Source organism: Arthrobacter sp. cf158 (assembly GCF_900106835.1).
Classification (GTDB): Bacteria; Actinomycetota; Actinomycetes; order Actinomycetales; family Micrococcaceae; genus Arthrobacter.
The window spans coordinates 264956-322452 of the sequence record NZ_FNNR01000001.1 but is presented as its reverse complement, the minus strand read 5'-3'; the positions used below and the strand labels follow the sequence as shown (position 1 = coordinate 322452).

Annotated in this window: 53 protein-coding genes (2 of these 53 running past the window's edge); 26 read left to right on the top strand and 27 right to left on the bottom strand. The window is 63.9% G+C overall.

What is annotated here, in order from left to right:
• Positions 1 to 1531: the 3' end of a glycoside hydrolase family 43 protein gene (locus BLW08_RS01525; protein ID WP_254779616.1), read on the top strand. Its footprint begins 1583 nt before the window's first position; the window shows 1531 of its 3114 coding nt (coding positions 1584-3114); the start codon falls outside the window, past its left edge; the stop codon is at positions 1529 to 1531.
• Positions 1532 to 1591: 60 nt separating this feature from the next.
• On the opposite strand, the gene BLW08_RS23785 is transcribed toward BLW08_RS01525, so the two are convergent.
• The 7 genes from BLW08_RS23785 to BLW08_RS01495 all read right to left on the bottom strand — a co-directional run bounded on the left by BLW08_RS23785 (position 1592) and on the right by BLW08_RS01495 (position 7130).
• The gene (locus tag BLW08_RS23785; RefSeq protein ID WP_172323851.1) at positions 1592 to 1744 is read right to left on the bottom strand and encodes a glycine zipper domain-containing protein; all 153 of its coding nucleotides are present in this window, start codon (positions 1742 to 1744) and stop codon (positions 1592 to 1594) included.
• Between the two features lie 24 nt (positions 1745 to 1768).
• Positions 1769 to 2854: a YihY/virulence factor BrkB family protein gene (locus BLW08_RS01520; protein ID WP_090819960.1), complete on the bottom strand. Its 1086-nt coding sequence runs from the start codon at positions 2852 to 2854 to the stop codon at positions 1769 to 1771.
• Positions 2781 to 3458 carry a 2'-5' RNA ligase family protein gene (locus BLW08_RS01515; protein WP_090819963.1) on the bottom strand — a complete coding sequence of 226 codons (678 nt, stop codon included), beginning with the start codon at positions 3456 to 3458 and terminating at the stop codon, positions 2781 to 2783. The genes BLW08_RS01520 and BLW08_RS01515 overlap by 74 nt, the downstream gene beginning before the upstream one ends.
• A gap of 4 nt (positions 3459 to 3462) precedes the next feature.
• Positions 3463 to 4581 carry a tryptophan--tRNA ligase gene (gene trpS / locus BLW08_RS01510; RefSeq protein WP_091322983.1) on the bottom strand — a complete coding sequence of 373 codons (1119 nt, stop codon included), beginning with the start codon at positions 4579 to 4581 and terminating at the stop codon, positions 3463 to 3465.
• Between the two features lie 20 nt (positions 4582 to 4601).
• On the bottom strand, positions 4602 to 5435 hold the full coding sequence (locus BLW08_RS01505) for an exodeoxyribonuclease III (RefSeq protein ID WP_091322981.1): 834 nt from the start codon (positions 5433 to 5435) through the stop codon (positions 4602 to 4604).
• A gap of 10 nt (positions 5436 to 5445) precedes the next feature.
• Positions 5446 to 6012, bottom strand: coding sequence for a hypothetical protein (locus BLW08_RS01500; RefSeq protein ID WP_091322979.1), 567 nt, complete (start codon positions 6010 to 6012; stop codon positions 5446 to 5448).
• Between the two features lie 65 nt (positions 6013 to 6077).
• Positions 6078 to 7130, bottom strand: coding sequence for a LacI family DNA-binding transcriptional regulator (locus BLW08_RS01495; protein ID WP_090819972.1), 1053 nt, complete (start codon positions 7128 to 7130; stop codon positions 6078 to 6080).
• Positions 7131 to 7296: 166 nt separating this feature from the next.
• Here BLW08_RS01495 and BLW08_RS01490 point away from each other — a divergent pair, with 166 nt between their 5' ends.
• Positions 7297 to 8382, top strand: coding sequence for a C45 family autoproteolytic acyltransferase/hydrolase (locus tag BLW08_RS01490; protein ID WP_091322977.1), 1086 nt, complete (start codon positions 7297 to 7299; stop codon positions 8380 to 8382).
• Between the two features lie 48 nt (positions 8383 to 8430).
• Entirely contained in the window at positions 8431 to 9756 is a 1326-nt protein-coding gene (locus BLW08_RS01485) for an MFS transporter (RefSeq protein ID WP_090819978.1), read from the top strand.
• A 28-nt stretch (positions 9757 to 9784) separates the two neighbouring features.
• Here the strand turns inward: BLW08_RS01485 and BLW08_RS01480 are convergent, their stop codons facing one another.
• From BLW08_RS01480 to glyA, 8 genes are all read right to left on the bottom strand, one after another.
• Positions 9785 to 10618: an ABC transporter permease gene (locus tag BLW08_RS01480; RefSeq protein ID WP_091322975.1), complete on the bottom strand. Its 834-nt coding sequence runs from the start codon at positions 10616 to 10618 to the stop codon at positions 9785 to 9787.
• On the bottom strand, positions 10615 to 11349 hold the full coding sequence (locus BLW08_RS01475; RefSeq protein ID WP_254779615.1) for an ABC transporter permease: 735 nt from the start codon (positions 11347 to 11349) through the stop codon (positions 10615 to 10617). The genes BLW08_RS01480 and BLW08_RS01475 overlap by 4 nt, the downstream gene beginning before the upstream one ends.
• 136 nt (positions 11350 to 11485) lie before the next feature.
• Positions 11486 to 12415 (bottom strand): ABC transporter ATP-binding protein, encoded by a 930-nt coding sequence (locus BLW08_RS01470; protein ID WP_091322973.1) that lies wholly within the window; start codon positions 12413 to 12415, stop codon positions 11486 to 11488.
• A 148-nt stretch (positions 12416 to 12563) separates the two neighbouring features.
• On the bottom strand, positions 12564 to 12872 hold the full coding sequence (locus BLW08_RS01465) for an SHOCT domain-containing protein (protein WP_254779614.1): 309 nt from the start codon (positions 12870 to 12872) through the stop codon (positions 12564 to 12566).
• A 162-nt stretch (positions 12873 to 13034) separates the two neighbouring features.
• Entirely contained in the window at positions 13035 to 13700 is a 666-nt protein-coding gene (locus BLW08_RS01460; RefSeq protein ID WP_091322970.1) for a response regulator transcription factor, read from the bottom strand.
• Positions 13697 to 14857, bottom strand: a complete 1161-nt coding sequence (locus BLW08_RS01455) for a sensor histidine kinase (RefSeq protein WP_091322968.1) — start codon at positions 14855 to 14857, stop codon at positions 13697 to 13699. Before BLW08_RS01455 ends, BLW08_RS01460 begins: the two co-directional genes overlap by 4 nt.
• A gap of 98 nt (positions 14858 to 14955) precedes the next feature.
• Complete coding sequence (locus BLW08_RS01450; protein ID WP_090819999.1) at positions 14956 to 15849, bottom strand: bifunctional methylenetetrahydrofolate dehydrogenase/methenyltetrahydrofolate cyclohydrolase; 894 nt, start codon at positions 15847 to 15849, stop codon at positions 14956 to 14958.
• 132 nt (positions 15850 to 15981) lie between these two features.
• Positions 15982 to 17280: a serine hydroxymethyltransferase gene (glyA, locus tag BLW08_RS01445; RefSeq protein ID WP_090820002.1), complete on the bottom strand. Its 1299-nt coding sequence runs from the start codon at positions 17278 to 17280 to the stop codon at positions 15982 to 15984.
• A 231-nt stretch (positions 17281 to 17511) separates the two neighbouring features.
• On the opposite strand from glyA, the gene purU reads away from it, so the two are divergent.
• The 5 genes from purU to BLW08_RS01420 all read left to right on the top strand — a co-directional run bounded on the left by purU (position 17512) and on the right by BLW08_RS01420 (position 20868).
• Entirely contained in the window at positions 17512 to 18363 is an 852-nt protein-coding gene (gene purU / locus BLW08_RS01440) for a formyltetrahydrofolate deformylase (RefSeq protein WP_091322966.1), read from the top strand.
• A 21-nt stretch (positions 18364 to 18384) separates the two neighbouring features.
• Positions 18385 to 19050, top strand: coding sequence for a class I SAM-dependent methyltransferase (locus BLW08_RS01435; protein WP_091322965.1), 666 nt, complete (start codon positions 18385 to 18387; stop codon positions 19048 to 19050).
• Positions 19051 to 19136: 86 nt separating this feature from the next.
• A complete protein-coding gene (locus BLW08_RS01430; RefSeq protein ID WP_091322963.1) occupies positions 19137 to 19655 on the top strand; it encodes a gamma carbonic anhydrase family protein in 519 nt (172 codons plus the stop codon).
• Between the two features lie 113 nt (positions 19656 to 19768).
• Positions 19769 to 20155 carry a PadR family transcriptional regulator gene (locus tag BLW08_RS01425; RefSeq protein ID WP_090820012.1) on the top strand — a complete coding sequence of 129 codons (387 nt, stop codon included), beginning with the start codon at positions 19769 to 19771 and terminating at the stop codon, positions 20153 to 20155.
• Complete coding sequence (locus BLW08_RS01420; RefSeq protein ID WP_091322961.1) at positions 20152 to 20868, top strand: hypothetical protein; 717 nt, start codon at positions 20152 to 20154, stop codon at positions 20866 to 20868. The genes BLW08_RS01425 and BLW08_RS01420 overlap by 4 nt, the downstream gene beginning before the upstream one ends.
• A 104-nt stretch (positions 20869 to 20972) precedes the next feature.
• Here BLW08_RS01420 and BLW08_RS01415 read toward each other — a convergent pair whose 3' ends face one another.
• Positions 20973 to 22676, bottom strand: a complete 1704-nt coding sequence (locus BLW08_RS01415; RefSeq protein ID WP_175538542.1) for a flavin monoamine oxidase family protein — start codon at positions 22674 to 22676, stop codon at positions 20973 to 20975.
• Positions 22673 to 24199: an amino acid permease gene (locus tag BLW08_RS01410; protein ID WP_175538541.1), complete on the bottom strand. Its 1527-nt coding sequence runs from the start codon at positions 24197 to 24199 to the stop codon at positions 22673 to 22675. Before BLW08_RS01410 ends, BLW08_RS01415 begins: the two co-directional genes overlap by 4 nt.
• A 98-nt stretch (positions 24200 to 24297) precedes the next feature.
• Here BLW08_RS01410 and alr point away from each other — a divergent pair, with 98 nt between their 5' ends.
• Positions 24298 to 25530, top strand: coding sequence for an alanine racemase (gene alr / locus BLW08_RS01405; protein WP_254779613.1), 1233 nt, complete (start codon positions 24298 to 24300; stop codon positions 25528 to 25530).
• Positions 25520 to 27133: a PucR family transcriptional regulator gene (locus tag BLW08_RS01400; protein ID WP_091322960.1), complete on the top strand. Its 1614-nt coding sequence runs from the start codon at positions 25520 to 25522 to the stop codon at positions 27131 to 27133. The genes alr and BLW08_RS01400 overlap by 11 nt, the downstream gene beginning before the upstream one ends.
• Here BLW08_RS01400 and BLW08_RS01395 read toward each other — a convergent pair.
• The gene (locus BLW08_RS01395) at positions 27130 to 27936 is read right to left on the bottom strand and encodes a carbon-nitrogen hydrolase family protein (protein WP_091323295.1); all 807 of its coding nucleotides are present in this window, start codon (positions 27934 to 27936) and stop codon (positions 27130 to 27132) included. The genes BLW08_RS01400 and BLW08_RS01395 overlap by 4 nt on opposite strands.
• Before the next feature lie 461 nt (positions 27937 to 28397).
• On the opposite strand from BLW08_RS01395, the gene BLW08_RS01390 reads away from it, so the two are divergent.
• The 6 genes from BLW08_RS01390 to BLW08_RS01365 all read left to right on the top strand — a co-directional run bounded on the left by BLW08_RS01390 (position 28398) and on the right by BLW08_RS01365 (position 36098).
• Positions 28398 to 29588 carry an ROK family transcriptional regulator gene (locus BLW08_RS01390; RefSeq protein ID WP_090820020.1) on the top strand — a complete coding sequence of 397 codons (1191 nt, stop codon included), beginning with the start codon at positions 28398 to 28400 and terminating at the stop codon, positions 29586 to 29588.
• A gap of 129 nt (positions 29589 to 29717) precedes the next feature.
• Positions 29718 to 31274: a multiple monosaccharide ABC transporter ATP-binding protein gene (mmsA, locus tag BLW08_RS01385; protein ID WP_090820023.1), complete on the top strand. Its 1557-nt coding sequence runs from the start codon at positions 29718 to 29720 to the stop codon at positions 31272 to 31274.
• A gap of 44 nt (positions 31275 to 31318) precedes the next feature.
• Entirely contained in the window at positions 31319 to 32587 is a 1269-nt protein-coding gene (mmsB, locus tag BLW08_RS01380) for a multiple monosaccharide ABC transporter permease (protein ID WP_090820026.1), read from the top strand.
• Between the two features lie 54 nt (positions 32588 to 32641).
• Positions 32642 to 33739 carry a substrate-binding domain-containing protein gene (locus BLW08_RS01375; RefSeq protein ID WP_090820029.1) on the top strand — a complete coding sequence of 366 codons (1098 nt, stop codon included), beginning with the start codon at positions 32642 to 32644 and terminating at the stop codon, positions 33737 to 33739.
• Positions 33740 to 33954: 215 nt separating this feature from the next.
• Positions 33955 to 35403, top strand: coding sequence for an ABC transporter permease (locus BLW08_RS01370; RefSeq protein ID WP_091322958.1), 1449 nt, complete (start codon positions 33955 to 33957; stop codon positions 35401 to 35403).
• A gap of 2 nt (positions 35404 to 35405) precedes the next feature.
• Complete coding sequence (locus BLW08_RS01365; RefSeq protein ID WP_024820032.1) at positions 35406 to 36098, top strand: ABC transporter ATP-binding protein; 693 nt, start codon at positions 35406 to 35408, stop codon at positions 36096 to 36098.
• Here the strand turns inward: BLW08_RS01365 and BLW08_RS01360 are convergent.
• From BLW08_RS01360 to BLW08_RS01350, 3 genes are read right to left on the bottom strand one after another with little or no spacing between them, the layout of a single operon-like run.
• Complete coding sequence (locus BLW08_RS01360) at positions 36076 to 37257, bottom strand: ABC transporter permease (protein WP_091322956.1); 1182 nt, start codon at positions 37255 to 37257, stop codon at positions 36076 to 36078. The two genes, BLW08_RS01365 and BLW08_RS01360, sit on opposite strands and share 23 nt — an antisense overlap.
• On the bottom strand, positions 37254 to 37979 hold the full coding sequence (locus BLW08_RS01355; RefSeq protein WP_090820044.1) for an ABC transporter ATP-binding protein: 726 nt from the start codon (positions 37977 to 37979) through the stop codon (positions 37254 to 37256). Before BLW08_RS01355 ends, BLW08_RS01360 begins: the two co-directional genes overlap by 4 nt.
• 4 nt (positions 37980 to 37983) lie before the next feature.
• Complete coding sequence (locus BLW08_RS01350) at positions 37984 to 39075, bottom strand: efflux RND transporter periplasmic adaptor subunit (protein ID WP_091322954.1); 1092 nt, start codon at positions 39073 to 39075, stop codon at positions 37984 to 37986.
• 165 nt (positions 39076 to 39240) lie between these two features.
• Here BLW08_RS01350 and BLW08_RS01345 point away from each other — a divergent pair, with 165 nt between their 5' ends.
• A complete protein-coding gene (locus tag BLW08_RS01345; protein ID WP_091322952.1) occupies positions 39241 to 40215 on the top strand; it encodes a hypothetical protein in 975 nt (324 codons plus the stop codon).
• A 28-nt stretch (positions 40216 to 40243) separates the two neighbouring features.
• The gene (locus tag BLW08_RS01340) at positions 40244 to 41314 is read left to right on the top strand and encodes a Gfo/Idh/MocA family protein (RefSeq protein WP_091322951.1); all 1071 of its coding nucleotides are present in this window, start codon (positions 40244 to 40246) and stop codon (positions 41312 to 41314) included.
• Positions 41315 to 41393: 79 nt separating this feature from the next.
• Here the strand turns inward: BLW08_RS01340 and BLW08_RS01335 are convergent, their stop codons facing one another.
• The 3 genes from BLW08_RS01335 to BLW08_RS01325 are packed head-to-tail and all read right to left on the bottom strand — an operon-like array spanning position 41394 to position 43320.
• Entirely contained in the window at positions 41394 to 41834 is a 441-nt protein-coding gene (locus BLW08_RS01335) for a DoxX family protein (protein ID WP_091322949.1), read from the bottom strand.
• Between the two features lie 50 nt (positions 41835 to 41884).
• A complete protein-coding gene (locus BLW08_RS01330) occupies positions 41885 to 42556 on the bottom strand; it encodes a phosphonatase-like hydrolase (protein ID WP_091322947.1) in 672 nt (223 codons plus the stop codon).
• Positions 42553 to 43320, bottom strand: a complete 768-nt coding sequence (locus BLW08_RS01325; protein ID WP_091323293.1) for a GntR family transcriptional regulator — start codon at positions 43318 to 43320, stop codon at positions 42553 to 42555. The genes BLW08_RS01330 and BLW08_RS01325 overlap by 4 nt, the downstream gene beginning before the upstream one ends.
• A 163-nt stretch (positions 43321 to 43483) precedes the next feature.
• On the opposite strand from BLW08_RS01325, the gene BLW08_RS01320 reads away from it, so the two are divergent.
• The 5 genes from BLW08_RS01320 to BLW08_RS01300 all read left to right on the top strand — a co-directional run bounded on the left by BLW08_RS01320 (position 43484) and on the right by BLW08_RS01300 (position 48472).
• Complete coding sequence (locus BLW08_RS01320) at positions 43484 to 44698, top strand: TIGR03364 family FAD-dependent oxidoreductase (protein WP_091323291.1); 1215 nt, start codon at positions 43484 to 43486, stop codon at positions 44696 to 44698.
• A 40-nt stretch (positions 44699 to 44738) separates the two neighbouring features.
• Entirely contained in the window at positions 44739 to 45653 is a 915-nt protein-coding gene (locus BLW08_RS01315; RefSeq protein WP_091322946.1) for a phosphate/phosphite/phosphonate ABC transporter substrate-binding protein, read from the top strand.
• Complete coding sequence (locus BLW08_RS01310; protein WP_091322944.1) at positions 45653 to 46408, top strand: phosphonate ABC transporter ATP-binding protein; 756 nt, start codon at positions 45653 to 45655, stop codon at positions 46406 to 46408. The genes BLW08_RS01315 and BLW08_RS01310 overlap by 1 nt, the downstream gene beginning before the upstream one ends.
• Positions 46405 to 47259 (top strand): phosphonate ABC transporter, permease protein PhnE, encoded by an 855-nt coding sequence (gene phnE, locus BLW08_RS01305; protein WP_090820067.1) that lies wholly within the window; start codon positions 46405 to 46407, stop codon positions 47257 to 47259. The genes BLW08_RS01310 and phnE overlap by 4 nt, the downstream gene beginning before the upstream one ends.
• A gap of 103 nt (positions 47260 to 47362) precedes the next feature.
• Complete coding sequence (locus tag BLW08_RS01300; RefSeq protein WP_090820070.1) at positions 47363 to 48472, top strand: FAD-dependent oxidoreductase; 1110 nt, start codon at positions 47363 to 47365, stop codon at positions 48470 to 48472.
• Positions 48473 to 48533: 61 nt separating this feature from the next.
• Here the strand turns inward: BLW08_RS01300 and BLW08_RS01295 are convergent, their stop codons facing one another.
• Complete coding sequence (locus BLW08_RS01295) at positions 48534 to 50756, bottom strand: NADP-dependent isocitrate dehydrogenase (RefSeq protein WP_091322941.1); 2223 nt, start codon at positions 50754 to 50756, stop codon at positions 48534 to 48536.
• A 320-nt stretch (positions 50757 to 51076) separates the two neighbouring features.
• Between BLW08_RS01295 and BLW08_RS01290 the strand changes: the two genes are divergently transcribed.
• Complete coding sequence (locus tag BLW08_RS01290) at positions 51077 to 52078, top strand: trypsin-like serine peptidase (RefSeq protein ID WP_254779612.1); 1002 nt, start codon at positions 51077 to 51079, stop codon at positions 52076 to 52078.
• Between the two features lie 86 nt (positions 52079 to 52164).
• On the opposite strand, the gene purH is transcribed toward BLW08_RS01290, so the two are convergent.
• Complete coding sequence (gene purH, locus BLW08_RS01285) at positions 52165 to 53835, bottom strand: bifunctional phosphoribosylaminoimidazolecarboxamide formyltransferase/IMP cyclohydrolase (RefSeq protein ID WP_090820078.1); 1671 nt, start codon at positions 53833 to 53835, stop codon at positions 52165 to 52167.
• Positions 53836 to 54678: 843 nt separating this feature from the next.
• On the bottom strand, positions 54679 to 55608 hold the full coding sequence (locus BLW08_RS01280) for an endonuclease domain-containing protein (protein WP_175538539.1): 930 nt from the start codon (positions 55606 to 55608) through the stop codon (positions 54679 to 54681).
• A gap of 309 nt (positions 55609 to 55917) precedes the next feature.
• Here BLW08_RS01280 and BLW08_RS01275 point away from each other — a divergent pair, with 309 nt between their 5' ends.
• Entirely contained in the window at positions 55918 to 56865 is a 948-nt protein-coding gene (locus tag BLW08_RS01275; protein WP_091322938.1) for an N-acetylglucosamine kinase, read from the top strand.
• A protein-coding gene (gene murQ, locus BLW08_RS01270; RefSeq protein WP_091322937.1) for an N-acetylmuramic acid 6-phosphate etherase crosses the window boundary here: on the top strand, positions 56840 to 57497 show its 5' portion. 293 nt of this gene lie beyond the right edge of the window; the window shows 658 of its 951 coding nt (coding positions 1-658); it begins with the start codon at positions 56840 to 56842; the stop codon falls past the right edge of the window. Before BLW08_RS01275 ends, murQ begins: the two co-directional genes overlap by 26 nt.

The window sequence follows — 57497 nt, the reverse complement described above, 5'->3', positions numbered from 1 at the left end:
GCACACCACCTCCCTCGGCGCGCCCGAGGCATCCGTAACCTACCCCGGCGCGCGGGCCTGGACCACCCACCGCGAACTGGACGAGTCCCGTTATCAGGTGAGGATCACCGGGCAGCAGCTAAGTGTCGAACAGACAGACCAGCACATGCTCCGGATAGAGCCTTCAGGGACAGTCAGCCCCGCCAGTGCCAGCGTGTTGGACTTTTCCGTAGCCTTCCTCTCCACCGGCGACGGTGACTGCCTCCCACGGGGCGACCACAGCGCAGCCGACCCGGCCCCCGACGCGAGGCGCCACGCCGACGGAGGCAGCGGCGTCGTGCTGTCACCAGCGGATGCTGTGGCCGCAGCGTCGGCAGCCTACTGGCCGCGGTTCTGGTCCTCGGGAGGGGCGATCGAGCTTGATACAACCGACGACGCCCGCGCCAAGGAACTGGAACGCAGGATTGTGCTGTCCCAATACCTGACGGCGATCAACTGCTCCGGCTCATTGCCACCGCAGGAGACGGGCCTCGTCTGTAATTCATGGCGTGGCCGCTTCCACTTGGAGATGCACTGGTGGCATGCCGCGCACTTTGCCCAGTGGAACCGGGTGGAACTCCTTCTGCCCTCCTTGCGGTGGTACTCCACGGTTCTGGAAACATCCCGGCAAACCGCCAAGGCCCAGGGTTTCGATGGGGTGCGCTGGCCCAAGCAGGTAGGGCCGGACGGACGTGAGAGTCCAAGTCCCATTGGGACATTTCTGATCTGGCAGCAACCACACCCCATCTATTTGGCGGAGCTTGTGTACAGGGCCAACCCCAGCCAGGCGGTGCTGGAGGAATTCGCGGAGATCGTGTTCGAATCGGCAGCCTTCATGGCCAGCTTTGCGCATCCCACATCGCGCGGTTTCGAGCTGGGCCCGCCCCTGATCCCGGCGCAGGAAAGCTACGGCTCAATCCGGGCCATCGTCACCAACCCAACGTTTGAGCTGGCCTACTGGCAGTGGGCACTGAGGACTGCTGCTGCGTGGCGTGAGCGGCTGGGCCTGGCGCCTGTGGAGGAATGGTCAGAAGTAGCGGAAGGCATGGTGTCGCCCCGCGTCATGGACGGCGTGTACACGGCGATTGACGTGGAACCCTTCACCATCCGCACGGACCACCCTTCCATGTTGTGCGCACTCGGTGTCCTCCCCCAGACTGACCTCATTGATCCGGACATCATGCGTGCCACCCTTTCGGACGTCCTTGCCGACTGGGACTGGGCCAGCACCTGGGGTTGGGACTACCCCGTCATGGCGATGACCGCAGCGCGGCTTGGGGACCCGGAAGCAGCCGTCGATGCGCTCCTTCTGAGCGCTGGCAAGAACACGTTCCTCACCAACGGGCATAACCGGCAGACGGACTCCCTGCCGCTGTATCTGCCTGGCAACGGTGGTTTGTTGGCCGCAGTGGCGCTGATGGCGGCGGGCTGGGACAACGGACCGGAGCGTCACGCCCCGGGCTTTCCTGCACGCTGGACCGTGGCTTGGGAGGGACTGGTGCAGGCACCCTAATTGACTGCGGGGTCAGTTGGCTGCGGGGTCAGTTGGCTGCTGGATCAGCTGGCAGCTGGGTCAGCTGCGGCGGGGTCCCACCGCAGCCCCCACAAGGGCCCCCAATCCGACGCCGATGAGGATGCCCAGGAACGGCGAGTTGAAGATCAACTGGCCGACAATGAGGCCCACCGCCGCCCCGAGGAGACATCCGATCCACAGTTGATTGTTCATGGCGCCTCCCGGGAATGAGAACTGTCAGGTGCGGGGCGCTGCGCGCCGCGAACCTAGGACCTTCTTCCGCGGGGTCTCCCCCGCATCCGTATCGGCCTCACGGATGGCCGACCACGATGCTGATACCAAGTACACCTGGCTCACCAAGTTGAACCAGATCAGGAGGCCGATGATGATGGCAAACGATGCCAGGACGGGATTGGCGCCCGCCCTGGCAAGGAGCTCGGTGCTGAAGAACTGGAGGAGAGTGGTGCCGACGCCCGCCAGGACCACCCCTTCCAGGAGCGCGCGGCGCCCCAGCGTGAGGCCGGAGGCGATACGGAACAGAACTGCCGCCGTCGCACAATTCAACAGCAACGGGACCACGATTTTGATGACTGCGGCCACGGGCGCCGCGGTAGCCTCATCCACTTGTAAGCGCTCAAAGACCCAGTCGGCGGCGGTGCCGAAAACCACCGACGCACCAGCGCTGACAACCAGGATGACGCCCAGCAGCAGGAGCGTACCGGCGTCGATGAGCTTCTGCAGGATGGCGTTGCGAACCAAAGGATCGGCGTTCATGACTCCGCGGAGGCCCTCCCTGATGCTGGCGATCCAGCCCAGGGAAACGAAGACCGTCACAACAGCCGCAATCAGGGCAGTCCACCCAAGACCGGACGGGTTGAGCAGGGATTGCGGATCCACCAATCCTTCGCCGCCATTGACTTGCAGCAGTCCGGGGGCCGCAGCGGCCACGCTGTCGATCACCGCGTCCTGCAGTGCCGGGTTGCCGCCCAGTACGATTCCTGCGATCGCGAAGCCGGTGGTGAGCAAACCGGTGACGGAGAAGAACATGTTGAAGCCGATGCCTGCGCTCAGCAGGGGGCCGTGCTGCCGTGAGTAGTGCTGGAACGCACGCATGGCCCGGTTGGTGTTGAGCCTGGCCATGAAGAGGGCGAAGAACGCACCGGCTTTCTTGGGCAAGGCGTCGCCGGCACGTTTGGCCTGACCCCAGTCTTGCCGCTTGCGGAGAAGCTCCAGCTTGAGCTTGGCCAGCTCAGTTGGCAGCGGAGGAGCGTCCGCCTCTGTGGCGTGAATCCGCTTGCTGTTCTTCGTCAGTATCGCCGCCAAAGTCGAGCTCTTCCCGTAGCTGCCAAATTCCATTGGTGTCGTGCTCGTAAAGTCCCATGCTAACCACTGGGAAGGTCGCCCGGTAATCTCTGAGCACCGTTTCGGCTTCGTCGAGGTTTTCCTGCGCGACGTCGTGCGCCACTGTGACGTGGGGGTGGTACGGGAACGGAAGCATCCGTTCGAGTGGCCCACGTTGAAGTTTCTCGTGCAACTGCACGCATTCCTCAAAGCCTTCTTCGACGTTGACGAACACCACCGGTGAGACGGGCCGGAAGGAACCTGTGCCTGAAATGGTGATGTTGAACGGTTCCTGCGTCCTGGCGACGTCCCGTACGTGCTCCTGGGTTGCGTCCCAGTCCTGGGTTGGCGTGGTGGTGATCAGAGTGATGTGGGCAGGAATCACCTCGGCCATGGGATCCCCGAAGGATGCCCGCCATTCCTGGAGTTCACGGGCGATTTCCGGTGGGAATCCAAGGATGACACCCACGCACATGGCGTCACCGGCACCACAGTCGGCGCCGGTGACAGCCGGCTGGCTGGAATCGTCCGGACCGGCACCACGACGGGCGTCGGTCTTGACGTTGAACTGGCCAGCAGAGCACATGGAGTTAGCGGGCTCCCTGCTCGACGCCTGCGGCTCCGCGGTACGGCAGGAACCCGACCTTGGAGTAGACGTCGGCCAAGGTGGCAGAGGCAATATCGCGGGCCTTGTCCGCCCCGAGGGCCAGGAGCCGGTCCAGCTCCGCCGGATCCGCCAGAAGTTCGTTGGCGCGTTCCCGGATGGGAGCCAGGTGGCCGGAGACCAGGTCCGCGAGGTCAACCTTGAGGTGGCCGTACATCTTGCCCTGGTAGTCCGCCACGATCTTCTCCACCGGTGTGCCGCTGATGGCTGAGTAGATGGTCAGCAGATTGGACACGCCGGGCTTGTTTTCGCGGTCGTAGCGGATCTCAGTCTCGGTATCCGTGACAGCCGATTTGATGCGCTTGGCTACGGTCTTGGGATCATCCAGCAGGTTGATCAGGCCAGCGGGCGACTCCGCCGACTTGGACATTTTGGCCGTGGGGTTCTGGAGATCGTAGATCTTTGCCGATTCCTTCTGGATGAAGGCCTCGGGAACCTGGAAGGTCTCCCCGAACCGGCTGTTGAACCGGTTGGCGAGGTCGCGGCTGAGTTCCACGTGCTGGCGTTGGTCTTCACCTACCGGCACACCGTGCGGCTGGTACAGGAGGATGTCGGCGGCCTGCAGGATGGGGTACGTGAACAGGCCAACGCTGGCGTGGTCCGAACCCTGCTTCTGGGCCTTGTCCTTGAACTGGGTCATCCGGCCCGCTTCACCCATGCCGGTGATGCAGTTCAGGACCCATGCCAGCTGCGCGTGCTCCGGAACCTGCGACTGAACGAACAGGGTGCACTTGTCCACGTCCACGCCACCGGCAATGTACTGGGCCGCGGTGACACGCGTGCGGCGTGCAAGTTCCGCGGGATCCTGCGGGACGGTGATCGCGTGGAGGTCCGGGATGAAGTAGACGGCGTCGTACTCGTCCTGCATCCGGACCCAGTTGACCAGGGCGCCCAGGTAGTTGCCCAAATGCAGGGAGTCGGCGGATGGCTGCATGCCGGACAGGACACGGTGCTTGGCGCCAACGGCCAGCTTGGTGGACGTCACGGGCTTGGGATCGGTCACAGCGGCAGCGGTGCCGGTTTCAGTCGTGGTGGAACTAGTCATGGAGCAATACCTTAAGAAGCTTAGAGCCGGTAGTCGACTACCAGCGGTGCGTGGTCAGAGAAGCGGGTGTCCCACGAAGGCGCCCGGTCCACTACAGCCGAGAATGCGGCAGTTGCGAGACCAGGAGTGGCCAGGTGGTAGTCGATGCGCCAGCCAGTGTCAGTGTCAAAGGCCTTACCGCGCTGGGACCACCAGGTGTAGGGGCCGGCGACATTTCCTGCCAGGCCCCTGTGGACATCCCTCCATCCGATTTCTTCGCCGAGGAAGCGGTCAAAGTACGCACGCTCCTCCGGGAGGAAGCCGGCACGCTTGACGTTGCCCTTCCAGTTCTTGATGTCGAGTTCAGTGTGTCCGACGTTGAGGTCGCCAACTACCAGCGCATGGTCGCTGTGCTTGGCAAGTTCCGGCAGCCGGATGCTCATGGCGTCCAGGAAACGGAATTTGTCGTCCTGCTTGGGGGTTCCCACTTCTCCGGAATGCACGTAGGCGCTGACGACGGAGAGAGTGGCGGGTTCGCCCGCACTGTTCTTGACGGAGAAGTCCGCCTCAACCCAGCGGCCTGACGTATCGAAGTAGTCGTCACCAATGCCTACGCGGGTTGCCGTGGGTTCCTCGCGGGACGCGATGGCCACGCCGGCACGGCCCTTGGCTTCGGCCTCGGAGTGAAGGATGTACCATCCTTCGCCGATCAGCTTCCTGACGATGTCGTCCGGCGCGCGGACTTCCTGCAGGCAGAGAATGTCTACCTCGCGAGGCTCCAGCCATTCCGCCATGCCGTTCTTGTAGGCAGCCCGCAGGCCATTGACGTTTACTGATGCGATGCGAAGGAAGTCCTTCTTCAATGCCGTACTCACCCGGTCCACTCTAGTCGATGATGGTGCCGGCCATGGGCTCGTCCGAGCCGCCGGAGGACTTGATCATGTCCCTTGCGTTGGTTGCTGTAATGGCAATGGTTTCCAGGGCGCGGTTGATGGTGTCCTGGTCCGCCGCTGCGCCCTTGGCCCGTTCCTCGTCAACCACCCGGACCTGCACCTGAACGATCTTGAACGAGTGGTCCAGCTTGAGGTCGCGTACCTCGTCCGCCTGGCTGCGCTCGGCAACCACCCGGGTGCCACCATTGTCCGCCGTGGACGACGACGGCGCGCGGCCGGCTGCTGCGTTGAAGGCATTTTGCGCTTCGGTCAGCTTTGCACCGGCCCGCTGCGCGGCCCTGCGGATGCTCAGCACAACAAAGGTTGCGAGGGCCAGCCAGCCAAACGCAACCACCGCCACGATCCAGCCCACAACATCGTTCTGGTTGGCGGCGAAAATGACGGCCACCAGGAAGGCGATGATGACGACAGTCATCCCCAGGCCGCCAATGCGGAAGCCCTTGAACATGCTTTTGCCAGCGGGGGACGTGGACGGGTGCGGGTCACCGAGAGATTGCATGGCTCAATTGTCTCAAACGTGGAAAGGTGCCCATGCCCGCTTCCACGGACGGCGAACAGGCCTGCCTAGGATCCCGGGCGCGGTTTGGTCCGCCCCTTGACGGGTGAGGTGGATTTACGGTGCAGGAACCGTGCGGCCAGGAGTACCGGCTCCGGCTCCGACGCTCCTTCCATGACCTCGCAAAGCCGCTGGACCAGTGCCGCCGCCGCGGCCGGAATATCCACGTCGAGGGCGGAAATTGGGGGCTTGTGTTGCCGTGAGTGTTCGGAATCCGATCCCGTACAGACCAGGAGATCCCCCGGAATGCGAACCCCTCGCTCTTGCAGTGCCTGGGCTGCGCCACTGGCGTGCCTGCCCGTCAGGCAGAACACCGCACCGGGTAACCCATCGGCCAGGATCCGTCCGCCCACCTCTTGGCCACCCTCCACGCCGTCCCGTTCGGGAACGTGGTAGATCCTTGGCTCAGCTCCGGTTTCCAGGCACCACGCCACATAGGCGGCCTCGCAATCGAAATTCCAGGCATTCCTGTCCGTGCCGCCCACGTAGGCGATGGAACGGGCACCTGCCGCTGCCAGATGGTCCAGGACGGTCCGCGTCGACGCGGCGTCATTATGTGCCACCCAGTTCCGGAAATCGGGGCGGCCCGGGTCGCGATCCCAGGTCACGTAAGGGATTCCCCGTTTCTCCAGCAACGCCACCACGGGGTCGTCCAAATGCGGGGCGAAGACAATGTACCCGTCCAGGGACATGGAGAACGGTGGCAAGGGTCCGCGGCTCAGGTCCGGGACCAGCATCAGGCCAAGGTTCCGGTTGAGCGTCTCCGATGCTGCCGCTCCGGCAAGTTTCATGAAAACGTCCACACCGTTGGGGCCGTAGTTGCCCAGACTGTCCAGGGACCGGAAAACGAGCCCGATCGCATTCATCTTTGAGCTTCGCAGCCCACGCGCCATGGCATCCGCCACATAGCCCATCTCCGCTGCGACGGCACGAACCCGCTCCCGGGTGGCCTGGCTGATGTTGCCTTTGCCATTGAGGGAGTGCGACACCGTGGTGATGGACACTCCGGCCCTGCGGGCGACATCCCAAATGGTGGCTCCGTGCTGAAGTTCGCGGGCCATTGGCTCCCAATCTGTGGTTCCTGGGGATCAGACGTGCGACCACAAGAATAAATCTTCGGAACCAGCTACACAAAAACGTTTTTGTTCCGTACTTTGAGCGTCACAAGTGATCCACATCATTCTGGCGCCATCCGTCCCAAGCGGGCTGGCGCCCTCAAGGAGACCAATGCAGCTTCACCGCCATACTTCCGCCGCGCTCAATCCCCGCGAGCGCGGCCTGGATATCGGCAGCACCTGGAACGCGCAAACACGCAACACCGCAAAGCTCTACGGCGATTTCTTCGCTACCCTCGGCATCGATGCCCGGACGGTGCGCACCATCGCCGAGCAAAGCCACCAGGCCCTGAGCGCCTGGAGCCCCGCGCTCGCCGAAGAAGCGGAGGGATGGGCTGAAGGTGCCGGACTGGAAACCTGGCAGCTGAGTGTGGTCAACTCCCGTACCGAGATTTTGGCTGCCGCCCCGAAGAAGCCCGGCTCTCATGAATGTTCGACGGCGGTTTACGTACCTGCCGGGGCAGCGGCCCCGCAGACCCTGCAAACCTGGGACTGGCACCACCACCTCGCTCCAGAGGGACTGCTGCTGGAGGTGACGCCTTCTCCGGGACGAATCACCAAGACCTTCACGGAGTTCGGGACGCTGGGCAAGATCGGCGTGAACAGCCAGGGCCTTGGCCTGCACTTCAACATCCTGGCTCATCGCAGCGATGACGAGTCCGCCGGCGTGCCCGTCCACGCCATCGCCCGCCGCATCCTCGATGAGGCATCCAGCATCGACGACGCGATCGCCATCGCTTCGTCAGCCAGGGTGAGCGCCTCCACTGTCTACACGGTGTTCACGGCAACCGCTGTGAGCACCACGCGCCGGGCTGTGAGCATCGAGGTTTCCCCCGCCGGCACCGCCGTCGTGGATACCGGCAGTGACGGTTGGCTGCTCCACACGAACCACTTCCTCGATCCGCACTTGGCGCAGGGCGACGCAATCGACGACGGCGCGTTGTCGCCCCAGCGACTGGCCCACCTTGGGCGGGTGCGGACAGAGCTGACCGGTCTGGGCGTCACCGACAGGGCCAAGCAGTTCTGCTCTTCCGAGGGCGCGTCCTCCGTGGTCTGTTTCCATCCCGACGCGTCCGCCCCGCGGCATGAACAGTGGCAGACGCTGCTGACCATCAGCGTCAATGCCAGCGACGGCTCCCTGGACTATGCGGCCGCAAATCCTGCCGACGCCGCTTCCGCAGGTTTCCAAACTTTCTGACATCTTTCCCCAACCACCCGCACCACTACTCAAACGAAAGGCACCTCCATGCCGCCATCCCTTCGGCCCGACGTCGCGCTGGAACCGCAAGCTCCTCAGGCCAAGCGCTCCGTATCCGCACTGCGCACCTTCTTTGTCTCCTGCTTTGGAACCGCATTGGAGTTCTATGACTTCACCATCTACGGCTTGGCCGCCGCGTTGGTGTTCCCGCAAGTCTTCTTTCCCAGCCTGGACCCGCTGACCGGGACATTGGTGGCATTTGCCTCCTTTGGTGCAGGCTTCCTGGCCCGTCCCTTGGGCGGAATAGTCCTGGGTCATTTCGGGGACCGCCTCGGCCGGCGCAAGATCCTGATCCTGACACTCTTGCTCATGGGCAGCAGCACGTTCCTGATCGGCTGCCTCCCCAGCGCGGACTCAATCGGTGCGGCAGCTCCCCTTCTGCTGATTGCTTTGCGCCTGGTCCAGGGGTTCTCTGCCGGCGGCGAATGGGGCGGGGCTGCCCTGGTGGGAATCGAAGCGGCACCTGCAGGCCGACGCGGCTTCTGGGGCAGTTTCACCAGCATGGGCATCGGACTGGGTGTGCTGCTGGGGTCTGGAGTGTTCTCGCTGACCGACGCCGTTGCCGGTGGCGACGTGGCCGGTTTCGCTTGGCGTGTACCGTTCTGGATCGGCGGATTGTTGGTCGTAGCTGGCCTGGTGGCACGTTTGACGCTCCCGCAGGACGAGAGGCCCTCCACTGCGGAAACACCCCGCATTCCACTGCTCGCTGTCATGAAGTCGCACCCCCGCCGGATCCTGATGTCCATCGGCGTCAGCTACGGCTACAACACCTTCACCTATATCGCCACCGTGTTCTTGATGTCGTACGTACTCCAGCACGGCTACACGGGCAGCGAATCGCTGCAGTTCCAGTTATGGGGTGCGGTGGCCAGCGTCATCTCCGCACCCCTTGCCGCGATCCTTTCGGACAAGATCGGGCGCAAACCGGTGATGGTGGGCGGCGCGGCGATGCTCATCATCTACTTCCTGGCGTTCTTCCCTGCCATCGAGACACACACAGGGTGGCTGGCCCTGCTGATGTTCACGTTAGGCGGCGCACTCAACACGGTGCCGCAGGGGCCCCTGCCCGCTTTCCTGAGTGAACAGTTCCCGGCAGCATCCCGCTACTCGGCCATCTCGGCCAGCTACCAGATCGGCTCAGCCCTGGGTGGCGGTACGGCAGCCACCGTGGCCACGGCTTTGCTGATAGCCACCCACGGTGACCCGATCGGCGTCGTGATTTACACCGTCTCCGCACTGGCCGTGATGGGTCTCTGCTCCTGGGGCCTGCGCGACAACGCCAAGCTGACCATGGCCGAGATCGAGACGGCCTAGAGCCGGTCCGGGCTGCGCCGGCCGGTTCCTATTTCAGGAACAGCTGGCGCAGCCTTCCGGTGGTCAGCATGATGCCCAAGGCGATCATCACCACGTAGTACCCCACATGAATGGCAGTTGCCGGACTGAACGAGCCAACGCTGATCTGCCGCAACAACTCCACGCCGTGCCACAGGGGCATGGCCTGGATGAACCACTGGATGACCTGCGGGTAGACGCTCAGCGGGTAGAACGTGGCACTGAACAGGAACATGGGCAGCAGGAAGAAGTTGATCCAGTCCATTTGTTGAAAGGTCTTCATGAAGCTGGTGATACCCATCCCGAAGCTCGCGAAGCCGAACGCGATCAACACCGAGGCGGGAATCACCAGGATGGCCCACCAACTGGTCAGCAACCCCATCACTCCCATGACGGCGGTGAATCCTGTGGCATACAGCAACCCGCGCAGGAGCGCCAGGAAGATCTCGCCAATGGCTACGTCCAGCGGCCCCAGGGAGGTGTAGAGCATCCCTTGGTACAGCTTGGCGAAGTTCATCTTGAAGAAGACATTCCAGGTGGAGTCGTAAATGGCCCCGTTCATGGCAGAGACTGCCAACAGTGCGGGGGCAATGTAGGCCGCGTAGCTGATCTCCTCGCCGCCCGGCCCCTGAACCGTTCCCACAATCGAGCCCATACCCACGCCCATGGCCAGCAGGAACAGCACTGGCTCAAAGAAACCGGACACCATCACCAGCCACGTGCTGGACTTGGCCGCCATGAGCCCACGGCCCACAACAGCCTTCGCGTTACGGGAGTACAAGGAACCGAACTTCCGCTCGCGGGCCATGTCTGTGGCACTGTGGCCACCTGTCAGGACACTCATGAGCCCATCCTTTTGACGAACTGGCGCCGGACAAGCACCCAGCCAACAGTGGCGGTGGCCAGCAGGAACACTACGTGGGTAATGGTCAGCAGTGGATCCTGGTCCATCCCGTAGGTGAACACCCTGCCCAGCTCGGTCCCATGCCACACCGGTGATATCCAGCCGATCCAACGCACCGCGATCGGCAGTGAATCCAGCGGGAAGAACGTCCCCGAGAACAGGAACAGCGGCATCACAACGAACCGTTGAACCAAGGCGAATTGCCCCTTGTCCTGGGTGATGCTTGCGGCATAGGCCATGAGCGGCAAACCAAAGCTCAGCGCGGCCACCGTTGCCACGATGGCAGACACCCAGCCCCACGGGCTCGGTGAAGCACCAAACAAGGCAACCACCACGAAGTAGACCACCGATTGCAAGAGAAACCGCAAGGAGCTGGCCATGATGTGGCCGCTGGCGATCTGCTGCGGAATCAGTGGCGAGGCATGCGGACCGTAGAACACCCGTCGCCACTTGAAGCCGTCCATGATGGGATAGGAGAACTCCCCCGAGGCCGTCATCACCGCAGCGGAGACCAACAGTGCAGGCGCCACGAACTCCAGGTAACTGACACCGCCGAACGCGGACTCGCTGTTGGCATCCACCAGGCTGGCCAGGCCCACGCCCATGGCAAACAGGTACGCCACCGGCTGTCCCACGCTGTACAGGACCACGGACCAGCCGTAATTGCGCATGACACGAAGCACCTGCTCCGCGTAGAAGAAGGCACCCCAACGGCGCGCCCGGGCAGCCGAAACCTCAGGTGAGTGGGCCCGTAACGGAGGCGCCGGCGTCGTGCTTGGATTGTTCGCCTGGTCAGTCAGCTGTCGCCTAATCAACGAGGCTCCTGCCGGTCAGCCGAAGGAACACGTCCTCCAGCGACGAGCGGCGCACCAGCGACGTCATGGGACGCAACCCGCGGGCAGTGACCTGCTCCAGCGCGGCCTCGCCGTCGTGCGCGTAGATGAGCACGCGGTCCGGCAGCGTTTCAAGCCGCTCGCCGATGCCTTGAAGTTCGACGCCGATGGTCGCGTTCCGCTCGGACCCGAACCTGAGCTCGAGTACTTCGCGCGACGAGTGCTCGCGAATCAGGGCAGCCGGTGAGCCCTCGGCCATGATGCGGCCCTTGTCCACCACGATCAGGCGATCGCAGAGCTGCTCGGCTTCGTCCATGTAGTGGGTGGTGAGAATGAGGGTCACGCCGCTTTCCTTCAGCCGGAACAGCCGGTCCCAGAGGATGTGCCGGGCTTGGGGATCGAGGCCCGTGGTGGGCTCGTCGAGAAGCAGGATCCGTGGCTCGTTGATGAGCGACCGCGCAATGGTGAGCCGCCGCTTCATGCCGCCGGAGAGCGCGTCCACTTTGGAATTGGCCTTGTCCGTCAGCTGCGCGAACTCCAGGAGTTCGTCGGCTTTTGGCCGCAGGTAGCTCAGCGGCAGGCCGAAGTAGCGCCCGTAGACGATCAGGTTCTCGCGGACCCTGAGTTCCTCATCCAGGTTGTCCTGCTGCGGGACCACGCCCAGGTGCGCCCTCACTTCGGGGCCATGGGATTCGGGATCCAGGCCCATGATGGTGAGCGCGCCCGAGGTTCGCTGGGAGACGCCACCGATCATCTTCATGGTGGTGGACTTGCCCGCGCCGTTGGGTCCCAGCAGGCCGAAGGACTCCCCTGCCGGTACATCGAAGGAGATGTTGTCCACGGCGGTGAGGTCACCATAGGCTTTGGTGAGGTTCCGCGCGCTGATGACGGTGGGTGGGTTCATGTCACGGCTGGATAGCGACGATTCTGAAGGGTTTGCAGAGCGGATTGCTTCATTGTGCACCCTCAGCAGACTAGTAGCGCCCCCTGACATGTGAAAGGGCTCTTGCAGATATTTTTGCAAGAGCCCTCTCAGTTCGTTGGGGGATGGTTCAGCTGCCGGGCTGCGAGCGCAGTACCTCCAGCCGCTGCCGGAACTCGGTCTCGTCAATCTCGCCGCGCGCGTACCGCTCACGCAGCACCCCCTCGGCGCCCTGGGTTGCGGCCCAGTGGTGGTTGCGGCGCCAGGTACGGCGGCCCACGAAAATAAGTGTCCCGATCACGAGGATCCAGAACAGCGGGAACAATAGGAAGAACGGCCAGGCAGCACCGTCTCCCCACGGACCGTGCGCGGCGACGGCGGCCGGTACCTGTGCCAGCGCACCCCCAAGCGTGGTGGTCTCGCCGACGATTGAAGTCAATGCGGTGAACATGTCAGTGATCCAAACTCTCTCCGCCGGTGCCCGGCGTGAACCGTCTTTCGGCTCTGGTTCGAGTCTGGTCGCGGGCTGCCGGTGACGCGTCCGCCGTCGGGAGTCACCTCGGGGTGGCCATCTACTCCCGGTGGAGTCTCCCCTGTGGCGTCAACTGCTCCAGCCCGGCCTCACCAGTCCGGATTCGTAGGCCAGGACCACCAGTTGCGAGCGGTCGCGGACCATCAGCTTGGTCATGATGCGCGAAACATGGGTCTTGGCCGTCAGCGGCGTGATGAACAGTCGCTCGGCGATTTCTGCGTTGTTCAAGCCCTCCCCTACCAGGGCCAACACTTCGCGTTCGCGCTCCGTGACTTGCTCCAGCTGGACCACCTTGGCCGCAGCCCTGCTCTGCGACGCCAATTGGGCCATGATGCGCCGGGTCACCGACGGCGAAAGCAGCGCGTCGCCGTCGTGCACCACCCGGACGGCCCGGATCAGCTCAGCCGGTTCGGTGTCCTTGACCAGGAAGCCCGCGGCACCGGACCGCACGGCCTCCGCGATGTACTCGTCAAGTTCGAAGGTGGTGAGGATGATGATGCGCGTACCGGCCAGGGTGGGGTCACTGAGGATTTCCCGGGTGGCAGTGAGTCCGTCGTCGTCCGGCATGCGGATATCCATCAGGATGACGTCCGGCTTGTCCCGTGTTGCCAGGCGAACGGCGTCGCGACCAGTGCCGGCCTCTGCCACCACCTCCATGTCTGGTTCAGAGTCCAGGAGCGCGCGGAATCCTGCCCTGATGAGGGTTTGGTCGTCGGCCAGAAGGATGCGGATCATGGCAGGTTTCCTTCTGGTTCTGTGGGCAAGGTTGCTTCGACGCGAAGGCCTGGTTTCAGTTCATGCAGGGTGAGCGTCCCGCCCAAGGCGGCCGCCCTCTCCCGCATCCCCGTGAGGCCGTTGCCGGGGAGCGCCCCGCCCATGCCCGCGCCGTCGTCGTCTATGGCCACGGTGAGCGCCCCCGCGGTTTGGTCAACACGCACGACGGCGGATCGGGCACCTGAGTGCCTCCCGACGTTGGTCAGGGCTTCCTGGATGATCCGGTACGCGGCTTCCTGTTGGGCCGGACCGACGGAGTCCGCGTTCGACAGATCCTGCAGCGTCACTTTCAACCCGCCGAGCTCAGCGTTCTGGATGAGTTCCGGGAGTCTTGCCAATGAAGGCCGCGCTGCCGGGGCCAGCGGAACATCCTCCCGCAGGACTCCCAGGAGTTGGCGGACCTCGGTGAGCGACTCCTTGCTGGCAGCTTTGATGGCCTCCAGGGCAGGTCTGAGCTTGTTCGGATCGTCCGCTCCCACGTGCAAGGCCACTGATGCCTGGACGTTGATCATGGAGAGGGAATGAGCCACCACATCGTGGATGTCCCGGGCCAGCGTCAGACGGTACTCATCGCGTTCGGCCTTCCGGGCTTCCTCGCTGCGGCGTCGGAATTCAGCTATCCGTTCGCTCCGGCGTCGGAATCCCTGCCCTATCAGCACCAGGATGGCTGCCCAGGCGACGCCGGCGGACGCCCGCAGGGGCCAGTTTTCATCGCCCGCCAGGGTGGCGGCCGTGATGACCGCGGCTGCCGCGATTCCGGCCCCCGTCCATGCTTGCCAGCGCAGTCCCGCCGCGGCAGTCAGGACGATGGCCAGCGCCAGGGAGAGCACGATCGGACCCCACGCGTAGCCCAGGGCCAAGTAGGCCCCTGTGGCCGTGAGGGCAACGGGGAGCATTACCTGCGGAGCCCGTCTGCGGAACGCCAAGCCTGCCGGTCCGGCCAGGAGCAACAGGATCGCGAGCCCATCGAGGGGACGCGGTGCGTCCTGATGACTCGCCGAAAAGAGCGTTCCCACTACCTGGATCACAGCTACCGTCATGACGAGGAAGCTGGTGGGAGGGCCGGCGAACCGGCGTGCACCCGGAATTCGCTGGAGTCCAAGTGAACGGGGCTGCATACACCGAGCCTAGCTTTGGAGCGGCTGTTCGTCGTCGGGCTAACGGAGCAGGGCGCCTACTCCCGGAGGAGTAGGCGCCCTGCTGCAGTTCGGAGAACCTAGGCGATGCCTGCCTGGCGTTCAGCGCTCTCCACAACGTTCGCGAGCAGCATGGCGCGGGTCATCGGACCTACGCCGCCCGGGTTCGGGGACAGCCAAGCGGCGACGTCGGCAGCTGCCGGGTCCACATCTCCGGTGACAACCGCCTTACCGTTGCCATCGTCCACGCGGCTGACGCCGACGTCGAGCACTATGGCGCCCGGCTTGAGGTCCTCAGCCTTGATCATGTGCGGCACACCGGCAGCGGCAATCACGACGTCGGCCTGCTTGAGTTCTGCGGGCAGGTCCACCGTTCCGGTGTGGGCCAGGATGACCGTGGCGTTGACTTCCTTGCGGGTCAGCAGGAGGCCAATCGGGCGGCCGATGGTCACGCCGCGGCCAACCACCAGGACTCGCTTGCCCTTGAGCTCAATGTTGTGGCGGCGGAGCAGCTCCACACAGCCCTTGGGTGTGCAGGGCAGCGGGGACTTCATGTCGCCGTTGACGTTGGCCACCAAGCGGCCAAGGTTCATGGGGTGCAGGCCGTCGGCGTCCTTCTCAGGGTCCATGGCTTCCAGAATGACGTCCTGATCGATGTGCTTGGGCAGCGGCAGCTGGACGATGTAGCCGGTGCACTCCGGGTTGTCGTTGAGCTCGCGGACAACCGTGAGGAGGTCTTCCTGGCTGATGTCCTCAGGGAGGTCGCGACGGATGGACTGAATGCCCACCTCGGCGCAGTCCTTGTGCTTGCCGCCGACGTACCAGGTGCTGCCGGGGTCCGAGCCCACCAGGATGGTGCCCAGGCCGGGGACGATTCCCTTGGCGGCCAGGACGGAAACGCGAGTGGTCAGTTCTGCTTTGATGGCTGCGGCGGTGGCCTTGCCGTCGAGGATCTGTGCGGTGGACTGTGTCATTCCATCTGCTCTTTCTGGTGGGTGACCTGTTGGCTCATGCCAACGGGACCCGCCGCCGTAGGTGTGGCGGCGGATCCCGTTAGCTCCGGTTCAATGCCGGGGTGATGCGTTATTTATCCGCTGGGATGCGGATTACCACTGCTCGTGCTGCGGGTACAGCGGGAAGTCAGCGGCGAGCTTGTCCACGCGGGCCTGCAGCGACTCGACGTCTGCCGAGGAACCGGCCTTGAGCGCGGTGGCAATGATCTCGGCAACCTCGGTGAACTCAGCGGCACCGAATCCGCGGGTAGCCAAAGCAGGCGTACCAATGCGGAGGCCGGAGGTGACCATCGGCGGACGGGGGTCGAACGGAACGGAGTTGCGGTTCACGGTGATGCCCACGGAGTGCAGGAGGTCTTCGGCCTGCTGGCCGTCCAGCTGCGAGTTGCGGAGGTCAACCAGGACCAAGTGCACATCGGTGCCGCCGGTGAGGACCGAGACGCCGGCTTCGGCAACGTCGGACTGGTTGAGGCGGTCAGCAATGATCTTGGCACCCTCGAGGACGCGCTCCTGGCGTTCCTTGAACTCTTCACTGCCGGCAATCTTGAAGGCGACGGCCTTGGCGGCGATGACGTGCATGAGCGGCCCGCCCTGCTGGCCCGGGAAAACGCTGGAGTTGAGCTTCTTGGCCCACTCCTGCTTGGCGAGGATCACACCGGAACGGGGACCTGCCAGGGTCTTGTGGACGGTGGAGGTGACGACGTCGGAGTACGGCACCGGGCTCGGGTGCAGCCCGGCTGCAACCAGGCCGGCAAAGTGTGCCATGTCCGTCCAGAGGAGGGCGCCCACTTCATCGGCGATGGAGCGGAAGGCAGCGAAGTCCAGGTGACGCGGGTAGGCGGACCAGCCGGCAATGATGACCTGCGGCTTCTCGGCAATGGCCTGCTCGCGGAGCTTGTCCATGTCGATCCGGAAGTTGTCTTCTTCAACCTGGTAAGCAGCTACGTTGTAGAGCTTGCCGGAGAAGTTCAGCTTCATGCCGTGGGTCAAGTGCCCACCGTGAGCCAGGGACAGGCCCAGGATCTTGTCGCCGGGAGTGATCATGGCCGAAAGTGCTGCAGCGTTGGCCTGCGCACCGGAGTGCGGCTGGACGTTGGCGAACTCAGCGCCGAAGAGTTCCTTGACGCGGTCGATGGCGAGCTGCTCGGCGACGTCAACGTATTCACAACCGCCGTAGTAGCGACGGCCCGGGTAGCCCTCGGCGTACTTGTTGGTCAGGACGGAGCCCTGGGCTTCCATGACGGCGCGGGGTGCGAAGTTTTCGGACGCAATCATTTCGAGGGTGCCGCGCTGGCGGCCGAGTTCCTGGTTGAGGACTGCTGCGATCTCGGGATCGAGTTCGGCAAGCGTCTGGTTGCTGACAGACGCTGAGGTGGTGGTAGTCACGGAGATCTCCTGGCTAGGGAATGGGTGGTGCTACAGGTCAGGCTACCGGCAGCAGCATTCCCGCGTCCCCTTGATGACGGGAGGCATCGGTCACGTGCGTGCAACGGTAAGACATGACCCTCGGCCCAGGCGTACGATCCGTGGTCTTCGTGATTGCCGCTCCCTGGTGGTAGTCCACCCAACGCCAGTTGCGACCCGTTAACAGTACAACAGGGCAGCACAGGTAGGCTTGATCGTGTGACTGACTCCACCGCTTTCGTTGTGACACTCTCCTGCCCCGACCGCCCCGGCATTGTCCACGCGGTAGCCGGAGCCCTCCTCGAGTCCGGCTGCAATATCGCCGACTCCCAGCAGTACGGAAGCCCCAGCACTGGCAACTTTTTCATGCGGGTGGAGGCAACGACGTCGAGCACCCAGGCGGAACTGGCTGCGGCGCTGCGGCCGGTGGCTGAATCCTTCGGGATGACATGGCAGATCAACCCTGTGGGCGAAAAGGTCCGCACCATCATCCTGTGCTCCAAAGACGCGCACTGCCTCAACGATCTGTTGTTCCAACAGCGGACCGGCACCTTGCCAATAGACGTTCCGGCCATCGTGTCCAATCACCGTGACCTTGAGCCGTTGGCGGAGTTCTACGGCATCCCGTTCCACCACATTCCGGTGACCCCCGAAACCAAGCCACAGGCCGAGGCCCAGCTGCTGAAACTGATCGCCGAACACGATGCTGAACTCACCGTCCTGGCACGCTACATGCAGGTGCTCTCCAACGATCTGTGCACGGAGTTGAACGGCAAGGCCATCAACATCCACCACTCTTTCCTTCCCTCCTTCAAGGGCGCCAAGCCGTACCACCAGGCTCACGCCCGAGGTGTGAAGATCATCGGCGCCACCGCCCACTATGTGACGGCCGACCTCGACGAGGGGCCGATCATCGAGCAGGAAGTCATCCGCGTGGACCATGCCCGGACTGCAGCCCAGTTCGTCCAGATGGGCCGCGACGTAGAAGGCCGCACGCTGGCTCAGGCGGTCCAGTGGCACGCCGAACACCGTGTACTTTTGGACGGCACCCGCACCGTGGTGTTCAACTAGCACCGCTTCTATGCTGAGGGTATGCACGGCATCCCCGAGGCCGATCACGAAGCTGATCTGGCGGTTTACTACAACCGCCATGCTGCCGTTCGGAACACCCGCTCCCTGACCCCGCACCGGATTGAATGCCGGGAATGGTTTGTCCGTCTGTTGAAGTCCGAGCACCGTCATTCGTTGGTGGAGCTCGGCTGTGGCACAGGGGTGGAGGGGCTGGAGTTCGTCCGCGCGGGGATTCATTACACCGGCGTTGACCTGTCCTCGGAGAGCGTTCATGTGGCGCGATTGGCCGGACTCGACGCCTCAGTGGCCAGCGGACGGGACCTGCCCTTTACAGCTTCAGTCTTCGACGCCGCCTGGACCATGAGCACCCTTCTGCACGTCCCCAATAGCAGGATTCACGACGTCGTCAGCGAACTTGTGCGGGTCACCGCCCCTGGTGCGCCGATCGCCGTCGGGCTCTGGTCCGGTGACGACGACGAAGTCCTGAACCCTGAAGATCTCGAAGAACCGCGGCGTTTCTTCAGCCGCCGCAGCGACGATACCGTGCGCCGGATCTTTGGCGAACACGGCTCGGTGGAGCACTTCCGGACGTGGCCGGAGGGTGTGGGCGTGGAGTCCGGGCCGGGCGCGGGAAACTGGTCCCAGCATTACCAATTTCTGCTCCTCCGCACCCCCGCACCCAACTGACCCACACCCAACTGAGTAGCAGATCAGGTCGTTCCCAGCGCTGAGAACGACCTGATCTGCGACCTACTTGGGAATAGGCTGGGGCCATGGCTCCCTCTTACACTTTCGCCGGAGACACCCCGGCCATCCATGAAACCGCCTTCGTGGCACCCACTGCGTCCATCATCGGCAAGGCCACGTTGGCCAAGGACTCCAGCGCCTTCTATGGCGTCTCCGTTCGAGCCGATTTAGCCGCGATCAGCGTGGGCGCAGGGTCCAACCTCCAGGACAACGTGGTCCTCCATGCCGACCCCGGCTTTCCTTGCACCGTGGGCGAGCGCGTCTCCGTGGGGCACAGCGCAGTAGTTCACGGCTGCACTGTGGAGGACGACTGCCTCATCGGCATGAGCGCCACCATCCTCAACGGCGCGGTGATCGGATCCGGCTCGCTCGTTGCTGCCGGCGCCGTGGTTCTTGAAGGCACGGTCATACCGCCCCGGTCCCTGGTGGCCGGGGTTCCAGCAAAAGTGCGCCGGGAACTCAGCGATGAGGAGTTTGAGGGCGTCAAGCACAACGCCGCCCACTATAAGGAGCTGGCTGCGGCGCACCGGGAAATGCACGCCTAAAGGACGAATGCGAGGCCCGCTCTGCGGCCTAACCTGAGGGTTTGGGGCGTAGAGCGGGCCTCGCTGTGTATCAGTGGCTTTACAGGCTAACTACTTAGAGTGACAATATAGTCATGACAGTTTCTCATCCTGAGCCACCGGCGTCAGAGGGCGCCGATTGGCCAAGCGATTGGCTGAGGGCGACCCTGGGTTTCTTTGCGCTTCACGCCCTCTCCGCCGGACCCTCCTACGGTTACGCGATCATCAGTGAACTCGAGCGCAACGGTTTCGGCACCGTCAAAGGCGGCACCCTCTACCCACTCCTCACTCGCTACGAGGCTGCCGGCATGGTAACCACCGAATGGCGGGCAGGTGACGGCGGACCGGGCCGAAAGTACTTCGCGTTGACTGACCGCGGGCGTGCCGAAAAGAACCGGCTCAGCGCGGACTGGCTGCGATTCACCGCACTCAGCAACCGATACCTCAGCGACGGACAGCACACGAAGGAGATCACTACATGATGCAGGAAACTACCGACAAAAAATGGTTTGACGAACTCATCCTGGAACTTCGTCTGCGCCAGGTACGTGGGGACGCGATTGGTGACACCGTGGCAAGCGCGCGCGAGCTCCTCAGCGATTCGGGCCAGGGAGCCGAGGAAGCATTCGGGCCGGCCCGAAACTACGCCGCCGCGCTTGAACTACCAACGGCACCACGCAATGAGTGGGTCAAGAAGGCACTCTGGCCATTGCTCTTGAGCCTCTTGGCTTTCCTGCTTTTCAGCCAGGCAGTGGCGTCCTGGGTTAGCTCTGAAGCGATGCTGGTTTCGCCGGCACAGGTAGCCTTCCTGGCCACACCAGCGGTGGCGATGGCCCTCCTGCCGCTATATATCCACGCAGCCATCCGACGCATCTGGGTACTCATCGCCCTTGTTGCAATCTGCGCCATGTCCGGTCTCCTCTCGGCCGTAACGACTCCAGCCACCCAGGCCGACGCATGGCTGGCGTTGGATCCCCTGCCCTGGCTCGTCGGCAGCGCCACAGTCATGGTGCTCCTGTCGATCGCCATCACCATCCGGTCTTGGGGCTACGACGGCGAGTACATCACCGACCCGCGCTCCAACACGACTCCACGCAACGGGACCGGGACGAAGATCCTCACGACGATCATCACCAACTGGATCTTCCCGCTGCTCGCGCTGGCCATGCTCGGGCTCGCACTGGCCCTGCGCTGAACCGGCCCAGCCGCTGGCCACACAACCACGAATGCGAGGCCCGCTCTGCGGCCTAACCTGAGGGTTTGGGGCGTAGAGCGGGCCTCGCAACGTAGCCGGGAAGTTTAGTCCAGGCTGATCGGGCCGAGTTCGTCCAGCAGGTCGCCCGGACCCGGGTTGCCTTCAGCCGATGATCCGCCGAGGTGGTTCACCACTCCCCACACGGCGTTCAGGCCCGTGGTCACAGCACCCTCGGCCCATCCAGCGGTGAAGGACACGTCGTCACCCGCGAGGAAGATTCCGCGCTGGTGTTCCGCCAGCTGGTCCTGCTTGAAGTGCGTGAACAAGCGCTGCTGGTACCGGTAGTGTCCGGGCAGGTTGGCCTTGAACGCGCCCATGAAGTTGGGGTCCGCTTCCCAGGACACCGTGATCGGCTGCCCGATGATGTGGCTTGAAATGTCCACGCCCGGGTAGATCTGCTCCAAGGAGTGCAGCATGAGCTTCACGCGTTCCTCGGCGGTGAGCGCAAGCCATTTCAGGGCGTCGTCGTTCCATGTGTAGGACAGGAGGATCACAGCGGGCTTGTCCGGACCGTCGTCGAGCAAGTACGTTGCCCGGTTCAGGCGGTCGGTGAGGGTCATGGACAAGACCTCGTGGCCGGTCTCAGGATCGATGTCCTTCCAGAACGGCCGGTCCACCATCACGAACGTCTTGGACGACTGCATGTAGTGCGAGCGCTCAATCGCGGTCCACAACTCGGCGGGGAACAGCGCTTCCTCGGTGTGGATGCGCGTGGACAGCAACCAGGACTGGCACGTGGTCACCACGGCTTGGTATGTGGCCTCGCGCCCCCAGTTCTCGCGGACCAGGAGGTCGCCGTTCTCCGCGCGGCGGATGTTGTCCACGGCTCCGCGCGGCGAACCGGAGTGCAGGGAAGCCAACGAGGTGCCTTCAGGCCAATACTTAAGGCCCGACGGCGCGTGGCTCCAAAGTGCCTCGGGGAGCCTTTGCGCTCCTCCCGCAATGGAGCGGTGCTGGTCGTCGGCGTCGGTGTAGACCACGCGGAGGATTTCGAGGATGGAGTTGGGGAAGTCGGTATCCCAACCACCGGTGCCGAAGCCCACTTGGCCGAATGCTTCACGGTGAGCGAAGCCGGCCTCCTTGAAAGACTTGCTGGCTGCGATGAAGCCGTAGAACGTCTGCTCATCCAACTCAGGCAGGAGCGCGTTCCAGAGTTCTTTGATCCGCTTGGTGTCGCGGGCCTTGATGGCCTCCTGCATTTCAGCGAAGGCAGCACCATCGTTAACTGCGGCTTTCCATGCGTCGGCCACTTCGCGGAAGAACTCCGGCAGTTCGTCGGCCGTGGTGGCGTAATGCTTCTTGCCCGCCAGCTCGATGACCGTGCTGGACGTGGCCGGCGCCATGGGGTTGGGGAACTCGTTGGTATCCAGGCCGAGCAGGTCCACGTAGTGGTAGAAGGCCTTGCCGGATACCGGGAACCGCATGCCGCCGAGATCGGCCACCACACCTGGAGCCGAGGGGAAGCTTGCTGTCCGGAGGCGCCCACCGATCTGGTCGGCCTCGTAGATGACCGGTTTGAGACCGAGCTTCATGAGTTCATACGCCGTGACCAGCCCGGACAGGCCGGCACCGATGATGGCCACTTCCGTTCCGTACAGCTCCTCGGGAACAGAGCCCAAACCGTCCGGGTGCGCCAGGTAGTGGTCGTAGCTGAACGGGAAGTCCGGGTTCAGCATGGTGATGGGAGCCTCGTCTGCAGGGGCCTGGCCCTGCGGATCAGCAACGGGAAGTTCAGTGGCGGTGGTCATGAGTTTTCTGCTTTCACAGGTTCCGGGCTCACGGCCCTGGTGGTTAATTCACGGTAGTCCTGCTCGCTGAGCGCGGCTACCTTGGAGTTCCGGCGTCCATAGCCGAAGTAGATGGCGATGCCCACAAGCATCCATACGCCGAAGGTGATCCACGTGTCGGCGCCCAGGTTGAGCATCAGGTAGGCGCACATCAACGTGCCCAGGATCGGCGTGATGGGATACAGCGGGACCCGGAAGCTCCGCTCAAGATCGGGGCGGTTGCGCCGGAGGTAGATGACCGCGACGTTCACCAGTGCGAAAGCGAAGAGCGTGCCGATGCTGGTGGCGTCTGCCAGGGCGCCGAGGGGGACCAAGCCTGCCGTGAGGGCAACAGCGATGCCGATGATGAGTGTCCCGGCCACCGGCGTGCCCGTGCGGCGGGACACACGGCCAAAGACCTTGGGAACCATGCCATCGCGGGACATGGACAGCATGATGCGGGTCTGGCCGTAGAGAACAGTCAGCACAATGCTGGCGATGGCAAGCACAGCACCGACGGAGAAGACCAAAGCGATCCACGGCTGGCCGGTGATCTCGTGGAGGATCTGCACCAGGGCAGCTTCGGTACCGTCGAACCAGTTCCAGGGGCGGGCGCCGATGGCTGCCACGGCAACCAGGACGTAAATGCTGGTGACGATCACCATGGAGAGCATGATGGCCCGGGGCAGGTCGCGCTTGGGGTTCTTGGCTTCTTCGCCGGCGGTGGAGGCGGCATCGAAGCCGATGTAGGAGAAGAAGACGCTCGAGGCTGCGGCGGAAACCCCTGCTGCACCCATGGGCAGGAGCGGCTCGAAGTTTCCTGCGTTGAAGGCGGTGAAGGCCACGGCACAGAAGAAGATGAGGATGCCCACCTTGACGATCACGATGGCTGTGTTGATCCATGCGCTCTCCCGCGCACCGCGCACCAGAAGAATCATGGCCAGCACCACGATGACCATCGCGGGGAGGTTCACCACGCCGCCGTCGCCGGGCGGCTGGCTCACGGCGTCCGGAAGGAACTGTCCAAAGGCCGCCAAGGTCTCATTGACGTACTGCCCCGCACCAACGGCTACCGCGGCCACAGAGACTGCGTATTCCAGCACGAGGCACCACCCACAGATCCAGGCCATGCCCTCGCCCATGGTGGCGTAGGAGTAGGAGTAGCTGGACCCTGCCACGGGGACCAGCCCCGCCATTTCCGCGTAGGACACGGCGGAGAGCAGCGCTGCGAGGCCGGCGATGACAAAGGAGATCCAAATAGCCGGTCCTGCGAGCGGCACGGATTCGCCCAGGATGACAAGGATGCCGGTGCCGAGCGTGGCGCCCACGCTGATCATGGTCAGCTGGAGGACGCCAAAGCTGCGGACCAAAGGCGTACCGCCCTCGCTGCTTCCGGCTTCACTGACCATCTGGCCAATGGGCTTGCGGCGCAAAAGCTGAGCCCCGAGGCTTGGCCTCGTGACGGCCGGCGCCGCTGAATTTTCGGTGTTCACAGGCACAGTCACCCTTGACGTCCCTTCCAAGTAGTTTCGATTTCCCCTCCACAAGACTGGCATGTGAGCCACCTCTCACCGCGGTGCAAAATGACCTATAGTGTTCAACCATGAGACGTAATGCACAATATCAAGCGGCTGCCCCGGCGGCCCTTTCGGGACAGGTCACCGTGGACCTGTCTGCGATTTCAGACAATGTCAAAGCCCTGAAGATGCGCACCGAAGCGCCGCACTTCATGGCCGTGGTGAAGGGCAACGCCTACGGCCATGGGTTGGTGGAAGTGGCCCGCGCCGCAGTGGATGCCGGGGTTGACTGGCTGGGAACAGCCCAGCTCACAGAAGCCCTGGCACTCCGGCAAGCGGGGATCACGGTACCCATCCTTTCCTGGCTGTATCTGGCATCCCAGACGAGTGCCACCATTCTTGAAGCGCTCGAAAACGACGTCGATGTGTCCCTCGGCAGCGTTGGCCAACTGGAGGTGCTGGAAGGCATCGCCGGGCGCCTCGGCCGCCCCGCCGTCGTGCATCTGGAACTGGACAGCGGACTGAGCCGCGGCGGCGCGCGTAAGGAAGATTGGGCTGAACTGGTAGCCCGTGCCCGGCAAGCCGAACTGGACGGAACACTCCGCGTCCGTGGCCTCTGGACCCACCTGGCCTGGGCCGACGTCCCGGCCCACCCAGGCAATGCCGCCGCCGTGGCCGAGTTCGAGGACGCCGTCCGCGAGGCCCACGAAGCCGGGTTGAACCCCGAACTCCGGCACGTGTCCAGCTCCGCGAACATCCTGGACCGCCCCGAATTCCACTTCGACATGGTCCGTGCAGGGCTCGCCATCTACGGCCTCGCCCCCGCTGATCACCTGGATCCTGCGGACTTCGGCCTGCGCCCAGCACTGAGCGTGACTGCGCCGCTGGTCATGGTCAAGAAGGTTCCCGCCGGAACAGGCGTGAGCTACGAACACCAGGCCATCACCTACGAACCCCGGTACCTCGGCCTCATCCCGCTCGGCTATGCGGACGGCATTCCCAAGGGCATCAGTGGCCGCTCCGTGGTGAACATCGGGGGTCGCAGCGTGCCAGTGATCGGCAAGGTATGCATGGACCAGTTCATGGTGGACCTGGGACCGGACGCAGGAGGGATCGACGTCGGCGACACCGCCGTGCTGTTCGGTGACCCGGCGTGTGGGGCGGCGAGCGCCGACGACTGGGGCGCCGCCATTGGCAGCCACGGGGACGAGATCATCAACAGGATTGCGCCCCGGCTCCCCCGGGCCTACGCCACTAGTGCGTACCGGTGCCCCGACTACCAGGAGCCGGCCGCCGCCGGGCAGGGCAATGTCGCCTGAGCCCGCCACCGCCCGCCTGAGTTTCGTCACGCTGGAACAGTTCCTGGAGCAGCTGCCGCCGGAGCTGACCATGATTCACGACGGCGGCAGCGGTGCCTCGCTGCTGCGGTGGGTGGAACCCAGTGAGCTGGAGGATCCCACGCCATACCTGCCGGAGGGTGAGTTTCTCCTGACCGCCGGGCTGCCTTTCCTGGGGAAAGGTGGCTCGGCGGCGAAGGTGGATGCCTACGTCCAACGGCTGGTAGATGCGAAGGTGGCGGCGCTGGGCTTCGGGATCAGGCCCTATTTCGACGCCGTCCCCGACGCCTTGGTGGATGCCTGCCGCCGGCACAACCTCACCTTGTTCGAGGTTCCGGAATCATTGCCCTTCGCGGCGATCGGGCTGGAATTTTCGCAGCTTCTGGAAACGGACAACGCTAGGGTGTTCCGGCAGCTGGCCGACACCAACCGCCAACTCATGCGGGCTGTCCTCTCCCCCAGGCCGGAACACGAACTGCTCGCAGCCCTTGTTCTGCGGGTGCCCGTGTGGGCTGTCCTCGTTGGCGCGGACGGGCGGGTCAGGGCCCGTAGGCACAACGGCGGCGGCAGCAACGGCGTCGAACATTCATTGCTGGGGCCGATGCTTGAGCGGCTGCTGTCCGGCAGCGGGCCTCGCGTGGAGATGGACGGATTTGACCAACCAGGATCGGCGTTGGTGTTCGGGCATCCGCTACGCAGTACCAAAGACGCGAACCTCGGTGCGTTGATCCTCGGCTCGGATGCGCCGCTGTCTCCTGCCCAGAACAACGTAGTTCAGTCGGCCGTGGGGTTGCTGGAGCTGTTGGTGCGGCAGCGGACCAGCGGTTCGCTTGCTCCGAGCCAGTTGGCCACGGCGGTTCTATTGCACCCGGACTCGATAACCTCCGGCGGGACCAAGCATGTCAACGGGCTCAAGGATCTGGTGGCGCAGAGTCTCTCCTCTACCCGCTCGGCACAGATGCGGGTGGTCCAAGGCGTCAGGGTGGACGGCGCTGCCGACGACGGGCCCGTCCGCGAGCTGCTGCAGTGGCGGAGGCTGTTTGACACCAAACTCGTAGAGATCACCGAGTACGGCTTCGCTGCGATCACCCGGCTAAAGGTTGATGACTCCCTGCTGGCCGACGTCGAGAAGCTGGGGTGGCGGCTGGTGATCGGCGAACCGACGGAACTGCTGGGGCTCACTGCGGCATACCAACGGGCGAGTTCACTGCGGAGTCGCGTTGTTACCACCGGCAAGAGCGCACGCGTGGATGAGGTGACGTGGTCTGTTACCGGGCTCCTTGGTCGGGAGGCGGGATCCATGCTGGCGGAACGCCTCCTGGCTCCCGTGCTCTCGCTGGAAGCCGATCGGCGGGACCCACTCCTGAGTGTGCTGCGGGGATGGCTCAGCGAAAATGGCAGCTGGGACGGCTCCGCCAAGCTGCTGGGATTGCACAGGAACAGTGTGCGGCGGCAGATCGGGGTGCTCGGCGAACTGCTGGACATGGACCTCAACCAGGCGCAGGTGCGGGCTGAGCTGTGGTTCGCGTTGCAGTACGTGGACGAGCTGGTGGTTGGCCCCTCCGCCGATGGGACGGACGGCTAGGCGCGGTGATCCCACTCTTCGTAGAGTTCCGGCCGGCGTTCGCGCAGGTACGGGACTTCACTGCGGGCTGCTTTCACGGTTTCCGTGCCGACCTCGGCGAACAGCAGCGTTGGAGACTCCCCCGCTGCCGCGAGCAAGGAACCGTCCGGTCCGGCCACCACGCTGCCGCCCAGGAAGGTGTACACATCCTCATGCCCGCTGTGGTTGGCATACGCAACGTTCAATTGGCTTTCCAGAGCCCTGGCGCGGATAAGAACCTGCGGGACATTATCGAAGCCTGCGGACAGCGCCGTCGGCACCAGCAGAAGTTCTGCACCGCGTGTGGCGGCCGCTCGGACGGCTTCCGGAAACTCGACGTCGTAGCAGATCAGCATTGACGTACGGATTCCGTTGAAGTCCACGACGGCGGGAGGTTCTTGGGCGGCCACGAACGCCTTGTGTTCCTCCGGGCCGAAGAGATGCACCTTCGCGTAGTTCAGGACCTCGTCGCCCTTGGCATTCACGAGGGTGGCGGTGATGTGCCAGGCACTTTCCTGCTTGGCGACGGCGGGGAGGCTGTAGACCAAGCCGATACCGTGCCGGCGGGCGATGTCTGCCAGGCGTTCGCGAAGGTTTGGCAGCGTGGCGGGATCCAGTTCGGCGTGCAGGCGCAGCGGGGCGTATCCCACGGGGAACAATTCCGGAGTCAGGAGCAGGCCGGACCCGGCGTGGGCAGCGCGCTGCGCGGCGTCGTCGATTGTGCGCAGGTTCGCCTCAACGTCCATGACGGAAGCGTTCGCCTGCAGGACTGAGAGCAGCATCATTACCACCTTGGTTTCGCTCAACACCGGACCCATGGCGTCCGGATCTTATTGCATCCAGAGTAGGCAGGCGCGGGACCGTGATGTTAGGGCATTTGGACCCGCAGGCCTCCAAAGTGGGACGCAATGACCGCAGGCCCGGCGGCAGGTGCCCGTTGCGGGGCCCACTCCGCGCGCCAACCACGGGATCTAGGGCGCACACCAGGCCCCACAACAAACGAGACACACGTTGCGGGGCCCACTCTGCGCGCCAACCACGGGATTTACGGCGCACACCAGGCCCCACAACAAACGAGACTCACGTTGCGGGGCCCGCTCTGCGCGCCAACCACGGGTTTTAGGGCGCACACCAGGCCCCACAACGGGTGTGCGGGGCGGTTCTTGCGTTGGAGTATGTCGGACAAGATTGACTCGTTGTGTTCACTTCTTGACTACAACGTTGCTTGTGGGGCAATCTTCTTGTCATGCCCGCTACGCAGCGCTCAACGAAGAGCCACCCAAGAAAACCCGGCTCGCAGTCCGCGCTCCGCCACCTGAATCAACAGCGCATTATCGAATGCCTGTTGAGCGGGCCGTCCACGCAGGCTGAACTTTCCCGGCAGACCGGGCTCTCCACCGCAACGGTGTCCAACATCGTGAAGATCATGCAGGACGCCGGATTGGTCTCAACGGAGCCAACCACCAGCTCCGGCCGCCGGGCAACCAACGTGAGATTGAACAGCAACGGTGCGGTCGCCGTCGGAATCGATTTTGGACGCCGCCACTTACGGGTGGTCCTCGCATCACTTGGCTATCACGTCATTGCCGAGGATTACATCGAATTGCCACTGGGTCATCACGCCGAGGAAGGCATCGCCGCGGCCGTCCGGCTGCTGGAAAAACTACTCCAGGAAAACGGCATTGACCGCACAGCCGTCGTGGGAGCCGGCGCGGGCATTCCTGGCCCCATCGACCGGCGAACGGGCACCGTAGCCCAGGGCGCCATCCTCCCGGAATGGGTGGGCATCGACATCCTGCACCGGCTGGAGGAAGCCCTCAATTGCCCCGTATTCGTTGACAACGACGCGAATCTTGGCGCTTTGTCCGAGGTGACGTGGGGGCCTCACAGCGGAGTCTCCAACCTGATGTTCCTCAAGATCGGCTCGGGCATCGGCGCTGGCCTGATCCTCAACGGCTTTCCCTACTACGGCAACGTGGGCATCACCGGCGAAATTGGCCACGCAACCATCCACGAACACGGACTCGTCTGCCGTTGCGGGAACAGGGGTTGCCTGGAAACGATAGCGTCCACCACCACCATGATCGAGCTGCTGGGCCGTGGCCAGGACACGCTGCTGACACCGCAGGACATCGTCCGGAATTGCCTCGCCGGCGACTCCGCAACCCAGCGTGTGGTGGACGACGCCGGACTGGCTGTGGGACGCGCTTTGGGCAACGTCTCCAACCTGATCAACCCTGAAGTGATCGTTGTTGGTGGTCCCCTCGCCGGCCTCGGAGACCTGCTCCTTGACCCTATCCGCAGGGGCTTGGTGCGTCACGCAGTACCCGTGGTGGGCGAGACAACGCACCTTGCAATGTCCTCGCTCGGCGCACGTGCGGAGGCCCTCGGGGCAGCCGCCCTGGTGTTCCAACATGCGGGTATTACCGGAAGGTAACGAAATCGTTAGCTGGTTCTTGCGTTCAAGTCTTGACGACAAGATAGGTGATCCAGTTTACTTTTTCATCAGACAGCCTCGCCATTGCGGGGCCGACAACGAAGTCATGCATTGGAGGCGTAAGGGCTGATGACATCCCTCGACACGCAAGGTGATCCCATCCTCTTGGAGATGCGCTCGATCACGAAGGAATTCCCCGGCGTGAAGGCCTTGTCGAATGTGAGCCTGCGCGTGATGGCCGGCGAAATCCACGCAATCTGTGGTGAAAACGGTGCCGGCAAATCGACGCTCATGAAGGTCCTGTCCGGCGTTTACGGCTACGGAAGCTACACGGGAGACATCGTGTACATGGCCGAGACGCAGCAGTTCAAGGACATCCGCGCAAGCGAAGCCGCAGGCATCGTGATCATTCACCAGGAACTGGCGCTGATCCCGGAACTGTCCATCATGGAGAACATCTTCCTGGGCAACGAACCCACCAAATGGGGAGTGATTGACTGGGCAGAAGCCCGCAAGCGTTCCCTCGAACTGCTGGCCCGCGTTGGCCTGCGCGAGGATCCCGATACCCCCATCAAGGAGATCGGCGTCGGCAAGCAGCAACTGGTGGAAATCGCCAAAGCGCTGAACAAGTCCGTTCGCCTGCTGATCCTGGACGAGCCCACGGCCGCGCTGAACGAATCGGACTCCCAGCACCTGCTGGACCTGATCCTGGGCCTCAAGGGCAAGGGCATCACCTCAATCATCATTTCCCACAAGCTCAACGAGATCGAACAGATCGCGGACGAGATCACCATCATCCGCGACGGCAAGTCCATCGAGACCCTGAACGTCAAGCGTGATGGCGTGGACGAGGACCGGATTATCAAGGGCATGGTGGGCAGGACACTTGAGTCCCGCTTCCCGGACCACGAGCCGAAGATCGGCGAGGTGTTCTTTGAGGTCAAGGACTGGACAGTGGGCCACCCGCAGATCCAGGACCGCCTGATCTGCAAGGGTTCAAACTTCTATGTACGCCGCGGTGAAATCGTCGGCTTTGCTGGGCTCATGGGCGCAGGGCGAACGGAACTGGCGCGCTCCTTGTTCGGGCACTCCTACGGCCGTTTCATCAAGGGCCAGGTGTACAAGGATGGCAAGCCTGTCAATCTCCGCAGCGTCCGCGCCGCGATCGATGCAGGGCTCGGCTATGTCACCGAGGACCGCAAATCCCTGGGACTGAACCTGCTGGACGACATCAAGACCACCACGGTTTCGGCAGCGCTGAACAAGATCAGCAACTACACGGTGGTGGATACCCGCAAGGAATTCTCCGTGGCGGAGGAATACCGGAAATCCCTGCGGACCAAGACTCCCTCGGTTGAGGAAGGCGTGGCCAAGCTCTCCGGCGGCAACCAGCAAAAGGTGGTGCTGGCCAAGTGGATGTTCACGGATCCCGACCTCCTGATCCTGGACGAGCCCACCCGCGGAATCGACGTCGGCGCCAAGTTCGAGATTTACGGCATCATCCAGAGGCTGGCGAACCAAGGCAAAGGAGTGATTGTCATTTCCTCGGAGCTTCCTGAGCTCCTGGGCCTGTCAGACCGTATCTACACGATTTTTGAAGGCGCCATCACCGGTGTCCTGGACAAGAACGAAGCAAGCCAGGAAAGCCTCATGAAGCTCATGACTTCCGCCCGCAAGACAGCCTGACCGTTGGCCCAGCCTTACCCCTTCCTGACACAAGGACCAAAACAATGAACGCGCTCAAGAAGCTATTTGGTGGCAATACCCGCCAGTTTGGCATGATCTTCGCCCTGGTGGCACTTATCGTCTTCTTCCAGATCTTCACCGGGGGCCGCACGTTGACCCCCGGCAACGTGATCAACCTGTTCAACGGCAACTCCTACATCCTGATCCTGGCCATTGGCATGGTCCTGGTAATCATCGCCGGCCACATCGACCTCTCGGTGGGGTCCGTGGCGGCATTCGTGGGCGTATCGGTAGCCCTCGCCATGCGTGACTGGGGCATCCCCTGGTACATGGGCGTGCTCTTCGGTCTGGTCCTGGGGGCGGTGATCGGTGCCTGGCAAGGCCTATGGACAGCGTATGTGGGCATCCCCGCATTCATCGTGACGTTGGCAGGCATGCTCTTGTTCCGCGGCTTCAACCAGTTCGTGGGCAAGTCCAACACCATCCCGGTCTCCAAGGAGTTCCAGTTCATTGGTTCGGGCTACCTGCCCGAAGTTGGACCGGACACCGGCTTCAACAACCTGACAGTGTTGCTGGGACTGGTAGCCGTGGCGTTCGTGATCATCATGTCCCTGCGTGCACGTGCCAGCAACAAGGCCCTGGGCGCCGACGTTCCGGAACTCTGGGTTGAGGTCACCAAGCTGGTGCTGATCTGCGGCGCAATCCTCTACGCAACGTACCTGTTCGCCACCGGCCGCCCCGGTACTTCCTTCCCCATCCCAGGCTTGATCCTGGCTGTACTGGTTCTCATCTACGGTTTCATCGCTGACAAGACGGTCCTCGGCCGTCACGTCTACGCGGTGGGTGGCAACCGCCACGCAGCCGAACTCTCCGGTGTCCAGTCCAAGAAGGTCAACTTCATGGTCATGATGAACATGTCCATCCTGGCTGGCCTGGCAGGCATGATCTTTGTTGCCCGCTCCACCGCTTCCGGCCCGTTTGACGGCGTCGGTTGGGAACTGGATGCCATTGCCGCCGTGTTCATTGGTGGCGCCGCTGTTACCGGCGGTGTTGGCACCGTGATCGGCTCGATCGTTGGTGGCCTGGTGATGGCCGTCCTCAACAACGGCCTCCAGCTCCTGGGCGTTGGCGCCGACCTTACCCAAATCATCAAGGGCCTGGTGCTCCTGGCAGCTGTCGCCTTCGATGTCTACAACAAGTCCCAGGGCAAGAGGTCCATCACCGGCCTGCTGCTGAAGAATTTCGGCCGGAACAACGAGATCAAGCCGGACGAAACAACCTCCACCAAAGAGGTCATCTCCAAGGAAGCCTGACCGGCCTCCTGACAGACTCGCTCCACCCCACCCACACAGAAAGTGAACCTAAATATGCGAATGTTTGGTAAAGCAGGAAAGGCAGCAGCAGTCGCTGCCATCGCGGCACTGGCGCTGACAGCCTGCGGCCGCACGGACAGCGGCTCAAGCAGCAGCACAGCAGGCGGGGAAGCGTTCCCCAAAGACTCGCTGATCGGCGTCGCACTTCCGCAGAAGACCAGTGAGAACTGGGTTCTGGCGGAGAAGCTGTTCAACGATGGCCTCACCAGCGCCGGCTTCAAGGCCGACGTTCAGTTCGCCAACGGCGGCGTGTCCGAGCAGCAGAACCAGATCAGTGCCATGGTCACCAAGGGTGCCAAGGTCATCATCGTGGGAGCCATCGACGGCGCCCAGCTAGGTACGCAGCTTCAGCAGGCCAAGGAGTCCGGCGCCACCGTCATCGCGTACGACCGTCTGCTTCTCAACACCGAGAACGTGGACTACTACGTGGCGTACGACAACTTCAAGGTTGGTGTCCTCCAGGGCCAGGCCCTGCTGGACGGAATGAAGGCCAAGAAGGCTTCCGGCCCGTACAACATCGAGCTCTTTGCCGGTTCCCCGGATGATGCCAACGCGAAGGTCTTCTTTGACGGCGCCATGAGCGTCCTGAAGCCGAAGATCGACGACGGCACCCTCAAGGTCCTGTCCGGCCAGACCTCGTTCGAGCAGGCAGTTACCCAGGGCTGGAAGGCAGAAAATGCCCAGCGTCGCGCTGATACGCTGCTCACCGGCAGCTACGGCACCGCATCCCTGGACGGCGTCCTGTCCCCGAACGACACCCTGGCCCGCGCAGTGCTGACGTCCGTCAAGGCCGCCGGCAAGCCGCTCCCCGTGGTGACCGGCCAGGACTCTGAAGTTGAGTCCGTGAAGTCGATCATTGCAGGCGAGCAGTACTCCACCATCAACAAGGACACCCGCAAGCTCGTTGAGCACGCCATCACCATGGTGAAGGATCTCCAGGCCGGCAAGGAACTGGAAATCAACGACAAGGACTCCTACAAGAACGGCGTCAAGACCGTCCCTGCGTTCCTCCTGCCTCCGCAGATTGTGACGGCAGAGAACGTGAAGACCGCTTACGTCGACGATCCGGTACTCGGCCCGATCACCAAGTAATACAGCTCCACAGAAAGCCCCGGTCCGCCCTTGGCGGGCCGGGGCTTTCGCTTTTCCCAGAGTCCGCTTGTCTCCGAGTCCGCTGCGGAGGCCCCGCCGCTTTCACAGCCCACGCATAGCTTCGGCTGGTGTGCCGCACAGCAGCGCTCAGCAGTCTTGGATCTGCGGCCCACGTCCAGCGGGCCTAACGAAACATGCAGGTCAAGAGGAGAAACGTGAGCGTCCTTGCCCGAAGCGTAGGCAATGCCTTCCGCAACAAAATCAGAACGGCGGCGGTTGTCGCCGTGCTGGCCGTAGCCATCGGCCTGGCATTGTCCATGCTCGTGGCCAACCAGGCCGTGGGTGCCAAGGTCCAGGAGCTCAATGCTTCCGTGGGCACCACGTTGACGGTGAATCCGGCCGGCGGCCAGGGCTTCGAAGGCGGCGGGGAACCGCTGACGACGGCGGAAGCTGAGACTGCGGCATCGGTGGCCAACGTGACATCTGTGGTTGGTACCAAGGCCCTGCGCCTCCAGACGGCCACCACGGATTCGACCACCGGCACTGGCCAGCAGACGGGTCCCGGAGGCGGCTTCGGTCCGGGCGGGCAGCAGGCCTCGGTCAGCACCAACCTGACGGCCGCCGTCGACGCCGGTACGCTCGGCAACCGCAACAACACGAGCGGCACCACGGGCACCACCGGAACCCAGCCCGCGCGCACGCTCCCGATCACCGCCACGGGCATTGGCGCCGAAGTGGACAGCACGGGCAAGGCACTGGACATCACCAGTGGAACCGGGTTGGGCGATTACACCACGTCGGAAGCCAAGGCACTGGTGGGCACCTCCCTTGCGGAGAAGAACAGCCTGACGGTGGGCTCAACGTTCACCATCCAGGACAAGACGTTCACTGTTGCAGGCATCTTCGACGCCGGCACCACGTTCGGCAACAACGCCGTCTACGTCACACTCCCGGAAGCCCAAACCCTGGCTGAGACCCCCGATGAACTCTCCACCATGATCGTCACGGTCAACAGCATGGAGAACGTGGACAGCACCAAGACCGCCGTCCAGGCTGCGCTCGGCACTGACAAGGCCGACGTCACCCAGGGCCAGCGCAACCTCGAAACCGCTGTCAGCTCGCTGGACAGCGTCAAGAACATCTCGCTGATCGCCTTTATCGCTGCCCTCGCCACCGCAGGCATCATCATTCTGCTCATCATGGTCATGCTGGTCCGCGAGCGCCGCCGTGAGATTGGCGTCCTGAAGGCGATCGGTGCCCGCAACCGCACCATCGGCCTGCAGTTCGTGCTGGAGTCCTTGGTTCTGGTGGCCCTGGGAAGCGTGGTGGGTGCCGTGATTGCTTCACTGGCCAGCGGCGGCATCGCGTCCGCGCTCATCAGTTCGAATACCACCACGACGGCGGCCACCACCACCCAGCGCGGCGGCGGTCTTGCCGGGGCCATGCCAAACGGCGCGGTCCCTGGCGGCGGAATGCCCGGCGGTGGTCAGGGAGGTCCGTTCGGTGGGGCTTCCCAGTTGCTCACCTCCGTGACTGCGAGCGTCTCCCCCGGCGTCCTGGCAGCAGGCATCGCCGCGGTGTTCGCGGTGGCCATCATCGGTGCGTTGGTCCCGGCACTGCTGACCGCCCGCATCCGTCCCATCGAAGTACTCCGAGGAGAATAGCCGTGATTGTAGTCAAGGACCTGGTCCGTCAGTTCAAGTCCGGTGACCGGACCATCAAGCCGGTCAACGGCGTCAGCTTCGAACTCGAAAAGGGTTCGCTGGCGTCCATCGTCGGCAAGAGCGGCAGCGGCAAAAGCACGCTGTTGTCCCTCCTGGGTGCGCTGGACAAACCCACCTCCGGCGACGTCGTCGTGGACGGCGTCAGCCTTGCCGGCCTGCCGGACGGCAAGCTGACTGAGTACCGACGCCGGGACATCGGCTTCGTGTTCCAGCAGTTCAACCTGATCCCCAACCTCAGCGCCGTGGACAACGTGATGCTTCCCATGGAGTTCGCCGGTGTCCGCAAAGCGGCCAGGCTGCAGCGCGCCAAGGAACTGCTGGAGCAGGTGCAACTGGATCCGGAGAAGCACTCCCGGCGGACCAACCGGCTCTCCGGTGGCGAGCAGCAGCGTGTGGCCATTGCGCGGGCGCTGGCCAACGAGCCCAAGCTGATCCTCGCCGATGAGCCCACCGGGAACCTGGATGAACAAACCGGTGAGCACATCATTGAACTGCTCAGCTCACTGAGCAGGGACCACAACACCACCATTCTGGTGGTCACCCACGATCGCAGCCTGGCCCAAAAAACGGAACGCTGCTTCCGCCTTCAGCAGGGCAGGCTTACCGAGGAGGTCAGAACCGGATCGCGTCGATGACCTTGACGCGCACCGCCACGAGCGCGGGAATGGCTCCGGCCAGTGCGCCTACAAGGACGGCGGCACCGAATCCGAGCAGGGCGGCGTCGATGGGGAAGGCCGGGTACTCGGTGAGCCCCGGCGCCACCTTCGATTCGATCCAGGGATTCTTCACCACGGCGACTGCCAGCATGACCCCGGCCAGGCCGGCGACTGCGGTGGCCACCACGGATTCCATCATGACGCCCACGAAGATCCGGCCGGACGTGGCTCCGAAGCTGCGCCGGATGCCGATTTCCCTGACCCGGTACCGCACGGTGACCATGGAGATGTTCAGCATCCCCACGGCTCCGAGCAGCAGCACCAGCCCGGCTACGCCGCCAACCATCCACTGGGCCGGCCCCAAAGGATCGCCCCAGGCGGCGTAGTCCATGCGGTCTGCTTGGGCGTAGAAGCCGGGAAACTGGCCCTGGAGGTCGGCGGTAATGGCTGCTTTGAGGGCATCAGCCTGCTCCTCCCCCACCCACATCTTGAACTCGGACATCTGCGGTTCAATGCCCGTCATGGCCGCTCCCTCCGTGAGGATGAAGGCGGCAGGTGGCGTCTCCGGATAGGCGTCAGGCACGACGCCGATGATTACCGCCGTGGCCGGGCGGTCACCTGGGATGCTCACTGTGGGATGGGTGGTCAGGTTGGGCCTGCCGGCCTGGTTGTAGAAGGCCTCGGAAACCACGACGGCGGGTGCCAGCCTTTGGCCGTCGTCGGCGGCGAACCAGCTTCCTTGCTGGAGCGGGACGCGATGGATGACGCCGTAGCCGATGTCCACGATGGTCATGTTCACGCTGGTTACTCCGCGGGGGAACTGGAATCCCGCCTGCGTCTGGCCCACGTGGGTGGAGGTGGTGATGCCGTAACGCTGCTGGATTCCCTGGTAAGCCTTTTCGAGCTTTGCCGGGTCCGGCATGGTGGGGCCGCCGACATTCAGGGACAACGTAGCCACCCTGCCGCCGTTACGCTCCGACTGGACTTTGATGCCCTCGCGGACCAGGCTGCCGACGCCCACCACAGAAGTCAACGCAGCGACAGACAACGCTACCCCAAGGAGTGCCAGGAGGATCCGGACCTTGTTGATGCGAAGTTCCTGCCACGCCTCCACCAGCGTGGAAACAAAGCCGGTCATGCGCTGACTCCCGTTGTTTCAGTTACTGACATGCGGCTCAGGACACCCGCATCCAGGCGGTAGCAGGCACGGGCCAGCGCCGCCACATTGGTGTCGTGGGTGATGGTTACCAGGGCAGCTGCGGTCTCGGTGGCTACGGTATCCAGCAGGGCCATCACCGACTGGCCGGTCTCCACATCCAGGGCGCCTGTGGGCTCATCGGCAAGGATGAGCCGCGGCCTCCGGACCAGGGCACGGGCAATAGCCACGCGCTGCTGTTCACCGCCGGAGAGCATGGTGGGCATGGTGTGGGCACGCGCGGCGAGGCCTACGCGGTCCAGCATGTCCATGGCGATGTCCCGGCGACGCCAGAATTCCCTGCCCTTGGCGTAAAACAACGGGGTGATCACGTTGTCCAAAGCGCTGCGGCCCGGCAAGAGATTGAACTGCTGGAACACAAAGCCCACGGTGGAACCACGGAGCCGGGCGCGGGCGTTGCTGCTCAGCCGGTCAGCGGACTGCCCCAGAAACTCCATTTCCCCTGATGTAGGAATATCCAACAGACCCAGCAGATTGAGCAGCGTCGATTTGCCGCAACCGGAGCGGCCCACAATGGCTGTGTGGTCGCCGCTGCGCACCTCAAGGTCGATGCCCCGGAGGATATGCAGGTGCTGATCGTCCGGCAGGATGACCGAGCGGGTGACTGACCGCAGGCTGACAAGGGTTTCTTTAGGTTCTTCCATGCCTTCAGCCCGCCGGAGCGAATGCTACCTGGCCCGGACCCATGGGGCCCTGGACGGCCGGTGCGCCCGGCACGAACTCCAGAACCTGCTCACCCTCTGCGAGACCGGAGGTCACTTCAACTACAGAACCATCGTTCAGGCCAAGCTGGACTGTGCGTTGCTCGGGCGCTGCGCCCGCTCCTCCCGGACCGGCGATCCAAACGATCCCATCCTTCACGCTGCCCTTTACCGAGGTCAGGGGAACAGTGACAACATCGGGTGCCACACCGGCGCTGACCGTCATGGTGGCTCCCAGACCGGCGAAGACCTCCGGGCCTGCCGGAATCGCGCAGCTAAGGGTTCCCGTAGGGGTCCCGCCCTCTTCAGGCTGGCTCCCACCCCCTGGACCTGCGAGCGCTGCGCCGACGCCCATGCCTGCACCTCCGCCGGTAGCGGCCAAACCGCCCGAGGTGGTGCCGGCGTCGTCGGATGCGTTGTTCTTAAGCGTTACTTCGGTGCACTGGAACGGTGCCGGGCCACCTACCAAGGCGATTTCCGCCGGTCCGGGCTTACCGAGCAGACGGTATTGCTGGGCCGCGGTGACCGAGCCTGCCACCGTGTACGTACCGGGATCGATCTTGCCCACGGCTTCGCCCACCGTGACCTGCTGGTCAATCAGCGTGGTCAACTGCTGCAAGGTTCCTGCGCTCGGAGCGGTGATGTCGAAGTAGTCGTACACCGGCTTTGGCGTGGTGGGGGTGCCGTCCTTGGAGGCAGGCGCGCTGGTGACCGCGCGTTCCGCCTTGATTTGGAAAAGGGCATCTCCCTTGGCAACGGTGGCGCCTTGCTCCACGAAGATCTTGACGACCTTGCCGGCGGAGGTGCTCCGGACGGTCTGGGCGGCGTCACTCTGAACGGTGCCCTTTATTTGCACGGTGTTGGTGACGGTGGCACGTGTGGCCGGGACCACCGGGATGTCCACTTGGGCCAGCGGTGCTGGCTCTGCGGCCGACGATTCGAGGCCATCTACAAAGGCGATCTTGACCAGGGCCACTGCGATAATCGCGAAAACCAACAACCAGGCAACCGGCAAAATGACGCGCCGAAAAGTACCCATCCCTGCTCCATTTCGGTAACTCCCCACAGAACCTCTGCGAGGGATGATGGCCTAAGCCTAGGCGAGGATTTTCGCTGTGCCGGGCATTCGTATGACTTGACAGGGCAGGGTTGACGCTGTTCCGCGGCGGGAGCAATCTGTGAGCAGGGGCAGGAGGTGGCGGGCGTGTCCGCTCACAAGAAAAAAGGGAAAAGGACTCCCTGGCATCGACGCGGCAAGACGTGGATCATTACCGCGGGGGCCATCGCGGCAGCCCTCATCAGCATCATCGCCCTCTGGGACCGGATCATTCCGCCCAATACCGAAGATGTTGCCACCATCGAATCGCTGACCATCGTCAAGCAAACCTCGCTTGCGGCCTTTGCCCCGGCGGACTTGGGCAAGGACCTCACCCTCAGTCCGGCCGCAGCAGCCGTCCATGAGCGGTATTCAGTGAATCTTGCCGCGTCTGCCGGAAGCAAGAAGCCGACGCCCACCACAGTTCCGCCAACCACCACGTCCTCCCCAGCGACGTCTACGGCGACCGTCACCCCCACCATTCCCACGACTCCTGCGACAACTTCCGCCAACCAGAGCACGTCCACGGGCACGTCCACGGGCACGCCCACCGGCACGTCCACCGGCTCGCCCACCGCGGCACACAAGATCACCTCCCGTCCGCCGGAGGAGTATCGCACCGCTGTCAAGGAACAGAAAGTGTTGGAGGGATACGTTCCCGGAGCCCTCATAGTTCTTCCCGCGCTCCTGCCGCCGGTGACCGTCAATGAGGCTGGTGAACTCCTTCCACCGGCCCAGGTGGCAGCAGAACTGGTCAAGGCTCTGGAGGAAGTGCTGGTCATCGACGGCACTCAGGGCAAGGACCCGCTCGGGTGGACTGTAGCGGTCAAGCTGGACCTTGAGGGCCTGGCCCACGTCCCGATGCTGCTCACGTGGTCACTGGATGGCGTTGACGTGTCCGAAAGTTGGAAGGCCGAAAACCTCGCCTACAGAATCCTGGCCACCACGAACCATGACGCCGGGGTCGCGGAAATTTGGATACCGGACCTCGGCAAGCCTGGCGCCTACAACGTCAATGTCAGGCTGACGTTCGAATCGACAGGAACGTTGGCTGACTTGGAGCAGCTGCAACTTCCCAGCTAGCGGCGGCCGGAATGAGAGGATAAAGCGCATGACCCTCCCTATCGCCAAGCCGTGGCTTTTCTCGCAAACCAACCAGGATCCCCGGGCAGCTACGGGCCGGCGTTTGACGTGGGGCGTCGTCTCCACGGGCAACATCGCCAGCAGCGTTTCGCAGGACCTGTCCTTGCTGGAAGACGCCGAGCTGTACGCCGTAAGTTCCCGGACCCAGGCTGCCGCGGATGCGTTCGCCGCTTCGCTTGGCTTCGCCAAGGGATACGGGGACGACGGCGAGGTGCCCGGCTACCAGCGCATGTTCGACGATCCCGCGGTGGACGTGATTTACGTGGCAACTCCCCATGCCCAGCACTTCCAGATCGCATCGGCCGCCTTGCGTGCCGGCAAGCACGTGCTCTGTGAGAAGGCGTTGACCATCAACGCCCGTGAAGCCACCGAGCTGGTGAAACTGGCCAAGGACAACAAGGTGTTCTTCATGGAGGCCGTGTGGAGCCGCTTCCTGCCCAGCATGCAGCGGGCCTTTGCGATTGCCGCGTCCGGGGAGCTCGGCGGGATCCAGTGGGTCAGCGCCGACCTCGGCTTCCCGGCACCGTACGATCCCTCTGCGCGGATCTGGGCTGTGAATGACGGCGGCGGCGCACTCCTGGACCTCACTGTCTACCCGTTGTTGTGGCCTTTGGGAACGTTGGGATTCCCGCAGTCAGTCACGGCGATCGGCACCCTGAACGAGGACGGCGTGGACACTCAGAACGCACTGACGCTTGGCTACGCCAACGGTGCCCAAGCACAGCTGACGTCCTCCCTCATGGCGCACGGACCGAGGACCGCTACGGTTGCCGGTGGGCTGGGTTTCCTGCAGACCGTGGGTTCAGTAAACAACCCCCGCGAGCTGATGATCCGGGTTGGCTGGGACGAGCCGCGCCACGAACGCTTCGAGGTGGTGGGCATCGGCTACACCTTCGAGCTCCGCGAGGTGACGCGCTGCGTACAGCAGGGCCTCACAGAAAGCCCTGTCATGCCCTTGGAGGACTCCGTCAACGTCATGCGCTTGTTCGATGGCGTGCGGTCCCAGCTGGGCATCCGGTACCCCAACGATGCCCGGTGAGTTGAAGACTCGGCTAGTGTACGCTCGGCGGGTTGACCCGGCCGGGCGCGTGCCGCCGTCGTGAGTTAACCCAGCTGCGTTAACGCCCCTGGCGGGCCGGTTGCCGCGCAAGTTTCCGGTCCAGCGACAGCGCGCCAGGACCCAGGAACACGAAGGCCACGGAGATGGCTGCGTAGATGATCAGGAGCTCGGCCGTGACGCCCGCCTTGTCCGTGAGCAGGGGCTTGCCCGCTTCCGTCACGAACCAGATCCCGGCGAACATGATCGCCGCCAGGAAACCGGCCACGCGGGTCAGGGCACCAAGGACCAGCAGCAGGCCGAGGCCCAGTTCACCGGCGATCACCAGCCACGCGACGACCTCGGGCTTTTGCACGCCCATGGCAGCAACCGAGGCGGAGAACGCAGCATGACCGGCCATGAGCTTCTGGAAGCCGTGAACCATGATGAGCGCGCCAAACACCACGCGCAGGATGGTGACGCCGCGGGCGGAGGACTTGGGAGACGGGTGAAGGAATTTCACGGGTTCCAATCTTCCATGTCCGCGTCCCCACAGCCAACCCGGCGGGTGCTTTAGGAAATCAAGGCGGGAATGTCCTTCACACCGTCCAGGATGTGGTGGTGCGGGTGTGCGGCAAGGTCTTCGCGGCCCAGCTTGCCCGTCAGGACACCGACGGCCGTGACGCCGGCGTTGGTGGCGGCGGCGAGATCGTTCACGGTGTCGCCTGCAGCAATCACGGCACGGACATCCTGGACGCCTGTCAGCTCCATGGCCCGGTGGATCATATGGGGCGCGGGGCGGCCCGCGGCTACTTCATCGGAACACACGACGGCGTCCAGCAAGTCGTCGTCGCCGACGCTCCAGCCCAGCCGCTTCAGAAGGGGAACGGCGACGTCGCGTGAGAAGCCGGTGGTCAGCGCTACCTTGATGCCTTGGTTGCGGAGTGCGCGGAACGCGTCTTCCACGCCTTCCAAGGCGATCGGCGGGTTGGCGTCGTAGAACTCCACCAGCAACTCCTTGAACCGGACGAAGGCGGCAGCCACAACTTCCGGGGTAGCCGCTCCCCCACCGGCTTCAATCAGGGCCGTGATGGCCTCCACCTTGTCAGCACCCATCCATTCCTGCACGGCTTCCGGGGTAGTGGCTGCGCCGGTCTCTTCAACGCAGCGGGCCAGGGCAACGTAGACGTCGCCGTGTTCGTCGATGGTGGTTCCGGCCATATCGCAGGCAACAAGCTTGATCATGGGGTGGCTCCTTCGGTGTGGATGCGGACCAGGGCGGCCCTGCGTTCCACGGTGTTGTCGATGGTGAAGTTTGTGAGCGCCGGCAGGTAGCGGTCCTCGGAGTATTCGAGGGGCTGGCCATCGCCGGAGCGTGTGATGCGGCGTTCCCGCAGCAGCGGAATGCCTTCAGGCTGTTCCAGGAGTTCGGCGTCCTCGTCGCTGGCCGCCACGGCGTCGATGGTGTGCCGTGCGCTGTGCAGGTCCACGCCCTGGTCCTTGAGGAACGCGAAGATGGACCCGGAGTCAGTGTCGAAGTCGAACAGTTTCCGGCCCACCTCCAGGATGAACGTGGTGCGTTCGATCATGGCCGGGGCTTGATCCAGGTAGCGGACACGCAAGACCTCCACCACGGTGGTTCCCGGCATCAGTCCAAGGGCCTCGGCGGCTTCCGGACTGGCTTCGCGGCGCGCCACTTCCAGGGTCCGTTGGCCGGGCTTCTTGCCGATGCCGGTGGCCCATTCCGTGAAGGAGTTGAACGTGGAGAACGACTGTGACGGCACGGACGATCGGACCATGGGAGGACGGCCCCGGCCGCCGGTTACCGCGCCTTCCGAACGGAGGAACGCCAAGGCTTGGCGGATGGGGCCGCGCGATGTGCCGAACTCCCTGCACAGATCCGCCTCGCTGGGCAGCTGATAGCCCGGCGGCCATTCGCCGTCAGTGATGCGGCGCATGAATTCCTCGCTCAGCCTGACATGGAGGGGTGCGTTCTGCTGTGTGCTCACCAGTTGATAATACAAGTCACCTCTGGCGAAAACACCGGTTTTGAGAGGCCACAGATGAACTTGGAGTGAACTCAAATGAACAGACGTTAAATTCAGATTAACTTGTATATACAAGTGCCAATCTGGCTTGATCCAGCGGGTTTTCGCCGCCAAGGTCAATGGTGTGAACAACGCAAGAACCTCCCCCACACCGTTCAACAGCAGCGCCGGCCAGTCCACCGACATCGTGATTGTCGGCGCTGGCATCGTTGGCTTGGCACATGCCGCGCACGCTGTTGCCAATGGTCTGACCGTCACCGTCATTGACCGCGACCACCACGCCGCAGGCGCCTCCGTCCGCAACTTTGGCCACTGCTGCATCACCGCCCAGTCCGGTGAACTGTACGAGCTCGCGCTGACCTCCCGGAAGTACTGGCTCGAGTTCGCCGAACAGGCCGGCTTTTGGGCTTCGGAGGCCGGAGCCGTAGTCCTGGCCCGCACGGAAGCCGAAATGAACGTCCTGCGCGAACTCTCCGCAGTCCGCGAGCCGGGCCAAGTGGAACTGCTCTCCCCCGCCGGGACCCGGAACCGCTTGGGTGCCGCCGTCTCCGGTGCAGACAAAACGCACGACGACGGCACTCACCACGGCGCATGGCCCGGCCTCGTAGGTGGCGCCTTCCTCCGGGACGACCTCCGCGTCGATCCCCGCACCACAGTGGCGAAGTTAGCCGAATGGCTCAGCCGGCAGCCCGGCGTCGAACTTCACTGGAACACTGCAGCGCTGGGCTTCGCGCAGGACAGCCAGGGCGTGACTGTCCAGACGTCGCGCGGAGAGCTTCATGCCGGGCAGGTGTTCGTGTGCGTCGGCCATGACGTGGACTACTTGTTCCCGGACCTTGCTGCTGAGCACCGGATCCAGCGTTGTGCATTGCAGATGTCATTGGCCGCCAAACCGTCGGGCGTCGAGTTCGCTCCGGCTGTCCTCACCGCAACGTCCATGCTCCGGTACCCGGCGTTCACTGATATGCCTGCCGCTGCCGCGCTCCGCTCCGAGGTGCTGGAGAACCAGCCCGAGCTGCTGGAGATCGGCGCCAACGTCATGTTCACCCAGCGCCCCGACGGCACCGTGATCCTGGGCGACTCGCACCACTACCACCGCACGGCCGATCCGTTCCTGGACGAGTCCGTGACCACCGCGCTCAACACCGAAATCTCGGGCCGGATTGGCACGCAGTTGGAGATCATCCAGCGCTGGCAAGGCGTCTATGCGTCTTCTGATGTGGCACCGATCCTGGTCCGCGAGATCCAGCCCGGCGTCACGGTGGTGTCCGTGACCTCCGGCGTTGGTATGACCCTGTCCTTCGGCTTGGCACACCGCAACGTGTCGCACCTGTACTGATTTCCCCTTCTCCCCTCCCTCCCTTCGCATAAGGATCCCCATGAAAACCTCGCTCTTCACCGGTTCTGCGCTTGCCCTTGCCACTGCCCTGGCGCTGACGGCCTGTGGCGGCTCGGCACAGTCCTCCCCCGAAGCCACGAGTGCTACCTGCCCCAATGGCGAGATCAAGTTCGGCATTGAGCCCTACGAGGACCCGGCCAAACTCAAGCCCGCCTACGACGTCCTGGCCGCGGCGCTCTCCAAGAAGCTTCAATGCCCGGTCAGCGTGCAGGTGGTTGAGGACTACGCCGCCGAGGTCCTGGCCATGCGCAACGGCAAGCTGGATCTGGGCCAGTTCGGCCCGCTGGGCTATGTGTTTGCTGATGCCAAGGCCGGTGCCGAGCCGCTGGTTTCCTTCGGCACTGCCGACAAGGAACTCAGCACATACACCGCCGGGATCTGGGTTCCCAAGGACAGCGCGATTCAGGCCATTGGCGATCTCAAGGGCGAATCGCTGGCGTTGGGAAGCGTCGGTTCCACCTCGGGTGATGTCCTTCCCCGCTTCGGCCTCCGTGAAGCAGGCATCGCCGACGCCGACCTCAAGATGGACTACACCGGCGGCCACCCCGAAGCCTTGTTGGCCTTGACCAACGGCAAGGTGGACGCTGCCGAGATCAACTCCCAGACGCTGGCCACAGCAATCGCAGCAGGCACCTTCGCCAAGGACGACTTCCGCCAGGTCTGGACCTCCGAGCCCATCCCCAATGATCCGATCACTGTGCGCGGCGACGCCGATCCCGCCTTCAAGAAAGCTGTCCAGGATGCATTCCTGAGTCTCGATCCCGCTGACGTCGCCAAGGTGGGCGAGTTCCTGGACGTCACCCCTCCAGGCCCGCTGCTGGAGGTCACCAAGGACAACTACACGCCGCTGTTCGAACTCGCCGATACCATGGGCCTCACCGAGAAGGACCTGTAATGCTGCTCTCCGTCCAGGGCTTACGCAAGTCCTTCAGTGGCCGGACCGTCCTTCAGGGAGTGGACTTCTCCGTAGCCGCGGGTGAGCTTGTTGCCTTCCTCGGCGCCAACGGCTCGGGCAAGTCCACCACGCTGCGCTGCGTCATGGGCATCACCGCCCCGGATTCGGGCAGCATCAGCATTGATGGGGCGGCGCTGGATTCCCTGCAAGGCCGTGAGCTGCAACAGGCCCGGCAACGGATGGCCATGATCTTCCAGAAGATTCATCTGGTTCCCCGCCGCACTGCTCTGGACAATGTCTGCGCCGGTGCCCTCGCCCGCATCCCCACGGCCCGGTCCCTCACGCCGATGCTGTTCCCTGCGGACGTGCAGCAGGAAGCCCTCGACTGCCTGGACCGCGTTGGTTTGGCAGACCGTGCTTTCGATCGCGTCGGCCGTCTCTCCGGCGGACAGCAGCAGCGCGTGGCCGTAGCCCGGGCGCTGTGCCAGCGCGCCGACGTCGTACTGGCCGATGAGCCCGTCTCAGCCCTGGACCCGCATGCGGCCGAGCAAGTCATGGCACTGCTGCGCGAACTCGCCCATTCGGAAGGCCTGGCGGTGGCTGCGGTGCTGCACCAGCCCGATCTTGCTCTGCGGTACGCGGACAGGTCCATCGGGCTGCTTCAGGGCTCCATGACCTTCGACCTCCCCTCCACAGAAGTCACCGCCCAGCACCTCGACACTCTGTACGCCCCGGACAGGAACATTGCAGCATGACACCCCAGACCCTGACCCCAGCCGTCGCACGCAGGGACACAACCGCAAAAAGCCGCGTGGCACTTGTCCGCCCCAAGAAGCCGCTGCGGTGGATCACGACGACGGCAGTGGCTGCCGCCGTCGTCGGCCTTCACGCCGTGGCCATCGAAGGCACGGACTTCAAACCCGAACTGCTCGTCGACGGTTGGAAGGGCATGGCTGCATTTATCGGTGATGCCTTCCCACCGGACCTCAGCTGGGAGAAGACCATCCGGCCTGGGTTGGAAGCCACCCTGGTGACCCTGTGGATTGGCCTGTTGGGGACCACGCTGTCCGTGCCGTTCGCCCTGTTGCTCGCGGCGCTGGCAGCGGAGAACACCAGCCCGCACCGTTTGGTTTATCAGGTGGCGCGTTCTGTCTTGTCGTTTTTCCGGGCCGTGCCGGACATCGTGTTCGCACTGATCTTCGTCACCGCCGTGGGACTTGGACCGTTCGCGGGCGTGCTCGCGCTGATCTGCCACAACACCGGTGTGATGGGCAAACTCTGGGCCGAGTCGATGGAGGAGATCGATGCCGGACCGCAGGAGGCACTCCGGACTGCGGGCGCAAACAGGATCCAGCAGGTAGCCAATGCCACGCTGCCCATGGTGGTCCCTCAATTCGTGGGCCTGCTGCTCTACCGCTTCGACGTCAATGTGCGCTCGTCTCTGGTCCTGGGCCTGGTGGGAGCCGGTGGCATCGGGCTCTTGATCAACCAGTCCATCAAGTCGTTCCAGTTCGACTCCATGCTGACGCACATCCTGATAGTGCTGGTGCTGATCATCGTGGTGGACCAGTTCTCCGCGTGGATTCGACGGCGCCTGGCTGCGTAACCCGGACTGGCGGACCCAACCAGTTTGGTGAATGGGGGCAGAATGGGAGGTGGCCCTGTTTCGGGGGTCGCTTTTTACGAGGGTCACGGTGGACGGAGCAGGCATGCAGGTTGACGTTGTAGTTGTTGGCGGAGGAGCCATGGGATCGGCTGCCGCCTGGCAACTGGCCCGGTCCGGCCGCTCCGTGGTCCTGCTGGAGCAGTTCGAGGCAGGCCACCACATCGGCGCTTCGCACGGCGCCACCCGCAACTTCAACACCGCGTACGCGGAGGCCGACTACCTTGACCTCCTGGCTGAGTCCAAGACGCTGTGGGACGAACTCGCGGCCGAGAACGGTGCGCCGCTCCTGGACTTGGTGGGGCTGGCCAACCACGGCAACGTCCCCCGCCTTCGAGAGGTCCGGGAAGCGCACGAGGCACGGGGCATCGAGAGCTACTTCATTTCGGCCGACGAAGCCGCCAACCGCTGGCAAGGCATGAACTTTGCCACCGACGTCCTGTTTGTTCCAGGCTCCGGCCGGATCCGCTCAGCTGATGCTTTGGTGGCACTCCGTAAGTCTGCGGAGTCGCACGGCGCCATCTTCAAATACTCCACGCCGGTCCGGGACATCCGCATCGATGGCGCTGAATCGGTAGTTGTGGTGACGGAGGAAACCGAATACACGGCGAACCGTGTGGTGGTGACGGCCGGCGCCTGGACACCCAAGGTCCTCAAAGACCTCGCCAAACTGCCGGCACTTGTGGTGACCCAGGAGCAGCCCGCGCACTTCACCCCAACGGACAACACGCTGGTCTGGCCGAGCTTCAACCACAATCCGGACCCCGACCCGAACAACGAACTCTACGAGTACTGGTACAGCCCCGTTTACGGAATGCTCACCCCCGGCGAAGGCGTCAAAGCTGGCTGGCACGGCGTCGGCCCCGTCATGGATCCCGACGAGCGCACTTTTGAGCCCATCCCCCACCAGATGGAAGCATTGGTGCGGTACGCGGAAGAGTGGCTTCCCGGCGTCGACCCTTCCACGGCGGTTCCCATCAGCTGCACCTACACCACCACGCCCACTGAGGATTTTGTGCTGGACCGCTTCGGTCCGCTGGTGGTGGGCGCGGGTTTCTCCGGTCACGGATTCAAGTTCACGCCCGCCATTGGCCGGGTGCTGAAGGACATCGTCGACGGCGGCGTGGCACCGGATCGGTTCCACGCGGAGCGCTAAATCAATACTTAAAGCAACTGGCCCGCAGGCAATGCCTGCGGGCCAGTTTGCTATGCCGTGACTACTTCTTCAGGGTCTCGAGGACCTTGTTGAACGTAGCCGACGGGCGCATGATCTCAGCGGCCTTGGCGGCGTCCGGACGGTAGTAACCGCCCAGCTCGACGGCGGGACCCTGGACTGCGGCCAGCTCACCGACGATTGTTTCCTCGTTGGAGGTCAGGGCTTCCGCGATGGCTGCGAAGTCCTTGGCCAGCTCTGCATCTTCGCTCTGCTTTGCCAGTTCCTGGGCCCAGTACGTGGCCAGGTAGAAGTGGCTGCCGCGGTTGTCCAGCTCGCCAACGCTGCGGCGCGGGGACTTGTTTTCCAGCAGGAACGTACCCGTTGCGCGGTCCAGCGTGTCAGCCAGGACCTGTGCGCGGGCGTTGCCCGTGGTGGTGGCAAGGTGCTCGAAGCTGACGGCCAAGGCAAGGAACTCGCCCAAGCTGTCCCAGCGGAGGTGGTTTTCCTTGACCAGCTGCTGGACGTGCTTGGGAGCGGAACCACCGGCGCCGGTCTCGAACAGGCCGCCACCGTTGATCAGCGGAACGATGGAGAGCATCTTGGCGCTGGTGCCGAGCTCGAGGATCGGGAACAGGTCCGTGAGGTAGTCGCGGAGGACGTTACCGGTGACGGAGATGGTGTCCTCACCCTTGCGGATGCGCTCCAAGGTGAAGGCCGTGGCCTCGACCGGGGAAAGGATCTTGATCTCCAGGCCTTCGGTGTCGTGTTCCTTGAGGTACTCGTTGACCTTGGCGATGAGGTTGGCATCGTGGGCGCGGGTCTCGTCCAGCCAGAACACAGCCGGAGTCTGGGATGCGCGGGCACGGGTAACGGCCAGCTTGACCCAGTCGCGGACCGGGACATCCTTGGTCTGGCATGCGCGCCAGATGTCGCCCGGGAAGACCTGGTGCTCGGTGAGGACGTTGCCCTTGCTGTCCACCAGCTGGACGGTGCCGGCTGCCTGGATCTCGAACGTCTTGTCGTGGCTGCCGTATTCTTCGGCTGCCTGCGCCATGAGGCCCACGTTGGGAACGGTGCCCATGGTGGTGGGGTCGAACGCACCGTTGGCACGGCAGTCATCCAGGACAACCTGGTAGATGCCGGCGTAGGAGCTGTCCGGGATCACAGCCAGGGTGTCGGCTTCCTTGCCGTCCGGGCCCCACATGTGGCCGGAGGAACGGATCATGGCCGGCATGGAGGCGTCAACAATGATGTCCGACGGGACGTGCAGGCTGGTGATGCCCTTGTCCGAGTCAACCATGGCCAGCGCGGGACCGTCTTCGAGGCCCTTGGTGATGGCTGCCTTGACGCCTTCGCGGACGTCTTCCGGCAGCTCTTCCAGGCCGCTGAGGATGGCAGCGAGGCCGTTGTTCGGGCTGATGCCTGCGGCTGCGAGCTGCTTGCCGTAGGTGTCGAACAGCTCGGAGAAGTAAGCCTTGACCACGTGGCCGAAGATGATGGGATCGGAGACCTTCATCATGGTGGCCTTCAGGTGTGCGGAAAAGAGGATGCCCTCTTCCTTGGCACGGGCAACCTGTGCCTTGAGGAACTCATCCAAGGCGTCAGCGCGGAGCACTGTGGCGTCCACAACTTCGCCGGCCAGGACGGGGAAGTCCTTCTTGAGGACCTTGGTGGTGCCGTCCTCGCGGACCAACTGGATGGTCAGGGAATCGTCAGCCTTGAGGACAACGGACTTCTCGTTGGAGCGGAAGTCGTTCTCGCCCATGGTGGCAACGTTGGTCTTGGACTCGGCCGTCCAGGCACCCATGGAGTGCGGGTTCTGGCGGGCGTAGTTCTTCACGGACAGGGGCGCGCGGCGGTCCGAGTTGCCTTCGCGCAGCACCGGGTTCACAGCGGAGCCCTTGATTTTGTCGTAGCGCGAGCGGATGTCCGTCTCGGTGTCCGAGGAGGGGTTGTCCGGGTAGTCCGGGAGGGCGTAGCCCTGGGCCTGGAGCTCGGCGATGGCAGCCTTGAGCTGCGGAACGGAGGCGCTGATGTTGGGCAGCTTGATGATGTTGGCTTCCGGCTGCTTTGCCAGTTCACCAAGTTCGGCAAGGGCGTTGCCCGTGCGCTGCTCTTCGGTCAGGAAATCGCCGAAGACGGCGATGATGCGGCCGGCCAGCGAAATGTCGCGGGTCTCCACCTCTACACCTGCGGTTGAGGCATACGCTTCCACAATCGGCAGGAATGAGTAGGTTGCCAGCATCGGCGCTTCGTCTGTGTGGGTATAGATAATCTTGGCCATTGGCGGGGTTCTCCCTGAAAGTCTGCAGATTTCAACATCTCTAACTTACCCGAGCAGGCCGTTTTGACGTCTCTTCGTGTCCGGGATCACTCCCAGCGTTACCGTCCGGGAAAGCGATTTACGCCCGACGGCGGCCTGTCCGCCGCCGCTGCCGACCGCCGTCGTACGCCCCCTCCAGTAGCTCAACAAGAAGTGACAGCAAAATATCACAAACTATGAAACATCTCTTTACAAAGTTGTCATACGTTGGGTACCTTCAATCTCGTCAGTCGGCGGTCGCCATCACTGGCCGCCTCACTCCCTCGATAGGTAGGAACAACGTGACAAAAACCAAGACCCTGGCCACAAGCCTGCTGAGTCTGTCCGCTGCCGCAATCCTGGCGCTGGTTGGAACCACCAGCGCCAACGCTGCACCGGCAAACAACGCAGACTCCAGCGGCGCTGCGGTCAGCAGCCATGTAGTGTCGGACGCCGGCGCTGCAGACTACTGGACGCCGGACCGCATGAAGGAAGCCAAGTCCGGCGAAATCCTCGCCGCCAAGGCACTGGAACGCGGCAAGCTCCTCAACCTCGGCAAAGCCCCGGTCACCGAAGCCCCGGGCGCCGTCAGCAGCATCGCCGGCCAGCAGGCAGCCCCCGATTCCAAGGCCATCAACCTGAAGGTCAACCAGAGCGAAACGCCCGTCAAGCACATCGGCAAAATCTTCTTCACCCTGGGCGGCGCCAACTACGTTTGCTCCGGCAACTCCGTGACCTCGGCCAACAAGAGCACCGTCTCCACCGCTGGCCACTGCCTCAATGAAGGTCCAGGCGCGTACGCCACCAACTTCGTCTTTGTCCCCGCGTACCTCAACGGCGCAGCACCCTACGGGAAGTGGACGGCAAAGGCGCTGTACGCCCCCACCCAGTGGGCCTCCAACGGCAACATGCAATACGACACCGCCTTCGCTGTCATGAACACCCTCAACGGCCAGAAGCTCGCAGACGTTGTTGGTTCCTCCGGCGTCCAGTTCAACGCTGCCCGCGGCCTGAGCTACAAGTCGTTCGGCTACCCGGCAGGCTCGCCCTTCAACGGTGAATCGCTCAAGAGCTGCTCCGGCACCGCCACCAACGATCCCTACAACCCGCAGTTCGCCACCCAGGGAATCCCCTGCAACATGACCGGTGGTTCCTCAGGCGGTCCGTGGTTCATCGGCAACAGCTCCTCCGGCTACCAGAACTCCGTGAACAGCTACGGCTACGGCAGCAACTCCACCACCATGTACGGCCCGTACTGGGGCACCGTGATCCAGTCCACCTACAACACCGCATCGGCTTCGTAACCGATTTAGCACGTCCCTGTTAACTACGACGGCGGCCGTCCCCTCCCGGGGGCGGCCGCCGTTTCGTTGTGCTTTAGTTCTTGTCTTTAGTGGAAGAAGTGGCGTGCGCCGGTGAAGTACATCGTGATGCCGGCAGCGTTGGCTGCGGCGATGACTTCCTCGTCTCGGACCGAACCACCAGGCTGGACCACGGCGCGGACACCGGCATTGATCAGGATCTCCAGGCCGTCAGCGAACGGGAAGAACGCGTCCGAGGATGCAACGGCGCCACGTGCGCGCTCAGGTGCGTCCCCACCGCTGGTGTTGGACGCGCCGCCAGCACCTTCGACGTCGGACTCCACCGTCACGCCCAGCGTGTTGGCGCGCTCCACGGCCAGGCGGCAGGAGTCCAGGCGGTTGACCTGGCCCATGCCGATGCCCACGGCTGCACCGTGGTTGGCGATCAGGATGGCGTTGGACTTTGCCGCGCGGCAAGCGGTCCAGGCGAAAGCGAGATCAGCGAGGGTTGCTTCGTCAGCGGCTTCACCGGCTGCGAGGGTCCAGTTGGCGGGGTTGTCGCCGTCGGCGTCCACCTTGTCGCTCATCTGGACCAGGACGCCACCGGAAACCTGGCGCATCTCGGAGGGGTAGCGGCCGTAGCCCTCGGGCAGGGCAAGGAGGCGGATGTTCTTCTTCTTGGAAAGGATCTCCACGGCTTCAGGCTCGAAGTCCGGGGCGATGACAACCTCAGTGAAGATGTCGGCAACCGTGCGGGCCATGCCGGCGGTGACGGTGCGGTTGGCAGCAATCACGCCGCCGAACGCGGAGACAGGATCGCAGGCGTGGGCCTTGGCGTGGGCGTCAGCGATCGGGTCGGCAGCGTCGGCGGAACCCACAGCCACACCGCACGGGTTGGCGTGCTTGATGATCGCGACAGCGGGATCGGCGAAGTCGAAAGCAGCGCGGAGGGCGGCATCGGCGTCGACGAAGTTGTTGTAGCTCATGGCCTTGCCGTGCAGCTGGTCCGCCTGGGCGATGCCGGCCGGGGCAGCCTTGTCCACGTAGAGCGCGGCCTGCTGGTGCGGGTTTTCGCCGTAGCGGAGAACCTCGGAGCGCTCCAGTGCAAGACCTGCGTAGGCGGGCCAGTCAATGATGCCGTCGCCGTCTTCGTCCAGGAACTGGCTGGCAGTCCAGGAAGCAACAGCATTGTCGTAGCTGGCCGTGTGCGCGAAAGCCTTGGCGGCCAGGCGGCGGCGGGTGTTCAGGTCAAAACCGCCGTGAGCAGCGGCGTCCACAACTGCGCCGTAGAAGTGCGGGTCCGTAACAATGGCGACGGCGGCGTGGTTCTTCGCGGCCGAACGCACCATGGCTGGGCCTCCGATGTCGATCTGCTCCACCACGTCATCCTGCGCTGCGCCGGACTTCACAGTCTCCACGAACGGGTAGAGGTTCACCACCACGAGGTCGAAGGTTTCAATCTCCATGCCGGCAAGGGTTTCCATGTGCGCCGGGACGCGACGGTCTGCCAGGATGCCGCCGTGCACGCGCGGGTGCAGGGTCTTGACGCGGCCGTCCAGCATTTCCGGGGAGCCGGTGACTTCTTCGACTTCCTTGACCGGGATGCCTGCGGCGGCGATCTTCTTGGCGGTGGAGCCGGTGGAAACAATGGCGACGCCTGCTGCGTGCAGGCCCTTCGCGAGCTCCTCCAGTCCCGTCTTGTCGTAAACCGAGATCAGTGCACGGCGGATGGGAACACGGTCAAGCTGCGTCAAGCTCACAAAAGTCTCCGTCTTAGTTCGCGTAGATATCGCGGGTGGTTTCGCGGGTGGTGGGGATACGGAGAGTTTATCGCGTTTCGAGGTTGGCCCGGTTTTGCGTCTTTTGGCCCCCCTGCGTTGCGGGGCCCACTCTGCGTGCCTTTTCGGTCGCGGGGGGCGCACACCAGGCCCCACAACTCGCCTCCCTCCATTGCCAGGCCCATTCTGCGTGCCTGTTCGGGCGCGGGGGGCGCACACCAGGCCCCACAACTCGCCCCCCTGCGCTGCGCTGCGAGGCCCACTCTGCGCGCCTTTTCGGTCGCGGGGGGGCGCACACCAGACCCCACAACTCGCCCCCCTCCGTTGCGGGGCCCACTCTGCGCCCCACCCGCGGCCCGAGGAACGCACACCAGGCCCCACAACCCGCCCTCTCCCCTGCGCTGCACCCCGGGCCCGAAGGACGCACACCAGGCCCCACAACTAGCCCCCCTGCGCTGCGAGGCCCACTCTGCGCCCCACCCCGGGCGCCAGGAGCGCACACCAGGCCCCACAACCCGCTCCCCTGCGTTGCCAGGCCCACTGAGCGCCCCACCCCGGACCGAGGAACGCACACCAGGCCCCACAACCCGCCCCCCCTGCGCTGCGAGGCCCACTCTGCGCCCCACCCGGGGCCCGAGGAACGCACACCAGGCCCCACAACCCGCTCCCCTGCGTTGCCAGGCCCACTGAGCGCCCCACCCCGGACCGAGGAACGCACACCAGGCCCCACAACCCGCCCCCCTCCTGCGCTGCGAGGCCCACTCTGCGCCCCACCCCGTGCGCCAGGGGCGCACACCAGGCCCCACAACTAGCACGAGACCAAAACTACGACGACGGCCCTCGCCACCCGCGCGACGTCAAAGCGTCGCGCACTTTCCGCTCGGCATTGGCCCACCCACCCTTCATCTGGACATCGGTGAATCTCAGGACGATCCACCCCAGGGCGCGTAGTCGGTCGTCGCGTTCGATGTCCTTGCCCCATTGCACGGGGTCGGAGCGATGATGATCGCCCTCGTATTCCATGGCGATTTTGTACCCCTTGTACTGGAGGTCAGGCGTTGAGATGTAACGGCCATGATCGTCGAGAATCGGCTGGGTGACAGCTGGCTCCGGCAGCCCGGCGTCGACTATTTTCAGACGCAACCTCGACTCCTGCGGCGAATCTACGCCTGAGCGCAACAGGGGCAGAATTTCCCGGGCCATCCGGATTCCCTTGACCTTCGGGCGCCGGTCAACAACTTCCTGGATGGCTTCGATTGAGGACAACGGACTATCCCTCGCGAGCAATGAATCGCCAGCTGCCACGAGCGACGACCTCCCCATGTGCCTGGCCAGATCCACCCACGTCCATTCCGGCGATGTCAGTTGAACTCCGTTTAAGACACGAACGTCCCGAGCAAGCAGCGGAGCCCGATGTCCTATCACTCCACGGCGTTTGACCCTCCCGATCTCTTGCCGACGCGTCACATGGATTACCCCGCCGTTGCCCTCGTCCGCGAGGTAGACGGGGAGGGGCATGGACCACAACAATGCTGCGGTGACGTGGCTGACTGCACAGCGTGGAGTGACAGCGGTGTGCAGCCGCCCGAGCAGTTCGAGGTCGCATTCGTTTGACCTGGCGATGCGGATGCCACGACTCGGCGTCACAAGGTCTTTCGTCTGGAGTCGCCACCGTGGCACCCCGGAAGAGTAGGCGTCGGCGACGAGAAAGCCTTGGGGGTCGAGGTCAGTTGGCAAAGGAGTGATCTTCCGCATTGGACAATGCTTGCCCGAAACGCAGAACGACATTCGGTTATCCACAGAAATCGCCTTCTGAGGCGCCCCTGACTGTTCCTCCACAGACTTACGGGGCCCACTCTGCGCCCCACACCACCAACCAAACACCCACACCAGGCCCCACAACACAGCACCCAAAACTTACGGGGCCCGCTCTGCGCGCTAAACCACCAACCAAACACGCACACCAGACCCCACAACACAGCACCCAGAACATGCGGGGCCCACTCTGCGCCCCACACCACCAATCAAGCACGCACACCAGGCCCCACAACATAGGGTTGAGCAATGGAAGCCTCCAACGATGTGGTACTTGTTGCCGATGTAGGAAAGAGCCGCTGCCGCGTGGAGTTGCGCAGAGGTGATGAGTTGCTGGGCGCCGCGGACCAGCACGGCTTCCCTGGCGTGCACGTGGATAACGGACCCACCCTCGCGTTCGACCTCCTGCTTGAGACCGTCAGCCTGCTGCCGCCCGGCCTCCCGTTGAGCGGAATCACCGGCATTGGCGCAGCAGTGGCCGGCGTTGAAGCCTCTGCCGAGAAGTCGCAGGAACTCGCCACTATGCTGTCCCAACGGTTCAGCGTCCCCGCAGCGGTCCTCTCCGATGCCACGGCCGCGCAACTCGGCGCGCTCCAGGGCGCCCCCGGCACCACCCTGATTGTGGGCACCGGCGCGGTGGCCTTCCGCTTCGATGACGCCGGCGTCCTCCACCGCGCCGACGGCTGGGGACCCTACCTTGGAGATCGCGGCAGCGGCCGATGGATCGGCCAGCAAGGTCTGCAGGCCGTTCTTGAAGCGCACGACGGCGGCACTTCCACCTCGTTGTCTGCAGCGGCCGGCGCACTGGTCGAGTCGCCCGAAATGCTGCCGGGCTGGCTCGCCGCGTCGGAGAACCCCTACCGGGCGATGGCCCGTTTCGCGCCGTTGGTTCTGCACGCAGCTGAGGCGGGTGACGCCGTCGCGCGCAACATCATCGGTGAGGCGTGCCGCATCCTGACCAATACCGTTAAGCGCGCGAGCGGCACCGAACCAGGTACGCCCCGCGTGGCGATGCTGGGCGGAGTGGTGGGATCGGACTTCTTCGCCGCGCTCTTGCGGAAGTCCCTCGCTTCGGCTGGGATTGAGGTGGTGGCGCCGCTCGGCGATGGCTTGGACGGTGCTGCCCTCGCTGCGACGCGCGGCGGGCTCATCCAGGAAAGGTACATCCACCGTGACGGCACAAACTGGCCCGACTGACGCTGACAAACTCGCTGGCCTCCGCACGGAACTCGCCGGGTTGCAGACCGAGGCCACTGCCGAGGGCCTCGAAAACCTGGACATCCTTGGCACTGAGGAACTTGTTGCAGCCATGCTCGACCACAGTGCAGGAGTGCACGCTGCGGTTGAGGCTGCGAGTCCAGCGATTGTCCAAACGGTCGACGCCGTTGCGGAGCGACTCCAGCGCGGTGGCCGCCTTCTGTATGTGGGAGCCGGAACGGCCGGGCGACTCGGAGTGCTGGACGCCAGCGAGTGCCCGCCGACGTTTGGCACCCCGCCGGGACTCGTCGTCGGACTTATCGCGGGCGGCGTTCAGGCGATCCAGAAACCTGTGGAGTACGCCGAGGACAACGCAACCGCCGGCGCGCGGGATCTGCACGATATCAACGTGTCGGAAGCGGACGCCGTCGTTGGTATTACTGCCTCTGGCCGGACACCATACGTGATCGGCGCCCTGGAAGAGGCCCGGAAACGTGGTGCGTTCACGGCGTCGCTGGCGTGCAACGAGGGCTCGGCCGTGAGTCACGTGGCTGATGCCGCGATCGAGGTTGTGGTGGGTCCGGAGTTCATCGCGGGTTCAACCAGGCTGAACTCGGGCACGGCACAGAAAC

Coding starts and splice junctions, on each gene's coding strand:
- BLW08_RS23785 (WP_172323851.1), bottom strand. CDS start 1,744: ATGAACAATCAACTGTGGATCGGATGTCTCCTCGGGGCGGCGGTGGGC.
- BLW08_RS01515 (WP_090819963.1), bottom strand. CDS start 3,458: ATGTGCTCTGCTGGCCAGTTCAACGTCAAGACCGACGCCCGTCGTGGT.
- trpS (WP_091322983.1), bottom strand. CDS start 4,581: ATGACTAGTTCCACCACGACTGAAACCGGCACCGCTGCCGCTGTGACC.
- BLW08_RS01500 (WP_091322979.1), bottom strand. CDS start 6,012: ATGCAATCTCTCGGTGACCCGCACCCGTCCACGTCCCCCGCTGGCAAA.
- BLW08_RS01495 (WP_090819972.1), bottom strand. CDS start 7,130: ATGGCCCGCGAACTTCAGCACGGAGCCACCATTTGGGATGTCGCCCGC.
- BLW08_RS01490 (WP_091322977.1), top strand. CDS start 7,297: ATGCAGCTTCACCGCCATACTTCCGCCGCGCTCAATCCCCGCGAGCGC.
- BLW08_RS01485 (WP_090819978.1), top strand. CDS start 8,431: ATGCCGCCATCCCTTCGGCCCGACGTCGCGCTGGAACCGCAAGCTCCT.
- BLW08_RS01480 (WP_091322975.1), bottom strand. CDS start 10,618: ATGAGTGTCCTGACAGGTGGCCACAGTGCCACAGACATGGCCCGCGAG.
- BLW08_RS01475 (WP_254779615.1), bottom strand. CDS start 11,349: ATGCGCAATTACGGCTGGTCCGTGGTCCTGTACAGCGTGGGACAGCCG.
- BLW08_RS01470 (WP_091322973.1), bottom strand. CDS start 12,415: ATGAACCCACCCACCGTCATCAGCGCGCGGAACCTCACCAAAGCCTAT.
- BLW08_RS01460 (WP_091322970.1), bottom strand. CDS start 13,700: ATGATCCGCATCCTTCTGGCCGACGACCAAACCCTCATCAGGGCAGGA.
- BLW08_RS01455 (WP_091322968.1), bottom strand. CDS start 14,857: ATGCAGCCCCGTTCACTTGGACTCCAGCGAATTCCGGGTGCACGCCGG.
- BLW08_RS01450 (WP_090819999.1), bottom strand. CDS start 15,849: ATGACACAGTCCACCGCACAGATCCTCGACGGCAAGGCCACCGCCGCA.
- BLW08_RS01435 (WP_091322965.1), top strand. CDS start 18,385: ATGCACGGCATCCCCGAGGCCGATCACGAAGCTGATCTGGCGGTTTAC.
- BLW08_RS01430 (WP_091322963.1), top strand. CDS start 19,137: ATGGCTCCCTCTTACACTTTCGCCGGAGACACCCCGGCCATCCATGAA.
- BLW08_RS01425 (WP_090820012.1), top strand. CDS start 19,769: ATGACAGTTTCTCATCCTGAGCCACCGGCGTCAGAGGGCGCCGATTGG.
- BLW08_RS01420 (WP_091322961.1), top strand. CDS start 20,152: ATGATGCAGGAAACTACCGACAAAAAATGGTTTGACGAACTCATCCTG.
- BLW08_RS01415 (WP_175538542.1), bottom strand. CDS start 22,676: ATGACCACCGCCACTGAACTTCCCGTTGCTGATCCGCAGGGCCAGGCC.
- alr (WP_254779613.1), top strand. CDS start 24,298: ATGAGACGTAATGCACAATATCAAGCGGCTGCCCCGGCGGCCCTTTCG.
- BLW08_RS01400 (WP_091322960.1), top strand. CDS start 25,520: ATGTCGCCTGAGCCCGCCACCGCCCGCCTGAGTTTCGTCACGCTGGAA.
- BLW08_RS01395 (WP_091323295.1), bottom strand. CDS start 27,936: ATGATGCTGCTCTCAGTCCTGCAGGCGAACGCTTCCGTCATGGACGTT.
- BLW08_RS01390 (WP_090820020.1), top strand. CDS start 28,398: ATGCCCGCTACGCAGCGCTCAACGAAGAGCCACCCAAGAAAACCCGGC.
- mmsA (WP_090820023.1), top strand. CDS start 29,718: ATGACATCCCTCGACACGCAAGGTGATCCCATCCTCTTGGAGATGCGC.
- mmsB (WP_090820026.1), top strand. CDS start 31,319: ATGAACGCGCTCAAGAAGCTATTTGGTGGCAATACCCGCCAGTTTGGC.
- BLW08_RS01375 (WP_090820029.1), top strand. CDS start 32,642: ATGCGAATGTTTGGTAAAGCAGGAAAGGCAGCAGCAGTCGCTGCCATC.
- BLW08_RS01360 (WP_091322956.1), bottom strand. CDS start 37,257: ATGACCGGCTTTGTTTCCACGCTGGTGGAGGCGTGGCAGGAACTTCGC.
- BLW08_RS01355 (WP_090820044.1), bottom strand. CDS start 37,979: ATGGAAGAACCTAAAGAAACCCTTGTCAGCCTGCGGTCAGTCACCCGC.
- BLW08_RS01350 (WP_091322954.1), bottom strand. CDS start 39,075: ATGGGTACTTTTCGGCGCGTCATTTTGCCGGTTGCCTGGTTGTTGGTT.
- BLW08_RS01340 (WP_091322951.1), top strand. CDS start 40,244: ATGACCCTCCCTATCGCCAAGCCGTGGCTTTTCTCGCAAACCAACCAG.
- BLW08_RS01330 (WP_091322947.1), bottom strand. CDS start 42,556: ATGATCAAGCTTGTTGCCTGCGATATGGCCGGAACCACCATCGACGAA.
- BLW08_RS01315 (WP_091322946.1), top strand. CDS start 44,739: ATGAAAACCTCGCTCTTCACCGGTTCTGCGCTTGCCCTTGCCACTGCC.
- BLW08_RS01310 (WP_091322944.1), top strand. CDS start 45,653: ATGCTGCTCTCCGTCCAGGGCTTACGCAAGTCCTTCAGTGGCCGGACC.
- phnE (WP_090820067.1), top strand. CDS start 46,405: ATGACACCCCAGACCCTGACCCCAGCCGTCGCACGCAGGGACACAACC.
- BLW08_RS01300 (WP_090820070.1), top strand. CDS start 47,363: ATGCAGGTTGACGTTGTAGTTGTTGGCGGAGGAGCCATGGGATCGGCT.
- BLW08_RS01295 (WP_091322941.1), bottom strand. CDS start 50,756: ATGGCCAAGATTATCTATACCCACACAGACGAAGCGCCGATGCTGGCA.
- BLW08_RS01280 (WP_175538539.1), bottom strand. CDS start 55,608: ATGCGGAAGATCACTCCTTTGCCAACTGACCTCGACCCCCAAGGCTTT.
- BLW08_RS01275 (WP_091322938.1), top strand. CDS start 55,918: ATGGAAGCCTCCAACGATGTGGTACTTGTTGCCGATGTAGGAAAGAGC.